This is a genomic window from Romboutsia sp. MSSM.1001216sp_RTP31141st1_G3_RTP31141_220114 (genome assembly GCF_039031195.1).
Classification (GTDB): domain Bacteria; phylum Bacillota; class Clostridia; order Peptostreptococcales; family Peptostreptococcaceae; genus Romboutsia_C; species Romboutsia_C hominis.
Genome location: NZ_JBCIUO010000002.1, coordinates 173014 through 230684, shown reverse-complemented (window position 1 = coordinate 230684; position 57671 = coordinate 173014). Strand labels below are relative to the sequence as shown.

47 protein-coding genes and 1 other annotated feature (2 of these 48 only partly in view) are annotated in these 57671 nt (G+C 27.6%); of the genes, 42 read left to right on the top strand and 5 right to left on the bottom strand.

Going from position 1 to position 57671, the window contains the following annotated elements; translation table 11 throughout:
• From ABCP60_RS06560 to ABCP60_RS06500, 13 genes are all read left to right on the top strand, one after another.
• A protein-coding gene (locus ABCP60_RS06560; RefSeq protein ID WP_092924011.1) for a bifunctional diguanylate cyclase/phosphodiesterase crosses the window boundary here: on the top strand, positions 1-429 show its end. 1200 nt of this gene lie to the left of the window's left edge; only the last 429 of its 1629 coding nucleotides appear in the window; its start codon lies off the left edge, out of view; its stop codon occupies positions 427-429.
• 63 nt (positions 430-492) lie between these two features.
• Positions 493-1395, top strand: coding sequence for a patatin-like phospholipase family protein (locus ABCP60_RS06555; RefSeq protein WP_343101490.1), 903 nt, complete (start codon positions 493-495; stop codon positions 1393-1395).
• A 41-nt stretch (positions 1396-1436) separates the two neighbouring features.
• Complete coding sequence (locus ABCP60_RS06550; protein ID WP_343101489.1) at positions 1437-3161, top strand: Eco57I restriction-modification methylase domain-containing protein; 1725 nt, start codon at positions 1437-1439, stop codon at positions 3159-3161.
• A 48-nt stretch (positions 3162-3209) separates the two neighbouring features.
• On the top strand, positions 3210-3554 hold the full coding sequence (locus ABCP60_RS06545) for a hypothetical protein (protein WP_343101488.1): 345 nt from the start codon (positions 3210-3212) through the stop codon (positions 3552-3554).
• 91 nt (positions 3555-3645) lie between these two features.
• Positions 3646-4857, top strand: a complete 1212-nt coding sequence (locus ABCP60_RS06540) for a patatin-like phospholipase family protein (protein ID WP_343101487.1) — start codon at positions 3646-3648, stop codon at positions 4855-4857.
• A gap of 261 nt (positions 4858-5118) precedes the next feature.
• Entirely contained in the window at positions 5119-5379 is a 261-nt protein-coding gene (locus tag ABCP60_RS06535) for an HPr family phosphocarrier protein (RefSeq protein WP_092924026.1), read from the top strand.
• Between the two features lie 92 nt (positions 5380-5471).
• Positions 5472-7184: a phosphoenolpyruvate--protein phosphotransferase gene (gene ptsP / locus ABCP60_RS06530; RefSeq protein ID WP_343101486.1), complete on the top strand. Its 1713-nt coding sequence runs from the start codon at positions 5472-5474 to the stop codon at positions 7182-7184.
• Positions 7185-7507: 323 nt separating this feature from the next.
• The gene (locus ABCP60_RS06525; protein ID WP_330617293.1) at positions 7508-8545 is read left to right on the top strand and encodes a PTS sugar transporter subunit IIC; all 1038 of its coding nucleotides are present in this window, start codon (positions 7508-7510) and stop codon (positions 8543-8545) included.
• 309 nt (positions 8546-8854) lie between these two features.
• Positions 8855-9103 (top strand) — a binding site (T-box leader).
• Positions 9104-9274: 171 nt separating this feature from the next.
• Complete coding sequence (gene asnA / locus ABCP60_RS06520) at positions 9275-10279, top strand: aspartate--ammonia ligase (protein ID WP_166505926.1); 1005 nt, start codon at positions 9275-9277, stop codon at positions 10277-10279.
• Positions 10280-10381: 102 nt separating this feature from the next.
• A complete protein-coding gene (locus ABCP60_RS06515) occupies positions 10382-10750 on the top strand; it encodes a DUF1232 domain-containing protein (RefSeq protein ID WP_166505925.1) in 369 nt (122 codons plus the stop codon).
• Between the two features lie 201 nt (positions 10751-10951).
• Positions 10952-12898: an ABC transporter substrate binding protein gene (locus ABCP60_RS06510; protein WP_207743613.1), complete on the top strand. Its 1947-nt coding sequence runs from the start codon at positions 10952-10954 to the stop codon at positions 12896-12898.
• Between the two features lie 338 nt (positions 12899-13236).
• On the top strand, positions 13237-14433 hold the full coding sequence (locus ABCP60_RS06505) for a dicarboxylate/amino acid:cation symporter (RefSeq protein ID WP_092924044.1): 1197 nt from the start codon (positions 13237-13239) through the stop codon (positions 14431-14433).
• A gap of 523 nt (positions 14434-14956) precedes the next feature.
• The gene (locus ABCP60_RS06500; protein ID WP_343101485.1) at positions 14957-16897 is read left to right on the top strand and encodes a KUP/HAK/KT family potassium transporter; all 1941 of its coding nucleotides are present in this window, start codon (positions 14957-14959) and stop codon (positions 16895-16897) included.
• 43 nt (positions 16898-16940) lie between these two features.
• Here ABCP60_RS06500 and ABCP60_RS06495 read toward each other — a convergent pair whose 3' ends face one another.
• On the bottom strand, positions 16941-18014 hold the full coding sequence (locus ABCP60_RS06495) for a histidinol-phosphate transaminase (protein WP_195928493.1): 1074 nt from the start codon (positions 18012-18014) through the stop codon (positions 16941-16943).
• 283 nt (positions 18015-18297) lie between these two features.
• Here ABCP60_RS06495 and hpt point away from each other — a divergent pair, with 283 nt between their 5' ends.
• The 5 genes from hpt to ABCP60_RS06470 all read left to right on the top strand — a co-directional run bounded on the left by hpt (position 18298) and on the right by ABCP60_RS06470 (position 21816).
• Positions 18298-18822: a hypoxanthine phosphoribosyltransferase gene (gene hpt, locus ABCP60_RS06490; RefSeq protein ID WP_166505921.1), complete on the top strand. Its 525-nt coding sequence runs from the start codon at positions 18298-18300 to the stop codon at positions 18820-18822.
• 111 nt (positions 18823-18933) lie between these two features.
• On the top strand, positions 18934-19818 hold the full coding sequence (locus ABCP60_RS06485; RefSeq protein ID WP_092924056.1) for a phosphatase PAP2 family protein: 885 nt from the start codon (positions 18934-18936) through the stop codon (positions 19816-19818).
• A gap of 127 nt (positions 19819-19945) precedes the next feature.
• Positions 19946-21172, top strand: a complete 1227-nt coding sequence (locus ABCP60_RS06480; protein ID WP_166505920.1) for an NAD(P)/FAD-dependent oxidoreductase — start codon at positions 19946-19948, stop codon at positions 21170-21172.
• A gap of 102 nt (positions 21173-21274) precedes the next feature.
• Positions 21275-21499 (top strand): alpha/beta-type small acid-soluble spore protein, encoded by a 225-nt coding sequence (locus tag ABCP60_RS06475; protein WP_092924062.1) that lies wholly within the window; start codon positions 21275-21277, stop codon positions 21497-21499.
• Between the two features lie 146 nt (positions 21500-21645).
• Entirely contained in the window at positions 21646-21816 is a 171-nt protein-coding gene (locus tag ABCP60_RS06470) for a hypothetical protein (RefSeq protein ID WP_092924065.1), read from the top strand.
• An 84-nt stretch (positions 21817-21900) separates the two neighbouring features.
• Here ABCP60_RS06470 and ABCP60_RS06465 read toward each other — a convergent pair whose 3' ends face one another.
• Complete coding sequence (locus ABCP60_RS06465) at positions 21901-22377, bottom strand: hypothetical protein (protein ID WP_092924068.1); 477 nt, start codon at positions 22375-22377, stop codon at positions 21901-21903.
• 143 nt (positions 22378-22520) lie between these two features.
• Here ABCP60_RS06465 and ABCP60_RS06460 point away from each other — a divergent pair, with 143 nt between their 5' ends.
• The 7 genes from ABCP60_RS06460 (at position 22521) to ABCP60_RS06430 (ending at position 29994) form a co-directional block, all read left to right on the top strand.
• Complete coding sequence (locus ABCP60_RS06460; protein ID WP_092924071.1) at positions 22521-22994, top strand: hypothetical protein; 474 nt, start codon at positions 22521-22523, stop codon at positions 22992-22994.
• 30 nt (positions 22995-23024) lie between these two features.
• Positions 23025-24824: a GAF domain-containing SpoIIE family protein phosphatase gene (locus ABCP60_RS06455; protein ID WP_092924074.1), complete on the top strand. Its 1800-nt coding sequence runs from the start codon at positions 23025-23027 to the stop codon at positions 24822-24824.
• A 36-nt stretch (positions 24825-24860) separates the two neighbouring features.
• Entirely contained in the window at positions 24861-25454 is a 594-nt protein-coding gene (locus ABCP60_RS06450) for a flavodoxin family protein (protein WP_092924077.1), read from the top strand.
• 191 nt (positions 25455-25645) lie between these two features.
• Positions 25646-26815, top strand: coding sequence for a chorismate synthase (aroC, locus tag ABCP60_RS06445; protein ID WP_195581393.1), 1170 nt, complete (start codon positions 25646-25648; stop codon positions 26813-26815).
• Entirely contained in the window at positions 26803-27933 is a 1131-nt protein-coding gene (aroB, locus tag ABCP60_RS06440) for a 3-dehydroquinate synthase (protein ID WP_195581392.1), read from the top strand. The genes aroC and aroB overlap by 13 nt, the downstream gene beginning before the upstream one ends.
• The gene (gene aroA / locus ABCP60_RS06435) at positions 27926-29185 is read left to right on the top strand and encodes a 3-phosphoshikimate 1-carboxyvinyltransferase (protein ID WP_195581391.1); all 1260 of its coding nucleotides are present in this window, start codon (positions 27926-27928) and stop codon (positions 29183-29185) included. The genes aroB and aroA overlap by 8 nt, the downstream gene beginning before the upstream one ends.
• Positions 29186-29424: 239 nt before the next feature.
• Positions 29425-29994 carry a phosphate propanoyltransferase gene (locus ABCP60_RS06430; RefSeq protein ID WP_092924088.1) on the top strand — a complete coding sequence of 190 codons (570 nt, stop codon included), beginning with the start codon at positions 29425-29427 and terminating at the stop codon, positions 29992-29994.
• 90 nt (positions 29995-30084) lie between these two features.
• Here the strand turns inward: ABCP60_RS06430 and ABCP60_RS06425 are convergent, their stop codons facing one another.
• Positions 30085-30429 (bottom strand): helix-turn-helix domain-containing protein, encoded by a 345-nt coding sequence (locus tag ABCP60_RS06425; protein WP_092927399.1) that lies wholly within the window; start codon positions 30427-30429, stop codon positions 30085-30087.
• Between the two features lie 535 nt (positions 30430-30964).
• Between ABCP60_RS06425 and deoC the strand changes: the two genes are divergently transcribed.
• From deoC to ABCP60_RS06365, 12 genes are all read left to right on the top strand, one after another.
• Positions 30965-31636 (top strand): deoxyribose-phosphate aldolase, encoded by a 672-nt coding sequence (deoC, locus tag ABCP60_RS06420; protein WP_166505916.1) that lies wholly within the window; start codon positions 30965-30967, stop codon positions 31634-31636.
• 314 nt (positions 31637-31950) lie between these two features.
• On the top strand, positions 31951-35493 hold the full coding sequence (gene nifJ, locus ABCP60_RS06415; protein ID WP_343101484.1) for a pyruvate:ferredoxin (flavodoxin) oxidoreductase: 3543 nt from the start codon (positions 31951-31953) through the stop codon (positions 35491-35493).
• Between the two features lie 365 nt (positions 35494-35858).
• A complete protein-coding gene (locus ABCP60_RS06410; protein ID WP_092924097.1) occupies positions 35859-36194 on the top strand; it encodes a hypothetical protein in 336 nt (111 codons plus the stop codon).
• Positions 36195-36296: 102 nt separating this feature from the next.
• Entirely contained in the window at positions 36297-38258 is a 1962-nt protein-coding gene (locus tag ABCP60_RS06405) for a fructose-1,6-bisphosphatase (RefSeq protein WP_092924100.1), read from the top strand.
• Positions 38259-38549: 291 nt separating this feature from the next.
• On the top strand, positions 38550-39389 hold the full coding sequence (locus tag ABCP60_RS06400; protein WP_166505915.1) for a PRD domain-containing protein: 840 nt from the start codon (positions 38550-38552) through the stop codon (positions 39387-39389).
• A 268-nt stretch (positions 39390-39657) separates the two neighbouring features.
• On the top strand, positions 39658-41712 hold the full coding sequence (gene ptsG, locus ABCP60_RS06395; protein WP_166505914.1) for a glucose-specific PTS transporter subunit IIBC: 2055 nt from the start codon (positions 39658-39660) through the stop codon (positions 41710-41712).
• Positions 41713-41960: 248 nt separating this feature from the next.
• Positions 41961-43175 carry a carboxylate--amine ligase gene (locus tag ABCP60_RS06390; protein ID WP_092924108.1) on the top strand — a complete coding sequence of 405 codons (1215 nt, stop codon included), beginning with the start codon at positions 41961-41963 and terminating at the stop codon, positions 43173-43175.
• 15 nt (positions 43176-43190) lie between these two features.
• Positions 43191-43895 (top strand): amino acid racemase, encoded by a 705-nt coding sequence (locus ABCP60_RS06385; RefSeq protein WP_176579615.1) that lies wholly within the window; start codon positions 43191-43193, stop codon positions 43893-43895.
• A 228-nt stretch (positions 43896-44123) separates the two neighbouring features.
• The gene (locus ABCP60_RS06380) at positions 44124-45626 is read left to right on the top strand and encodes a UDP-N-acetylmuramoyl-L-alanyl-D-glutamate--2,6-diaminopimelate ligase (RefSeq protein ID WP_343101483.1); all 1503 of its coding nucleotides are present in this window, start codon (positions 44124-44126) and stop codon (positions 45624-45626) included.
• 77 nt (positions 45627-45703) lie between these two features.
• Positions 45704-47359 carry a LytS/YhcK type 5TM receptor domain-containing protein gene (locus tag ABCP60_RS06375; RefSeq protein WP_343101482.1) on the top strand — a complete coding sequence of 552 codons (1656 nt, stop codon included), beginning with the start codon at positions 45704-45706 and terminating at the stop codon, positions 47357-47359.
• A gap of 14 nt (positions 47360-47373) precedes the next feature.
• Complete coding sequence (locus ABCP60_RS06370; protein WP_343101481.1) at positions 47374-48117, top strand: LytTR family DNA-binding domain-containing protein; 744 nt, start codon at positions 47374-47376, stop codon at positions 48115-48117.
• Positions 48118-48247: 130 nt separating this feature from the next.
• Positions 48248-49681, top strand: coding sequence for a carbon starvation protein A (locus tag ABCP60_RS06365; RefSeq protein WP_343101480.1), 1434 nt, complete (start codon positions 48248-48250; stop codon positions 49679-49681).
• Positions 49682-49868: 187 nt separating this feature from the next.
• On the opposite strand, the gene ychF is transcribed toward ABCP60_RS06365, so the two are convergent.
• The gene (ychF, locus tag ABCP60_RS06360) at positions 49869-50966 is read right to left on the bottom strand and encodes a redox-regulated ATPase YchF (protein ID WP_092924126.1); all 1098 of its coding nucleotides are present in this window, start codon (positions 50964-50966) and stop codon (positions 49869-49871) included.
• Positions 50967-51175: 209 nt separating this feature from the next.
• Here ychF and ABCP60_RS06355 point away from each other — a divergent pair, with 209 nt between their 5' ends.
• The 4 genes from ABCP60_RS06355 to ABCP60_RS06340 all read left to right on the top strand — a co-directional run bounded on the left by ABCP60_RS06355 (position 51176) and on the right by ABCP60_RS06340 (position 56665).
• Entirely contained in the window at positions 51176-52282 is a 1107-nt protein-coding gene (locus ABCP60_RS06355; RefSeq protein WP_343101479.1) for a hypothetical protein, read from the top strand.
• Between the two features lie 9 nt (positions 52283-52291).
• Complete coding sequence (locus tag ABCP60_RS06350; RefSeq protein WP_240275603.1) at positions 52292-53557, top strand: pitrilysin family protein; 1266 nt, start codon at positions 52292-52294, stop codon at positions 53555-53557.
• A gap of 13 nt (positions 53558-53570) precedes the next feature.
• The gene (locus ABCP60_RS06345; protein ID WP_343101478.1) at positions 53571-54863 is read left to right on the top strand and encodes a pitrilysin family protein; all 1293 of its coding nucleotides are present in this window, start codon (positions 53571-53573) and stop codon (positions 54861-54863) included.
• A gap of 236 nt (positions 54864-55099) precedes the next feature.
• Complete coding sequence (locus ABCP60_RS06340; RefSeq protein ID WP_343101477.1) at positions 55100-56665, top strand: BCCT family transporter; 1566 nt, start codon at positions 55100-55102, stop codon at positions 56663-56665.
• A 52-nt stretch (positions 56666-56717) separates the two neighbouring features.
• On the opposite strand, the gene ABCP60_RS06335 is transcribed toward ABCP60_RS06340, so the two are convergent.
• Positions 56718-57359 (bottom strand): TrkA C-terminal domain-containing protein, encoded by a 642-nt coding sequence (locus ABCP60_RS06335; protein ID WP_092924138.1) that lies wholly within the window; start codon positions 57357-57359, stop codon positions 56718-56720.
• Positions 57360-57564: 205 nt separating this feature from the next.
• On the opposite strand from ABCP60_RS06335, the gene lgt reads away from it, so the two are divergent.
• Positions 57565-57671: the beginning of a prolipoprotein diacylglyceryl transferase gene (gene lgt / locus ABCP60_RS06330; protein ID WP_271892706.1), read on the top strand. It continues 658 nt past the right edge of the window; the window shows 107 of its 765 coding nt (coding positions 1-107); the start codon lies at positions 57565-57567; the stop codon falls past the right edge of the window.

Below are 57671 nucleotides of genomic sequence, written 5' to 3'. Positions count from 1 at the left end.
ATAAATCCAAATTTAATAGAGATAGAAGTAACAGAAACTACAGCTTTAAAGGATTTAAAGTTTATAAACAAGAAATTAAGTGATATAAAGTCTTTAGGTATAAAGATAGCTATGGATGACTTTGGTACTGGAAATTCAAACTTAAGTGGCCTTAAAGATATATGTATAGATGTTTTAAAATTAGATAAATCACTTTTAAATGATATAGAAAAAGATTTAAAAACTCAAGTTATGGTAAAGTCTATATTAAATTTATCAAAGGATTTAGAATTAATGACTATATGCGAAGGTGTAGAAAATACAAGTCAAGTAGAGATATTAAAAAATATAAATGCAGAGGTCGTGCAAGGCTATGTATATTCAAAGCCATTAGAAGAAGAAAATTTTAATAGGTTGATTAAAGATAAATCATTATATAAAGATAAATAGGATGGTACCATCCTATTTATTTTTGCATAATTTACATTAAAGTAAATTTTAATGGGGGAAAATATGAACAAATCTACTTTTAATATGCTTACATTTGATGGTGGTGGTCTTAGGGGATCTTTAAGTATAAGACTATTTGACAAAATACAAAAAGAGTACCCAAATATATTAAAAGAAACTAATTTATTAGGGGGAACTTCAACAGGTAGCTTAATAGCTCTAGGTCTTTCTTATGGATTAAGTTGTGAAAGTATAAAAAAACTATATTCATTAGAATATGCTAAATATATATTTAAAAATCCTCAACAAGAAATATTTAGACCAAAATATAATAATGATAATTTAAAAAAAGTACTACTTAGTATATTTCCAGAGGATTTAAGATTGAAGGACTTAAAAAAACTCGTTGTAATTCCTACTTTTTATATAGGGGATGACAATAATTCTTGGAGAGCTATATATTACAACAATCTACCAAATTCAGAAACAGAAAATGCAAGAGTTGTAGATGTTGCTATGTCAAGCTGTGCAGCTTTAATTTTTTTCCCAACCTATAAAAATCATATAGATGGCGGGATAATGGAAAATAACCCAAGTTTAGCTTGTTTGATATATGCAATGTCAAAAGAGATTGGTAAAAGTATAAACGATATGAGGATACTATCAATAGGTACAGGATATAAATTTGATAAAATAATAGAAGATACTAGTGAATGGGGAGCACTAGATTGGATATTAAGCAATGAACCTGATTTTCCAATAATATCTGTAGTACTAGAAAGTAGTTTAAGTACTAGTAACGAGTTTTGCAAAAAGCTATTAGAAGATAATTATTTTAGAGTAAACCCTAAGACAGATATAGATATAGGCATGGATAATTATAATGCTCTAGATTATTTAAATAAAGTTTCTAATGATTACGATGTAAAAGATATTATTAACTGGCTAAACACAAAATGGAAGTAAATAAATTATATGTGCTACAATAAAAAGGGGGATATTAAAATTTGGAGGGGAAGATGGAAAAACACACTAAGGGGGATAATTTTGTAGTATCTAAAAACTATGAAAATAGCTTAGATACATTAAAAAAACAAGAAAAGGGAATTTACTATACACCAAGAGAAATAGTAGATTATATACTTGAAAATACATTAAAAAAACATGATATAATAGATAACCCGTGTCCAAAGGTATTAGATATATCTTGTGGATGCGGTAATTTTTTGTTAAAAGCTTATGATGTACTATATGAATTAATAGAAAATAATATAGAAAAATTAAATGAACTATATGGAGATAAATTTATATTGGAAAATATTCATAGTCATATATTAAGTAATTGTATATATGGATACGATATAGATAAAGATGCAATAGATATACTAATAGAGTCTCTAAATAAAAAGGGCGATAGCATATTGGTTAAAAACTTAAATATATACTGTACTGATAGCTTAAAGCATAACTTTAATGAAAAATTTGATTACATAATAGGCAATCCTCCATATATAGGTCATAAAAAGTTAGATAAAGAATATAAAAAATTCCTACTTAAAGAATATAAAAATACATATAGAGATAAATCTGATTTATATTTTTGTTTTTATGAAAAGTGCATAAATTTACTAGAAAAAGGTGGAGTATGTAGCTTAATAACTCCTAGGTACTTTATAGAAAGCCCGTCAGGAAAACATTTAAGAAAATATATATCAAAAAATACATACATAAAAGAAATTATAGATTTTTTAGGAGTTTCTGTATTTAAAAATATAGGAATTTGTAGTTGTATACTAACTTTAGTTAAAGATTTAAATAAAAATAGCAAAATAGATATATTAAAACCAGTAAATGAAAATATGCAAATAGAAGATTTAAGATATCTACTAAAAAATAATAAATTCGAAAAATTTTACATAGACCAAGAAAACCTAGATGAAAATTGGATTATATTAAATGAAAATGATAAAAAACTATATAATAAAATACAAAATAATTGTAATTATACTCTAGAAGATATAGTTACAAGCTTTCAAGGGATAATCACAGGATGTGACAAAGCTTTTGTACTAGATATAAAAGATGAAAAAATAAACAAGGTAGATAAAAAATTATTAAGAAACTGGATAAAAAATAAAAATATAAATAAATACACAATTTCAAGTAGCAACTATAAACTAATATATTCAGATGATATAAAAGACGAAAATGATTATAAGTTAGAAATAGGGGAAATAATAGGAAAATATAAAGATAAACTATGCAAAAGAAGAGAATGTGTAAACAACACAAGAAAGTGGTATAAACTTCAATGGGGAAGAGATAAAAATTTATTTGAACAAATAAAAATAATGTATCCTTATAAATCTTCTCAAAATAAATTTGCAATAGATTACAATAATAGTTTTTGTAGTGCAGATGTATACTCATTTTTTATAAAAGAAGAATATAAAAAGGAGTTTTCAGAAGAGTATATAGTTGGCATATTAAACTCAAATATATATGATAGATATTATAAAATAAATGCTAAAAAGATAAGTAAAAATATTTATGATTATTATCCAAATAAAGTAATGAAAATAAAAATATTTAAAGATGATAATTATCATAAAATAGAAAATTTATCAAAATTAATAATACATAATATAAATAACAATAAGGAGATAGATAGCTTACAACTAGAAATAGATAATCTTATAAAAGACTCATTAGACATAAAATCACTAATGTAGTTTGAAATTCATATAGTGTATAAAACTTAATTTTAAGGAGGGGACTATATGATAAAAGCTAATATAGATGAGACGAGGCAAATTGTTCATATAGAAGTTAGTGGGTATATAAGTAGCCGTGAAGCTAAAGATTTTTTAAATAATTATAAACAAATGACAAGAGAATTAAGGGGAAGTAAATATAGATTAGTTGTTGAGCCATATATATTTGAATGTGAAGAAGATGATGATATAAAAAAAATATGTATGTCGTTTTTTAAGAGTGGTTATAAGAGAATATATTTAATAGATTCAAATAATTATATAATGGATAAAGTAAGTTTATCTAAAATAGAAGAGCGAATGTTTAACAAGCATGTAAAGACAATAGGTTCAATAAGTGAAGTAAGATAAAATATTTGAAAGATATATACTTTTCTATTATTTTTATGATAAAATGTAATTACTAAAAGTATATATCTTTCTTTATAAAATAGGTGATATAATGAAGGGTTTAATTTTAGAAGGTGGAGGTACCAAAGGTGCCTACCAAATAGGAGCTTACAAAGCTTTAATAGACTTAGGTATTGAATTTAATGGTGTAGCAGGTACATCAATAGGAGCTTTAAATGGAGCCTATATACTTCAAAATGACATAGAAGTAATGGAGGAAATTTGGTTGAAATACGACTATACTCATTTTATGAATATAGACGAAGAAACATATGAAAAATATAAAAATGTAGATTTTACAACCAAAAGTTTTAATACTGTAATTGAGCTTATGAATAAAGCTAGAAAAAATGAAGGTATTGATATAAGTCCACTTAAAAAACTACTCCAAGATACCTTAAACGAAGATGCAATTAGAAACTCTAAACGTGACTTTGGATTAGTTACAGTTACTTGGGATAAAAAAATAAATCCTCATCCTATGTACTTAGAACAAATACCAAAAGGTAGATTAGTAGATTACTTAATAGCAAGTGCAAGTTTACCTATATTTAAATTAGATAAAATAGATGATAAGCTTTATTTAGATGGTATGTTTTTTGATAATATGCCAATAAGCCTTTTAGTAGATAAAGGATATGAAGATTTAGTTGTAATAAGATTATTAGATGACTTTTTGGGTAAGAAAAACTTAAACAAGCATCAAGATATAAATATAAAAACCATAATACCATCAGAGTATTTAGGAGGCTCTTTAAATAAAGACAAGGATAGTGTAAAGAGAAATATAGATTTAGGATATTTAGACACTATGAAAGCCTACAATAGATATGAAGGTATTAAATACTATTTTAATGCAGATTATAAGTATGATGAAGAATATTGTTTTTATAAATTAAAACATATAGATAAAGAAACTATAGAAAACCTTTGTACAGTACTAGGTATAAAAAGAGAGGCAAGTACTAGATGCCTATTAGAAAGTGTTATACCTAGAGTTGGGGAGCTACTTAATTTAGAAAAAGAATTCTCATATCAAGATTTATTTTATGCTATATATGAAAAGAAACTTGAAGAAAATAATATAAGCAGAGTAAAATTATATGATTTTAATAAATTAGTAGAAACTGTTAATAAAAATATAACAGATAATAATAGCCATAAATTAAATGCAGAAACATTAGCTATAATTTCTTTAAAAAAAAATAAATTGGCAAAAATAATTACCAATTATTTCTTGAAAGATTTTAAAACACAAGGTTAGTTAAATTTTCTCAGGGTGGGACATAAAAAGTACCATTGGACAAAATCGTACCATTGTTGTAAAATAATAAAGTACCATTAAAGAGAATTTTTAATAAATATACTATTAATTAAAAAACTAAAAAGTCTTTATTAAAAATTTTAGTAGGTAGGCTTTTAGGGCATATAAAATAATTATATGCATAACAAATAATTATTAAGGATTATAGCAAAAATTAGCTATAAACAATATTTAAAGAAGAAATTTATTGGAGGTTTCACAATGGAAAAATTAGTAACTATAACAAATGCAAGTGGATTACACGCTAGACCAGCAGGAATGTTTGTAAAGAAAGCTGCTGAGTTCAAATCTACAGTAGAAGTTAACGCTAAAGGAAAGACAGTTAACGCTAAGTCAATAATGGGTATAATGAGTTTAGGATTAGCTCAAGGAGACGAGTTAACAATCGTTGCTAATGGTGAAGATCAAGAAGCTGCAGTAAATGCATTAGCTGAATTAATAGAAAGTGGATTTGGGGAGTAGTTAAATAAACCTCGGGAACTTGCCGAGGTTTTCTTTGGTATAGAAAATAAATAATATATAAATTTCAAAATGCATCGTTAGGAGGATTACCTATGTATAAAGGAACAGGAGCATCTCCTGGAATCGCTCTAGGAAAAGCACTAATAGTAGAACATAGTGAATTAGTTATAGAAAAAAAGTCGATAGATAATGTAGAAGAGGAAGTACTAAAGTTACAAAAGGCCGTAGAAATTTCAAAAGAGGAATTAACTAAGGTCAAGGAAAAGGCTTTTGAGGAATTAGGTGAGCATGAAGCCCAAATATTTGAATCTCATTTATTAGTTTTAGAAGATCCAGAATTAGTAGATTCTGCAGCTAATAAAATAAGAGATGAAAAAGTAAATGCTGATTTTGCATTAAATGAAATAAAAGAAATGTTTGTAGCTATGTTTGAATCTATGGACAATGAGTACATGAGAGAAAGAGCAGCAGACATAAAAGACGTTACAAATAGAGTACTTAGACATATATTAGGTGTAAAAGTAGTTGATTTAGCAGGTCTTGAAGAAGAAGTTATATTAATAGCTCACGATTTAACACCTTCAGATACTGCCACTATGAACAAAAAAATGGTATTAGGTTTTTTAACAGATATTGGAGGAAGAACTTCTCATACTGCTATAATGGCTAGAACATTAGAAATAGCAGCAGTTGTAGGACTTAATGATGCAACACAAACTATAAAAGATGGAGATTTTGTAGTATTTAATGGAGATACTGGTGAAGTTATAGTTAATCCAGATGAAGAAACTATAGAAAAATATACTAAACTTAAAAAAGAATTTGAAGATTATAAAAGAGAGTTACAACAATTAAAAGGAAAAGCATCTATAACTTTAGATGAAAGACATGTAGAGCTTGCTGGAAATATAGGAAGCCCTAAGGATGTTGAAGGTCTTATAAATAACGATGCTGAAGGTGTTGGACTATACAGAACAGAGTTCTTATATATGGACAAGGAAGATGCTTTCCCAACTGAAGAAGAGCAATACGAAGCTTATAAAGTAGTTTTAGAAGGAATGGATAATAAGCCTATAGTTATAAGAACATTAGATATAGGTGGAGATAAAGAACTTCCATACTTTAAAATGGATGAAGAAATGAATCCATTCTTAGGATATAGAGCTATAAGAATATGTTTAGATAAAACTGAAATATTTAAGACTCAATTAAGAGCATTATATAGAGCAAGTGTACACGGAAGATTAAGAATAATGTTCCCTATGATATCTTCATTAGGAGAATTATTATCAGCTAAAGAAATTATAAAAGAAGTACTAGCTGAATTAGATAAAGAAGGTATAGCTTATTCTAAAGATGTAGAAGTAGGTATGATGATAGAAATACCATCAGCTGCTGTTATATCTGATATATTAGCTAAGCATGTAGACTTCTTCTCAATAGGAACTAATGACCTTATACAATACACTTGTGCAGTAGATAGAATGAACCAAAAGATAAGTCACTTATACAACCAATTCAACCCAGCTGTACTTAGACTTATAAAAATGGTTATAGATAATGCACACAAAGAAGGAAAATGGGTTGGAATGTGCGGAGAATCTGCAGGAGATAAAAGAATGATACCAATACTTTTAGGTATGGGACTTGATGAATTCTCAATGAGTCCAATATCAATACTTCCTGCTAGAAAATTCATAACTTCAGTTAAATATGAAGATATGAAAAAATTTGCTGATGAAGTATTATCATTATCAACAGCAGAAGAAATAAAAAATCATGTAGATAAGACTTTTAATTTCTAATTTTAATATTAAAGCTAAAATTTAAAGGATATCTCAATTTAAGAGATATCCTTTTACATGTGAAAATAAAATGGATATACAAATGGTAGCTGTTCCTATAGTTTTAATTTGCTTTGCTATAATCATAGGTATTTTATGATTAGTATTATACGCACTTATATTACTTATAAAATTATTAAAAAAATATATAAAGAAAAATTCTTAAGCAACTCATATATGGGTTGTTTTTATTTACTTTAAAATTAATTACTAGAAAGAGGAATAAGTAATAAAATAATGTAAAAACTAAACTAAGAAAAAAGACAGCTTAGGAGGCAAATAATATGATGGAAATATTAATGGGTACTGGATTACTTTTAGTAGTCCTTGCACTATTTACTCTATTTAGCTACAAAGCACCATATGGTATGAAAGCCATGGGAGCATTAGCTAGTGCTGCTTGCGCAAGTTTCTTAGTTGAAGCATTCCACTTCTCATTTTTTGGAGAAGTATTAGGATTTAAGTTTTTAGAAAGTGTAGGATCTGCAAATGGTTCTATGGGAGGAGTAGCAGCTGCAATACTTGTTCCTCTAGCTTTAGGAGTATCACCAGTATATTCTGTACTTGTAGGTTTATCTGTATCAGGATTTGGTATACTTCCAGGGTTTATAGCAGGTTACTTAACATCTTTTGTGGTTAGATTCTTTGAGAAAAAAGTACCAGCAGGACTTGATTTAATAGTAATCATAGTTATAGGAGCACCACTTTGTAGAGCTATAGCTATGGGAATGGACCCTATAGTAAATAATACTTTACTTCAAATAGGTCAAGTTTTAATAAAGGCAGCAGATACATCACCAATAATAATGGGTATTATACTTGGTGGACTTATAACAGTTGTTGCAACAGCACCACTTAGTTCTATGGCACTTACATCTATAATAGGTCTTACAGGACTTCCAATGGCCATAGGTGCATTAGCAGTATTTGGTTCTTCATTTATGAATTTTATTTTCTTCTCAAAGATGAAATTTGGTTCTAAAAAAGATACAATATCAGTAGCAATAGAGCCACTTACACAGTCAGATATAATATCTGCAAATCCAATACCAGTATATACGACAAACTTTATAGGAGGGGCAATGTCTGGTGTTATAGTAGCTTTAATGCAACTAGTAAATAATACTCCAGGTACAGCAACACCAATAGCTGGGTTTGCTATAATGTTTGCTTACAATCCACCAATACAAGTTTTAATAGCAGCAGCAGGATGTATAGTAGTGAGTGTTTTAGGTGGATATATAGGATATGCTTTATTCAAAAACTACAAGATAGTAAGAGCTGACAAAATAAGAGGAGATGTCATAAATGATAATGATTAAATTAAGTTAATAATAAATTTATTAAATAAAGTATGAAACTTTTTACAATATTATCATAGTATATAATAAGAAATAATTTAAACTTTTGTGTTTATTAGTATATAAATTAGTATAAAAATATTAATTAAAAAAATCATTAATTTACATTTTATATTAGTTTTCTAATTAAATATAAGGTTAAATAAATAATTACTATAAAAATAAAGCTATTATTAATATAATACTTAAAAATAAAAAGTAGTAAAAAAATATATATAAAAAAAAGATTTGACAGAAAATTTATAATAATATATCATTAACAATAACATAACAAAGACTATGAAAGGAAGAGTAGATATAGTACGTAGTCAAAGCGAGTTGGTGGCGGTGAGAGTCCAACACGAAGGCTATATTGAAGAACATCCTGGAGTTGCTAACCGAAACAAAAGTAGGCTTAGACGGAACCAACCCGTTATCGAATTGGAATGTACTAAGATTATTCTTGCTACATTATTAAGGTGAGCTTATTATTAAGCTAATCAGGGTGGTACCGCGGAAGATATGCCTTTCGTCCCTATATTTTATATATAGTGGATGAAGGGCTTTTTTATATGCCGAATTTCATAGATTTGTATGTAGCCAAGGCCAGGCTATGGATAAAAATAACTAAACTTAAGTATAGTTAATTAAGTTTTAAAGTAAGTATGACGTCATACTCCTTAAATAAAAAAATAAAAGGAGATAATAAAAATGAGTTTAATAATACCAACACAATATAAAACAAAACTAAGTATAATACAAACGCAAGAAGCTATAAAAGATTTAAAGGACTTTTTTGAACATAGATTAGGTGAAGAGCTAAGGTTAACTAGAGTATCATCGCCATTATTTGTATTACCTGAAACTGGTACAAATGATAACTTAAATGGAATAGAAAAGGCTGTAAGCTTTGAGGTACCTGATATAGGTAAAAAGGCAGAAATAGTTCAATCATTAGCTAAATGGAAAAGAATGGCTCTTAAAAAGTATGGATTACCTACAGGAAGAGGAATCTATACAGATATGAATGCTATTAGAAAAGATGAAGAATTAGATAACATACATTCTATATATGTAGACCAATGGGATTGGGAACTTATAATAGATAAAAAACAAAGAAGTAGAGAAACATTAGAAGAAGTGGTTAAAAAGATTTACAAAGTATTTAAAGAAACTGAAGAACATGTACAAAGTATATATCCAGAAATACAAAAAATACTTCCTGAGGAGATAACATTTATAACATCTCAAGAATTATTAGATTTATATCCAGAGTTAACTCCAAAAGAAAGAGAAGATAAAATAGTAAAAGATAAAGGGGCAGTATTTTTAATGCAAATAGGAAAAGTACTTTCAAATGGTGAAAAACATGATGGAAGAAGTCCTGATTATGATGATTGGGAATTAAACGGAGATATATTATTCTATAACCCTGTATTAGGTAGAGCATTAGAATTATCGTCTATGGGAATAAGAGTAGATGAAGAAAGTTTAGATAGACAATTAAGAGAAAGTGGATGCGATGATAGAAGAAGCTTAGATTATCATCAAGCATTACTAAAAGGAGAACTACCATATACTATAGGTGGAGGAATTGGTCAATCTAGAATATGCATGTATTTCTTAAACAAAGCTCATATAGGAGAAGTACAAGTTGGAGTTTGGCCAAAAGAAATGATAGAAGAATGTTACGAAGCTGGAATAAGTTTACTATAGTACAAATTGAGTCTAATATATTTATATAAAATATCATATAAGTTATAATAATGCTAATATATAGATAATAAATATTTTTTATAACTTAGGAGTGATAATATTATGAATATTATAGATAAAATATTAAATTTTTTAAAGGTAACATTAGTAAGATTTAGAAAAGCTAAATTTGGTTTTATGTTTTTTATAAATATATTTAAATTACCAGATTTATTAAAAGAAAGTAGAGTTAGTATAATGAGTAAAGCAAAGGTAATATTTGCATTAATAGTAGGACTACTTTACTTAATATTAGGTATAGATTTTATACCAGAGATTATACTTGGGTTATTTGGTTTTATTGATGATTTATTTATTTTAATATGGAGTTTGGGAATAATAAATGAAGAAATAGAAAAATATAAAGTTATCATCAAAACAGATAAGAATTCAAATATCATAGAAGATGTCAATTTTAATATAAAAGATTAAGAAACGGCTATTATGCCGTTTCTTTTAATTTATACAAAAACTTGTGAAAATAGTATTATATATATTTTTGAATACAAGTTTCGACAAAAAAATATAAATGCAGATGATATAATAAAGTATCATAAGTCGAAAAAATATAAATTAACAAAACATATAGTTAATATATATAAATTAAAATTTTGGCAAAAGTAGGTGATAATCATGAGGAAGTGTAAATACCTAAGTTTCATTTTTATTACTATTTTGTTTATTACTATTTTGATATTGGGAATATATACAAAAGATATATATTCAGAAGGAAAAAGAAATATTTTATTTATTAGTTCAGGAAATCCTAATTTTTTAAACTTTGATGAATATATGAGTGGAATTGTAAGTGGGTTAGGCCATGATATAAATTTACAAACTGAGTATATGAATTCAGAATATAATTATAGCCCAAAGCATGAATTAGAATTTTATGAGTTACTAAGCCATAGACTAAGAAATTATAAAAATTTTGATGGTATTATTGTAGAAAATGATGATGCATTAGAATTTGCTATAAAATATAGAGAAGATTTATTTAAGGATATTCCTATTGTATTCTTTGCAATAGAAAATGAAGAACTTATAAAAAAGGCTTTGTCTTATGATATGGTTTCAGGGGTAAAGGAAGTATCATCAATAGATAAAAATATAGAGCTAATATCTAAATTTCACAAAGGTGTAAAAAATATTTACTTTATGTCTGGATATAAAAGTGAATTAACAAAAGAAGATATATCTTATTATGAAAATAAATATAAAAAAAATAATATTAATTTACATGAGGTAGTTACTCGCAATATAGATGTTAATGATTTTAAGAAAAAGTTAAAAAAACTAGAAAGTAGTGATGCAATTATAACTTTTTATCCAGGGTATTTTGAAAATATTAATTTAGGACACGAAGATACAATTGGGCTTATAAAATCATTAACTAAAGATGTTCCTATATATAGTTCATTTGAACATAGTATAGGGAAAGGTACTATAGGTGGTAAGGTTGTAAGTCCATATAATCAGGCTAAAAAAGCTGGGGAAATAGTAAATTCAATTTTATCTGGGAAAAGTGATAAAAAAATTTATATAGGTGATGACAATGCAAATAAGTATATATTTGATTATGAGGTAATGAAAGAATTTGGTATAAAAAAGCATGATTTACCAGACGGATCTGTAATAGTAAATGATCCAATAGAAATTTATAAAAAACATGAAAATTATATACTAGTAGTAATTTCTATTATTTTAGTTCTAGTAGCTATGGTAATAGCCTTAATATCTTATACTAACTATAAAATGAAATATGAAAAAGAACTTTTAAGATTAATTGATGAAGGAGAGGAATTAAGCAGATTAAAGGCACACTTTACATCTAATATTAGTCATGAACTAAGAACGCCAATTACTGTTATCTCATCAGTAATGCAGCTTTCAAAATCAAAATCTAAAAACAATGAATTCATAATAAGTAATAATAATTATGAAATTATAGAAAGTAATTGTAATAGATTGCTAAGGTTGATAAATAATTTAATTGATATTCAAAAATTTAAATGTGTAGATACAAAACCATATTTACAAAATGTAAATATAGTAGAGTTAATCGAAGATATAACTTTATCTGTAATACCATATACAAAATCTAAAAATTTAGATATTATATTTGATACTACTGACGAGGAAATTATAACAGCTGTTGATATTGATAAAATGGAAAGGGCAATACTTAATTTATTGTCAAATGCAATTAAATTTTCATACAATGGTGGAACTTTAAATGTCAATGTATCAACGTTAGAAGATAATGTTGAGATTGAAATAAAAGATAAAGGAATAGGTATGAATGAGGAAGAGTTAGAGCATATATTTGATATATTTTACCAAATAGATAATACCATGACTAGAAAGAATGAAGGAAGTGGGGTAGGATTATCTATTGTTAAGCTATTTGTAGAAGCACATGGAGGAAAAATTGATATAAAATCAAAATTAAATGAAGGCACAACCTTTAAAATAAAAATACCTATAATTAAAATAAGTGAAAATAGATGTGATAAATATATAATAGAAGATGAATTAAAAGAAAAGGTAAAATTAGAGTTATCAGATATATATATGTAGATATAAAATAAAAATTATTTAAAATTATAAAGAATAAGTGAAAAGAATAAAAAAGATAGTTTCTATTTTATGAAATTATCTTTTTTTATTATAAAAAATTTAAAAGTAAATTTAAAAAAATAATATTGAAATTAACACTATATAGAAAGAAAATTAAGAAAATTTCAATTATAAAGAAAAGCGATTTAATAAAAAAAGTATAAAAAGTTAGAAATAAAATAAAATAAAGAAAAAATCAAAAAAAACAAAAAAATATCTAGGAAAACGTTGACTAGAATAGAAAAATGTTTTATTATAAGTTTGCAAGGGGAAAAAAATGACAGGGGGAGAAAGATCGTATGAAAAAAATAGGATTAGTTCCTAAACTTATTATGGGTATCATAGCCGGTATATTAATCGGACAATTCGCACCAGAAGTTATAGTTAAAACTCTGGTAACTGCAAGTAGTTTATTCTCTGCATTCTTAAAATTCGTTATACCATTTATAATAATAGGATTTGTTACAGCAGGTATAGCAGATTTAGCAACAGGTGCAGGAAAATTATTAGGGATAACAACAGGAATAGCATATGGGTCTACAATAGTAGCCGGAACATTAGCATTTGCTGTAGCATCGTTAATATTCCCATCTTTTATAGATGCAAGTGTTGCTTCACAAATAGGTGATCCTGAAGCAGGTATGTTATCACCATTCTTTAGTATACCTTTATCACCAATGGTAGATGTAACTGCTGCAATAGTATTTGCATTTACAATGGGTCTAGGTATATCTGCTCTTAGAAACAATGGTAAGGGGCAAACTTTACATAATATATTCCAAGAGTTCCAAGAAATCGTAACGAAAGTATTATCAACAATAATAATACCTTTATTACCAATATATATAGCAGGAACATTTGCTAATATAACTTTTGCTGGACAAGTTTGGTCTATATTAGGAGTATTCTGGAGAGTTTACTTAATAGTAATACCTCTACATTTAATATACTTAACAATACAATTTACAGCAGCAGGAATAGTTACAGGGAAGAATCCTTTCAAAATGTTAAAAAACCAAATACCTGGTTACTTAACAGCAGTAGGAACTCAATCTTCAGCAGCTACTATACCAGTAAATGTAGAATGTGCTAAAAACAATGGAGTAAGCAAAGAAATAAGAGAATTCTGTGTACCTTTATGTGCAACAATTCACTTATCAGGAAGTATAATATCAGTTACATCATTTGCTGTTGCAGTACTTATGATGAACAATATGGATCATAGCTTTACTACTTTATTCCCATTCATATTAATGTTAGGAATAGCAATGGTTGCAGCACCAGGAGCACCAGGTGGAGCTATAATGAGTGCATTACCTTTCTTACCAATGATAGGTATACCATCAGATGGTGGACTTGCAAGTTTAATGATAGCTTTATACTTAACTCAAGATAGTTTCGGAACAGCTGCAAACGTATCTGGAGATAACGCTATAGCAGCAGTTGTTGATCATATAAACACTAAAATGTCTAAAAAAGCAAATAAAGTTGCTTAAGCAATTAAAAAAAATAGCTACCTCTTATGAGGTAGCCTTTTTTATTTAATAAAACATTTCACTTAAAAATCATAAAATACAAATCTAAAAAATTAATATTGTATGAAAAGTCATAAATATTTTTATATTTAAACTAATTATATTATAAAAATAAACCTTATAATTAAAAATTCTTTAATTTACATATTGAAAATATTAAGAATCATCAATTTAAATATTTATTTGTTTAAAACAAGCTAAACTTAGCTTTTGCAATGTTAAAGATAAATTTAAATTTGAAAAATATTAAAAAAACTAAATAAATTATTCATCTATATTCTTATAATGAAAAATTATGAAATGCTTAACAAAAGAGACATTTGACAGAAGAAGACTACTTTGCTAGACTAAGTCCATTATCAAGGTATAGTCATAACATATTAAATTAATAACAAATATATGAGAGCCTTATTATAGGTTATTTTTAATAACTTGTAATAGATGAAACTAGCGGATTGTGATTATGAAAGAAGGTAAATCAATTATGAAAAGCAAAAAAGTAAGTATAGTATCGTTATTAGTAGCATTAGGTATCGTATATGGAGATATAGGTACATCACCTTTATATGTTATGAATTCAATATTATCAACTAATAAAGGACAGGTTTCTACGGATTTAGTATTAGGAGGAATATCACTTGTTATTTGGACATTAACACTTCAAACAACTATAAAATATGTAATATTAACTCTTAAAGCTGATAATAACGGAGAAGGTGGAATATTTTCATTATATACTTTAGTAAGAAAAAGAGCTAAATGGGCAATTGTACCAGCGGTTATAGGCGGAGCATCACTTTTAGCAGATGGGATGATAACACCTCCAGTAACTGTTACATCATCTGTTGAAGGGTTACAAATGATATTTCCACTAAGTCTTAATATGATATTAATTATAGTAGTATCAATATTAATATTATTATTTTCTTTTCAAAACTGTGGAACTATGAAGATAGGAAAGCTTTTTGGTCCTATTATGTTTTTATGGTTTTCTATGTTAGCTATACTTGGTATATCTCAAATAATTAATAATCCACAAATAATAAAAGTTATAAATCCTTATTATGGAATAAAATTATTAATTGAAAATCCAAAAAGTACTTATATTTTAGGAGCAGTATTTCTTTGTACAACAGGTGCAGAAGCATTATATTCTGATCTTGGACACTGTGGAAGAAAAAATATATACTACACATGGTTTTTTGTAAAGATATGTTTAATACTTAATTACTTAGGACAAGGAGCATGGCTTATATTAAGAGAAGGAAATGTAGTAATAAATAATCCATTTTTCTTAATAATGCCAAAGTGGTTTATTGTACCAGGTGTCATAATAGCGACAATAGCAGCAATTATCGCAAGTCAGGCACTTATTTCTGGGGCATTTTCATTAATATCAGAAGCAATTAAATTAAATCTTTTTCCTAGATTATTAATTAAATATCCAAATGAGCAAAAAGGTCAAATATATATACCAGTAATTAATTTTACATTAGGAATAGGCTGTATATTGTTAGTTTTATACTTTAAAAAATCTGAGAATATGGAAGCTGCATATGGACTTGCTATTACAGTTACTATGCTTATGACAACCTTATTATTATCTCAGTATGAAAAATATAATAATAGAAAAACTACAAGATCTGTATTAGTTTTAATTGTTTTTGGAATAATCGAATTAAGTTTTTTATATGCAAATTTATCTAAGTTTTTTAGAGGAGGATATATAACAGTATTAATAGGATTTATTATAATGTTTGTTATGTATTCATGGATATATGGATTAAAGATAAAGGAAAGATACAACCATTTTACTAAGCTATCTAAATATACAGATAAATTTAAATCTATAATAGAAGACAAAACATTGCCCCTATATTCAACACATCTAGTGTATCTAACTCAAACTAGTACAAGGGGATATATAGAAGACAATATATTATATTCTATATTTAATAAATCACCAAAACGTGCTAAATACTATTGGTTTGTTAACGTAAGAGTAACTGACGAGCCATATACTATGAGTTATAAGGTTCATACTATAATACCTAATCAAATATTTAAGATAGAATTTGAACTAGGATTTAAAGTAAATCAAACAGTAAATATATTTTTAAGAGAAGTAATAGAAGAATTAATATCTACAGAAGAATTAAAAATTACACTAAAGGAATATATGATAGATAACAATTTAGAGAAAAATGTTGGAGATTTTAAATTTGTATTGTTAGAAGAAAATTTATCTAATGAAAGTAACCTTTCAAAATGGGATAGTTTTATAATAGGTTTTAAGATACTTATAAAAAAAATAACAGTATCTCCAGCTAAGAGGTTTGGTATAGATACTAGTATTGTTGAAGTTGAGAAAGTTCCTATTATAATAGGAAAAAGGAAAAAGGTAAAATTAACTAGAATAAAATAAAATAAAAGTTATCTCTTACTTTGAGATAACTTTTGTTTTTTTATTAAAATATATTATTTAAAGAATTTATTAAAAGTCTATTATCTTCAGGTTTTAAAATACAAACTCTAAAGAAATACTCGTTAAGTCCATCAAAAGAAGCACAATCTCTTATAATTATTTTATGTGGAATAAGCTTATCTCTTAATTCACTTGCAGTTAATTTTTTTGATTTTATTTCACATAATATAAAATTACCTTGGCTATCATAAACATTTAAATCATCTATATTTCTTAAATTATCAAATAAATAATCTCTTTCTTTAGTCATAACATTAATAGTATTTTCTATGAAGTGTGTATCTTTAAACATAACCTCACCCATTAATGTAGCAAATATATTTATATTCCATAAATCAAGATGAGATGATATACTATCTTTTACACTAGTATTAGATATAAGCCCATATCCTAGTCTAATACCAGGGGTTGAGAAGAACTTAGAAGTACCTCTTATAACAAATATATTATTATAATCATCAACTAAAGATGTTGAAGAAAAAGCTTTAGTATCTGTAAATTCTATGTAAGTTTCATCAATCATAAAGAAAGTATTAGTACTTTCAAGTAAAGTTTTTATCTCAGCTTTTGAGAAAGTAAAACCAGTTGGATTATTAGGGTTACAGATAATAATCAAATTATATTTATTACTATTTATGTGATTTATTAATTTATCAATATCAATCTTAAAGTCATTTTCATATTTTGAGTAATATTTGTCTATATTACAGTTTATCTTTTTTAATTCTTTTTCATACTCAGAATAAGCAGGTGATAAAAGTAAAGCTTTAGTAGGATTTATAGTTTTTATAAATGAAGAAATAAGCTCTGTTGCACCACTTCCTAATACTATGTTTTCTTTATTACAATGACAATAAGAAGAAATAGAATTTTTTAAATTTGTGTAATCAGGGTCTGGATATATAGAAACCTGATCTATATTTTTAATCACAACGTCTTTAGCAGCATTAGATGCACCTAAAGGATTTATATTAGAACTAAAATCTAGAAATTCTTCTTTTGAAAATCCATATTTTTTCGATAAGTCATATAAATTAGCACCATGGTTTAAACTCAAGTAAAACACCTCCGTAGTTAATAGTTACAATTTAATTATAATATAAAAATCGATTATTAGTAGCTTTTATAAAAATATTAAATAATAATATCTAACCAAAAATCATATTTAGGAAAAGATGTATAGCAAGAAATTTTAAGAAAATAATAAAAATATACTTAAAAATTTAAATAATAAAAAAATATTGAACAATTACTAAAAAAAATATAAAAATGTTCTAATATTTGTGCTTATATGGTATAATGTTTTTATTATAATATACGTAAACAACAGGAGGACTGAAATGTTCAAAATTACAGAAGTATTATTAACAGAAGAACAAATAGCTAAAAAAGTAGAAGAGATAGCAAAACAAATAGAAAAAGACTTCAAAGGTGAAGAATTATTAGTAGTAGGGATACTAAAGGGTGCTAGTGTGTTTGTTTCTGACTTAATAAGAAAAATAGACTTAGATGTTAATATAGATTTTATGAGTGTATCAAGTTATGGAAAATCAACTGAAAGTTCAGGTGTTGTAAAAATACTAAAGGACTTAGATGTTAATATAGAAGGAAAAAATGTATTAGTAGTAGAAGATATAATAGATTCAGGATTAACATTAAGCAAATTAGTTGATGTACTACAAACTAGAAATCCAAAAACATTAAAATTATGTACACTATTAGATAAGCCTGAAAGAAGAAAAGCTAATATACCAGTAGACTATGTAGGGTTTACTATAGAAGACAATTTTATAGTAGGATATGGAATAGACTGGGCAGAAAAATACAGAAACTTACCTTATATAGGAATAGTTGGAGAAGAATAATATAGAAGACTTAGCAATGTTGCTAAGTCTATTTTTGTGTAAAGGGTATAAATAAATAAGAAAGTTAGGTATAATTACATAAAAGATAAGTACTTAGGAGGGGGAAATAAAATGGATATTCAATTAAGTATACTACAATTTTTTCAGTCTTTAAGATCTGGCGTATTAGATACTTTATTTTTAATACTTACTATAAGTACAGAAATACCTGTAATAGTTTTATTAACAACAATAATGTATTGGTGTATAAATAAAAAGTATGGTCAAAAGATATTATTTTCATTAGTAGGAAACGTGGCCATAAATTCAGGAATAAAAGATGTAATAAAGGCTAAAAGGCCAATAGGAATAGAAGGGATAACGTCTCAAAGAGTATCAACAGCAACAGGATATTCATTTCCAAGTGGACATACTCAAACTGCAACTTCATTTTGGACAAGTATAATAATTATATTCAAAAATACATGGATTAGTATAATAGGAGCTATTATAATTTTAGGAGTAGGCATATCTAGACTATACCTAGGAGTTCATTGGCCTATAGATGTAATATTTGGATGGGGATTTGGGATAATATTTACTGTAATATTTAGTAAATTTTTTGATTATGTAGATAATGAAAAAAAATATCTAAGTCTTATTTTAATGTTAATACCATTTGCATTAGTTGCATTTTTAGTAAATAGTTCGTCTTATATAAAATCATTTGGATTATTAACTGGATTTGTACTAGGGTATATAGTAGAAGATAGATATATACAGTTTGAAACAGTATCAAAAAATAAAAATAAAATAAACTTTAGTAACAAAAAAGATAATAAAATAGCTAAAAATATATGTAGATTTTTACTTGGAATAATAACTTTAGGATTAGTTTACTTAGGCTTAAAATATACTATGCCAAGTAACAACTTATTTGATTATATAAGATATACAATAGTAGTATTTTATGGAGTTTGTGGAGTGCCATTTCTGTTTAAGATATTTAAGCTATAGTAAGCTTTATTATTTATTGAATAAGATTAATTAAAACATGCATATGAGTATATATTAATTAGATGCAAAGTAAGTTACTTAAAGCTATTAAAAAGTTAAGCTTACTTAAAATAGAAGAGGTGTAAATTTGAAAAAAGTAGTAGTAATAGGAGCTGGAGCAGCTGGTATGATGGCAGCGGCAACTGCAGCAGATAGAGGATTAGACGTAACATTAGTAGAGAAAAATCATAGAGTAGGGCGAAAAATATTAATAACAGGAAAAGGTAGATGTAATATAACTAATAACTGTGATATAGAAGAATTAATAGAAAATGTACCTACAAATGGTAAATTTTTATATAGTGCATTTTATACATTTACAAACGAAGATGTTATAAATATGTTTGAAAGTTTAGGTGTAAAAACTAAGACAGAAAGAGGAAATAGAGTATTTCCAGAAAGTGATAAGGCACATGATATAGCTAATGCACTTCATAAACAAGTAATAGATAAAAAAGTAAAATTGTTATTAAATACTAAAGTAGAAGAAATAATAGCAAAAGATAAAAAAATAGAAAAAGTAATATTAGACAACAAAAAAGAAATACAATGCGATGCTGTAATAGTTGCTACTGGAGGAGTTAGTTATCCTCTAACGGGTTCTACTGGAGATGGATATAAATTTGCTAAAAAATATGGACATACTATAATAGATCCTAAACCTTCTTTAATAGGGCTTGAAATATGTGAAAGTTTTGTAAGTGAATTAGAAAAATTATCTCTTAGAAATATAAAAATAGAGTTATATAACGGAAAAAATAAGAAAATATACGATGACTTTGGAGAATTAGAATTTACAAAGTATGGTATAGATGGACCGGTTGTAAAGTCAGCTAGTTGTATGATGAAAGATTTATCAAAAAATACTTATAAGATAGTTCTAGATTTAAAACCAGCACTAGATGAAGAAAAATTAGATAAAAGAATACAAAGAGATTTCCAAAAGTATACTAACAAGGCCTTTAAAAACTCTTTAGATGACTTATTGCCAAAAAAATTAATACCAGTAATAATAAAGTTAAGTGGCATAGATGAAAATACTGTAGTTCATCAAATATCTAGAGAACAAAGAAAAGCATTAGTACATTTATTAAAAAATATTAATTTAACAGTAAAAAGATATAGACCAATAGAAGAGGCTATAATAACTTCAGGTGGAGTTAAAGTTGGGGAGATAAATGCAAGTACAATGGAATCAAAGCTAATAGATGGATTATTTTTTGCAGGAGAAGTAATTGATGTTGATGCTTATACTGGTGGATTTAATCTTCAAATAGCATTTTCAACAGGTTATTTAGCCGGATATTATTGTTAGCAAGAATTTAGATATTGTTACAAATATTACCTAGAATTAAAAAACTATAAATTCATATAATACTACCAAGAAACAAAATCAAAAGAAAGAAGGTAGTCAACAATGTCAAACAACAACAATAACAACAAAACAGTAGTTCCAGGAGCTAAACAAGCATTAAATCAAATGAAATTAGAAATAGCTAATGAGCTTGGAATGACAAATTACCAACAAATGGACAAAGGAAATCTTACTGCAAGAGAAAATGGTTATGTAGGTGGATACATGACTAAAAAGTTAGTTGAAATGGCAGAACAACAAATGTCAGGACAACAACAACAACAATAATATATTATTTTAATATATTAAGGAGCATCTTTTAGATGCTCCTTTAGTTTTATATAAAATTAAAAAATACATGACTTATATATTGGATAAAAAATTTTTGAATGGATAAAATAACAATAAAATACATTACATAAGGAGAAATATAAATGTCGACTGTTAATTTTGAAGAAATAAAAACTAAATTTATAAATGCAGATTTAGATGAAAAAATACGTATTTATACAACAACAGAAGGTCTTACAGTAGAACAGTTTAGAGAGCTTCTTAGATATTATCCAATACAGCATTTATCTAAGCTAGAAAAAGCATTAGGATAAATAATAAAAAGTCTTCACTTAATATTTAGGTGAAGACTTTTTATTATTTAAAAAATATCAAAATAATTTATATATGATATTAGATTAATTTACTTTCTCTGGTTTATGTACATAATTATAAATTCTTTCATTACCTAAATCTATAATACCAGTGCTTATGAATTTTATTAAATTATCAACATCACAAGCATTTAGGTATTCTATAGGAATTGACAATGTATATTCACTAGAGCTTAGCAAATTCTTTAATTTTAGTTTTTGAGAAATACTTGGTTTTTCAGGGATAGATTTATTTTTATGTTTTTTGCCTTTTGATAAATTAGCATTTTGCATACTTATTAATTTATCTATATAGTCTATATAAGATAATTTGAAGGTTTCATCTGATAAAAGATTTTCATCTAAAATGTCATTAATAGATTCATTAGATAGTATATTTTCAGCAAACTTATCAGCTGTAAGCTTACCAGTTATAATACCTTTTTGATATTTTCTGAGGACTTTTTTTGTGTGGCTATAGATTTTACTACGTGTTTCTAAATCAAGATTAGCCATTTGCATTAAAACCACTCCTTTTAAAGTGTATATTAGTCTATATATTTTATTATTGACAAGTATAAAAAATATTATAATTGTAAAAATTACAAATATATGGATGAAATATAGATTATATAAAAATAAGTAACTTGATAAGGAGAATTTATATGATAAATGGAATAATAAAGCTATTTTATTCTGAAATAGTAAAAACTAAGATGAAATCTATGCCTTCATCAGACTATACTTACAGAGAAGAGTGTAGAGAAATAAGAAATATGACATTAAAGTTAGATAGTGTATTTTTAAAGATTACAAAGCTACTATTAGCAATAATTATTTTATATATATCTTTTAATATAGAGATTTTATTTGGAATGGGGATGTTGTTAGTAGAATTGACTTATTTAATATATAAGATAAAGTTAGAAGCTCAAGTGAGAGAAAGTATTGAAAATATAAAAAATAATATAGAAATGCCTAAAATACCAACTATAGATGAGAGAGGAAAATCAGGATTAAATGTGTTAGTTACTTTGCTTATAATTGGATTATTAACAGGGTTTAATGCCATTATAATAGCAACTTTTATAATAGTTTTTATATTTACTATAAATAACATATATAGTAATATAAAGTAGACTATATAAAATTAGGGGGTAAGTAGTGATATGCAAAATTTTAATACTGATAGCCATAGAATGAAAAACTTAGTAGACATATCAGCTATGGTAACTAGTTCAACAGATTTTTATTCTATAAAAGATAAGATAGTAGACAAGATGTTAGAAGTTGTTCATCCAACTAAGGCTTGTGTTAATTTATTTTATCGAAATGACTATAAATACGCATACTTGGTGTGTTCTCAGACTTTAGAGTATATACCACAAGTATTCCCTATGGATCATGTACCACCAGTAAAATCTATGAGTAATCCAATAGGTATTAAAATAGATTTTAATGAATATCCTAAATATGTTCATGAAGCTGTAGAAGAAAAGAAAATAATATATATAGAAAATGTCTTTGAAGAGGAAAGAGCAAAAGACGAAAGGGATTTAGCTATAAAAGAAGGTTATACGGGAAGAATAGTATTTCCTTTCATAATAAACGATAAAGTAGTTGGATTTATGACTTGCTTTTTATCAAAAAATGATAGTATCTGTGAACAAGATATAGACTTTATATCATCTGTTGCATCATTGCTTAGTTTATCAATAGAAATAACTACTAAAAACAATAATATGCAATTTTTAGTACATAAATTAAGAGGTGCTATAAATTCAATAAATGCTGCAACTAAAAAGCTTTACTCAAGTAATAATATAACAGTATTCTTAGAGCAATTAAGTAAACAAGCTTGTAATATGACAAACAGCAAAGAAGCTTTGATATTAGTAGATGATAATGATTATAAAGATAGAGCATTTAACTATTACAATGTTGAAGATAAAAATAAAATAAACTTATATCCAATGTTAGAAAGTATCCAAGCGAGAAAATCAATTGGGGAATATCACAATAATGTAAATATAAAATCTGAATCAGAAGATACTATAAAAAGTTATATATATTATAAGTTAAGATATAGAAATAAAGTTATCGGATGTATAGTATGCGCTAATAGTCAAAACTATACAAAAGATGATTTGAATATATTAAGTATATTAGCAAAACAAGTATCAGTAGGTATGCAACTGTATAAATATAATTTAGAAGAAGTAAAGCATAAAGTACTTGATAATGAATTAAACCTTTTAAATAAACAGCAAAAGTTAATAATGGATGATGCTAAATTAGAATTAAGTAACAATAAAGAGTTAGATTACTATCATAGGCCAGCAAGAGTAGTTGGAGGAGACTTCTACTATGCTATGAAGGTAGATGATGATAATACAGTTTATATTTTGGCAGATGTTATGGGTCATGGTATGATTTCAAACTATATGGTTGCTATGATAAAAGGTGCCTTTAAAGTATTAGCAAATCATTATAAAACACCTGGAGAAATACTTACAAAGTTAAATAAAATGTTATATGATGAATTTGATAAAATGGACGTATTTGCTACATGTTTAGTAAGTGTTATAAATTCAAAAGAAAATAAAATAACAATATCCAACGCAGGACATTATAGTCCTATAATAATAAAGAATAATGGAGAAATAGAAGGAAATTTAAACTGTAAAAAAGGTATACCAATAGGAATAATGGATGAAGCTGAATATGCAAACAACTCTTTTGATATATCAAACTATTCACTATTATGCATGTACACAGATGGAATATTAGAAATAAAAAATGAGTCAAAAGAAGAATATGGGGTATCTAGATTAGAGAAATTCCTTCAAGATAATTACCAAATAGGTCATGAAGTTTTACAAGGAAAGCTAGAAGAAGAGTTAATAGACTTTGCAGGTAAAGATAACTTTGATGATGATATATTAGTAGTTATGTTAAAGGATAAATAGTATTTATTATAACTAAAAGATAAAGGGGGATAATTAATGTTTAAAGAAATATTAATAATAAATGGAAGCCCAAGAAAAAATAAAAATTGTTTTTCGATATCTAAGGAAATAAGTTCTAAACTAGAAGAAAATAATATAACTTACGAAATATTTAACATATATGATATGAATATTGAGTATTGTACTGCTTGTGGATTTTGCGAAAAAACAGGTTATTGCAAATTTAATGATGATATGACCCCTATGTATAAAATGTTTGATAAAGCCAAAGGAGTTATAGTAATAAGCCCTGTACATTTTGATTGCGTATCTGCTAAATTAAAAACAGTAGTAGATAGAACTCAGGCTATATATGCAAGTAAGTATATTCTTAATAAGCCATCAATAGATAGAGATAAGACTCGTATAGGAATGTACATAGCTGTTGGAGGTTCAACACCATATGAAACTCAATTTATGGGTGGCCAAATAGTCATGGATTTTTTCTTTAAAAGTGTAAACAATAAATTAAAATATAATATTTACTTAAATAGTACAGATAAATTAGGGTATAGTGAAAATCAACACTTTAAAAATGAACTAGATAAGGCAATAAAAAATTATATATGTGATGTAAAGAAGCTTGATTAATCAAGCTTCTTTTGATTGTAAATATATTTAGAAAATCAAATAATAAAAATATAAAATTAGAAATCTAATTATATATATACCAAAAAAAGTTAGAATAAAACATAATATAAAAAAATATTTAAATTAGAGTATTTTACTTAAATAATATTATACAATATATATAATAAATGAAGTTTAACAAGGAGAATGATATGCTAAGGTATTTAACAAGTGGAGAATCTCATGGGCAAAGCTTAATATCTATACTAGATGGAGTACCAGCTAATATAGAACTTGATTTTGAAGAAATAAACAAGGAGCTTAAAAAAAGACAAGGTGGCTACGGTCGTGGCGGCAGAATGCAAATAGAAAGAGATAAAATAAATATACTAGGTGGAGTTAGAGGTAAAAAAACCCTAGGTGGACCTATATCTATAGAAATAAAAAATAAAGATTATGAAAATTGGACAAAGTACATGAATCCAATGGAGGAAGTTGATTTAGAGACTAGAAAAGTAAGTAATGTAAGACCAGGACATGCAGACCTGGTAGGTTGCTTAAAATACGACTTTAAAGATGCTAGAAATGTACTTGAAAGGTCTAGTGCCAGAGAAACTGCAAGTAGAGTAGCCGTAGGTGCTATATGCAAGCAAATACTTAAAAATTTTAATGTAGAATTTACATCTCATGTAGTAAATATTGGTGGTGTAGAAGATAAAAATTTATATGAATTTGATTATATAAAGGAAAATGTAGATACTAGTCAAATAAGATGTGTAAATAAAAACCTAGAAGAAAAAATCATAGAAAGAATAGATAAAGCGAAATCAGAAGGTGATACATTAGGTGGAGTTGTAGAAATAAGAGTGAAAAATATTATTCCTGGGCTAGGTTCATATACTCAGTTTGATAAGAAAATAGATGGACAACTTGCTATGCATTTAATGGCTACTCAAGCCATAAAAGGAGTAGAAATAGGAATTGGATTTGATGTTAGCTCTTTAGCAGGGTCTTGTGTTATGGATGAAATAAGCTATGACAAAAATGAAGGTATAAAAAGAGCTACAAATAGACTAGGTGGAATAGAAGGTGGAATGACTACAGGAGAAGAGATTATAATAAGATGTGCAATGAAGCCAATACCTACATTATATAAGCCATTAAATTCTATAAATATAAATACACTGGAAAGTTATAGTGCAAGTATTGAACGTTCAGATAATTGTGCTGTTCCTGCTTGCAGTGTAGTTTGTGAAAATGTAGTAGCTTTTGTTATATGTAATCACTTCCTAGAAAAAATAGGTGGAGACAATTTAAATGACTTAAAATCAAATTATAATTCATACATAAAAAGGTTAGGTGAAAGAGGATGGAAAAGATAGAAACTGCTATTTGTAGTGTAGTAATAGATAAAGATTATAAATCCTTTAATGAAGCTGTAAAATTAGTAAACTCAAATGATATAAATAAAGGTTTAATAAAAGATGATATAGATTTAAATGATATATACGACAAAGTACTTATAATAAGTGATGATAATGTATATAAACATATGATGAAAGAATTTACAAGTTCTATAAAAGCTAAGTACATATATGAATATATAGTGTCACCAGGAGAACAATCTAAATCTTTAGATGTTTATGAGGAAATAATGAACTACTGTATAAGAATAAATTTATCTAGAAAATCTTTAATATTAGCCTTAGGAGGTGGAGTAGTAGGAGACCTTGCAGGGTTTATAGCATCTACTTATATGAGAGGAATTGACATTATACAAGTTCCTACAAGTTTACTTGCTCAAGTCGACTCTTCTATAGGTGGAAAAACAGGTATAAATTTAGGCAATTTTAAAAATATAATGGGAAGTTTTTATCAACCAAAACTTACTTATATAAATGTGAATTCTTTAAAAAGTTTAAGTGAAGAAGAATTTATAAGTGGTATGGCAGAGGTTATAAAGTATAGTGCAATATATGATTATGAATTTCTAGATTATCTAATAGAAAATAGTGAAGCTATATTAAATAAGGAAGAGAAATACTTATACTATATAGTAAAAAAATGCGCAGGTATAAAGGTAGAAGTAGTATCTAATGATGAAAAAGAAGGTGGACTTAGAAAAATACTAAATTTTGGACATACCTTTGGACATGGAGTAGAAAAACTATTAAAAATTAGCCATGGTAAGGCTGTAAGTATAGGTATGGCTATGGCATTTAAACTTTCATTAGATGAAAAATTAATATCCAAAGAGTATTATGATAAATTTATAAGAGTTATAAATTTATACAAACTACCTTTAAAATATGATTTAAATGAAAATATGGATAAAGATCATATTGCAAAAGAGATACTATACATAATGAAGAGTGATAAGAAAAATAGCTTTGGTAAAATAAACTTAATACTTCCAACAGAACTAGGAAAAGTAAGTTTAATGGATAATATAGATGAAGAAAAAATACTTAATATAATAAGGGAGAGTCAGAATGCTTAGAGGAAGTTTTGAACTTATAGGGGATAAATCTATATCCCATAGAGCCATAATGTTTTCATCAATATCAAAAGGACATAATAAAATAAGCAACTTTTTAATGGGCCAAGACTGCTTAAGCACAATATCTTGCTTTAAGAAAATGGGAGTAGACATAGACATAAAAGGAAATGAAGTTTTTGTAAAAGGAAATGGTCTATATGGTCTAAAGCCACCTAAAGATTTACTAGACGTAGGAAACTCTGGAACTACAATAAGACTATTAAGTGGAATACTAGCAGGAAATAACTTTGATGCAACACTTATTGGAGATGAATCAATAGGAAAAAGACCTATGAAAAGAGTTACAGATCCTTTAAGAATGATGGGATGCAAAATAGAAGGAAAAGACGATGCAAACTATACTCCTATAAAAATATATGGAGGGAACTTAAAAGGAATAGATTATAATATGCCAGTAGCATCAGCACAAGTTAAATCAGCTTTGATACTGGCAAGCTTATATGCAGATTCAAAAAGTATAATAAGAGAAAAAGTTAAAAGTAGAAACCATACAGAAATAATGCTTAAATCATTTGGAGCTGACATAAATGTAAATGATTTAGATATAACTATAAATCCAGTTAAAGAGTTATTTAATCAAGATATATATGTACCAGGAGATATATCTTCAGCAGCATTTATAATAGTAGGAGCTTTAATAACTAAAGGATCAGAGGTTTTAATTAAAAATGTTGGACTAAACAAAACTAGAACTGGAATAATAGATGTTGTTAAAAATATGAATGGAAATATAGAAATAATAAATCAAAGATTCGTTGGAGGAGAGCTAGTTGGAGATTTATTAGTAAAGTACAGCAAAGATTTAAATGCTACAACAATAGATAAAACTATAATACCAAGGCTTATAGATGAAATACCAGTTATAGCAGTACTTGCAACGCAAGCAGAAGGAACAACTATAATAAAAGATGCAAAAGAATTAAAAGTAAAAGAGAGTAACAGAATAAAATCTGTAGTAGATAACTTAAAATTAATGGGTGCAGATATAGAAGAACTAGAAGATGGAATGGTTATAAAAGGAAAAACTAAGCTAAATGGAGCTAGTATAACTACTTTTAAAGACCATAGAATAGCCATGGCATTTTCAATAGCTAATTTAATCTGTGATACAGATATAGTATTAGATGACAAAGAGTGTATAGATATATCTTTCCCTGGTTACTTTGACTTATTAAAAAAACTATCAATATAAAATTTTTATATAAACTAATATTTAAAGTTAATATTAATATGGTTAAAATAAATAAAAAATTATAATAAGATAAGTAAAAGTTGAAATACTAATTATGAATGAAAATAAAAGGGTTTTCTAATATTTCAGTAGAAATAATATTAAGAAAATTATCAAATTTTGAGAAAAGAATTTGATTTAATTAAAAAATTTATGTATAATTGGATGTTGTATACAAAATTTATGTAGGAGGGTTTTTTATGAAATTACCAATAGCTTTATCAAACAGACACGTTCATTTAAGTCAAGCTGATATAGAAACATTATTCGGAGCAGGACATGAGTTAACTCATTTCAAGCCATTATCTCAGCCAGGACAATATGCATGTGAAGAAAAGGTTGATTTAGTAGGACCAAAAGGAACTATAAAAGGAGTTAGAGTTTTAGGACCAGCTAGACCTAGCACTCAAGTTGAAATATCTTTAGCAGATGGATTTGCTTTAGGTGTAAAAGCTCCAATAAAAGAATCTGGAGATATAGCAGGAACTCCTGGTGTTAAATTAGTAGGACCAGCTGGAGAAGTTGAATTACAAGAAGGTGTTATAGTAGCATCTAGACATATACATATGAGCTTAGAAGATGCTAAAAACTTCGGTGTAGAAGATAAGCAAATAGTAAAAGTTAGAACTTTCGGACCAAGAGCTGTTGTATTTGAAAATGTATTAGTAAGAGCTAATGCAAACTTCGCTTTAGAAATGCACGTAGACGTTGAAGAAGGAAACGCTGCAGCAGTTAGAAACGGAGATATGGTAGAATTAATAGCTGAATAATTTTAGTTTATATTATAAATAAAAGGTAATCTCAAAATTGAGATTACCTTTTTAGTTATATAGTTTATTATTTATGTATTTATTAAAAATCTACTTAGTAGCAGATATTTTCATAGCTTTTGAATATTCCACTCCATATTCGTACATCTGCTCAAGAAGGGGAAGTAATTTTTCTCCAAGTTCTGTTAAACTATACTCAACCTTGGGGGGGATAACAGGATACACCTCTCTATGAACTAGGCCATCATCTTCTAAACTTCTAAGTTGATTTGTAAGCATTTTTTGAGTAACATCAGGAAGCTTTCTTTTTATTTCACTAAACCTAAGTGGGCCACTACTTAGATACCAAAGTATTAAAATTTTCCATTTACCAGAAACTAATTTATGAAATAAAGTCATAGGGCAAGTTTCAAATTTTGCACATCTATGACTCATGTGACATTGAGTATGAATCATATATACACCTCTTTCTATATAAATAGCATAGAAAAACTTCTAAAAAATATTAAAATATAGTCATATAGACTTATCATAAAGTATTTCTATGAAATATCTAACTTAAGACTTTTTATATCAAATAAGAAATTACATTCATTTTAAATGGGGGAGATATAATTCCTATATATGATCTCTAAAAAGTATTCCTTCAAAATTTTAAAAATGAAGACCTATTTATTATATCATAAATAAATTATTGTAAAAACCTTACAGTATATTTTTTGATACCATATATATTTTTAGGTACTGTATATATTTTTTGAAACTATATGTAAATAAAGTGCCTACTTGTTAAACAAAAAATATACAGATATGATTATATATGTGAGCTGGATACAAAATACAAATTGAAATTAAAGAGCTATGAATTTTAAATTGTTCTAAGGAAAAAATAAGTTTATATGATGCTCATAATATGCTAACATAATATGGAATAATATAAATATTTGTGTAGAAAAAAGGAGAATTTGAAATGAGTAAAATAGCAAAAATGATAGACCATACAGTATTAAAAGCTGTAACTACAAAAGAAGAAGTAATAAAGGTTTGTAATGAAGCAAAAGAATATGGATTCTTTTCAGTTTGTATAAATCCAACTAACATAGAGCTTGCTAAAAAAGAATTAGAAGGAAGCGATGTAAAAGTTTGTACAGTAATAGGTTTCCCTTTAGGAGCTAACACTAAAGAAGTTAAAGCGTTTGAAACAAGAGATGCTATAGCTAAAGGTGCAGACGAAGTAGATATGGTTATAAATATAGGTGCATTAAAAGATAAAAACTACGACTTAGTATATGAAGATATAAAAGCAGTAGTAGATGCAGCTAATAAAGAAGCTTTAGTTAAAGTAATAATAGAAACTTGTTACTTAACAGATGAAGAAAAAGTTAAAGCTTGTGAACTTGCAGTTAAAGCAGGAACTGACTATGTAAAAACTTCAACAGGATTTGGAACAGGTGGATCAACTCCAGCTGACATAAAACTTATGAGAGAAACTGTTGGAGAAAATATAGGAGTTAAAGCATCAGGTGGTGTTAGAACTGCTGAAGATGCAAAAGCTGTAATAGAAGCTGGGGCATCAAGAATAGGTGCAAGTGCATCAATAGCCATAGTTACTGGGGAAGACTCTATAAAAAGCGATTATTAGAAAAAATACAAATTTCTTGTTTAATCTACAAAATCGTGGGTATAAATGAAAGAGTAGAAGAAACTTATAATTAAACATATGGATATTATTTTAATAAACATATAGATTTTTCCTTTAATCAAATTAAGCAAAATAAAGGAATTTTACAAAACATAAAGAATATTTTGTTTATTATGTAATATTTAGAATTATGTAATAATATAGTATTGGGGGGAAACAATGTGCAATGTTGTATAACCTTGTACATTGTTTCTACAATACAAAATACTTATAAAGATAAGTACATAAGAGTAATATACGAGGAGGATACAATTATGGCTAAATTTATGAAAACAGTTGACGGAAATACAGCTGCTGCTCATGTTGCTTATGCATTCACTGATGTTGCTGCTATATATCCAATAACTCCGTCTTCAAACATGGCTGAAGTAGTTGACGAATGGTCGGCACAAGGCAGAAAGAATATGTTCGGACAAAAAGTAAGTGTTGTAGAAATGCAATCAGAAGCAGGAGCTGCTGGAGCATTCCACGGTTCATTACAAGCTGGTGCATTAACAACAACTTTCACTGCATCTCAAGGTTTATTATTAATGATACCTAATATGTATAAAGTTGCTGGGGAATTACTTCCAGGGGTATTCCACGTAAGTGCTCGTGCATTAGCAGCTCAAGCATTATCTATATTTGGGGATCATCAAGACGTTATGTCAGCTAGACAAACTGGATGTGTAATGTTAGCATCAGGTTCTGTTCAAGAAGTTGCTGATATAGCACCAGTTGCACACTTAGCTGCAATAGAAGGAAGATTACCTTTCATACATTTCTTCGATGGATTCAGAACATCTCACGAAATACAAAAAGTTGAGTTATTAGACACTGAAGATTATGAAAAATTAATAAACAAAGAAGCAGTAGAAGAGTTCAGAAACAGAGCTTTATCTCCAAATCATCCTGTTACTCGTGGTACTGCTCAAAACCCTGATATATACTTCCAAACAAGAGAAGCTTCAAATAAATATTACAACAACATAGTTGGAATAGTTGAAAAATACATGAAGCAAATGAGCGAATTAACTGGAAGAGAACATGGACTATTTGATTACTACGGAGCACAAGATGCTAAGTATGTATTAGTAGCTATGGGATCTGCTACAGAGGCTATAGAAGAAACAATAGATTACTTAAATGCTCAAGGTGGAAAATACGGTTTAGTTAAGGTTCACTTATTCAGACCATTCTCTACTAAGCATTTATTAGAAAAAATACCAGCAACTGCTGAAAGAATATGTGTAATGGATAGAACTAAAGAGCCAGGTGCTATAGGAGAGCCATTATACTTAGACGTACGTAGTGCATTCTACGGAGCTGAAAATGCTCCAATGATAATAGGTGGAAGATACGGATTAGGATCAAAAGATGTTACTCCATCAGATATAAAAACTATATTTGATAACTTAACTTCTGAAAATCCTAAGAACAACTTCACTGTAGGTATAGTAGATGACGTTACTAATACTTCATTAGAGCCATCTGAACCTATCAAAATAGCTACACCAGGAACTATAAGATGTAAGTTCTGGGGATTAGGATCTGACGGTACAGTTGGGGCTAACAAACAAGCTATAAAAATAATAGGAGACAACACTGAAAAGTATGCTCAAGCTTACTTTGCTTATGACTCTAAGAAGTCTGGTGGTATAACAATGTCTCACTTAAGATTTGGAGATGCTCCAATAAGATCTACTTACTTAATAGATGAAGCTGACTACATAGCTTGTCACAACCAATCATATGTTAACCAATATGATTTATTAAAAGGACTTAAAAAAGGTGGAACATTCGTATTAAATACAATATGGTCACCAGAAGAGTTAGAAACTCATTTACCAGCAAAAATGAAGAGATTCATAGCTGAAAATGAAATAAACTTCTACACTGTAAATGCTACTAAGATAGCTCAAGAAATAGGTCTTGGAAATAGAATAAACATGATAATGCAATCAGCATTCTTCAAGTTAGCTGAGATAATACCTCAAGAAGAAGCTAGCCAATACCTAAAAGATTCTATAAAGAAAGCTTACGGTAAAAAAGGTGAAAAAGTAGTTAACATGAACTTTGAAGCTGTTGAAGCTGGTATGAATGCATTAGTTAAAATAGAAGTTCCAGCTGCTTGGAATCAAGCTGTTGAAAGTGCAGAAACAACAAACTGCGACGAACCAGAATTCATAAAAAATATAGTAAGACCAATGAATGCTCAAGAAGGTGATAGTTTACCAATAAGTGCATTTGATGGAATAGAAGATGGTACATTCCCATGTGGTACTGCAGCTTACGAAAAACGTGGAGTAGCAGTAAATGTTCCTGAGTGGGATGTAAACAACTGTATACAATGTAACCAATGTGCTTATGTATGTCCTCATGCATGTATAAGACCAGTATTAGTAACTGAAGAAGAAATGGCTAATGCTCCAGAAAACTTCAATACTAAAAAAGCAATTGGTAAAGGATTTGAAGGATTACAATACAGAATGCAAGTAAGTCCACTTGACTGTACAGGATGTGGAAACTGTGCTGACATATGTCCAGCTAAAGGTAAAGCATTATTCATGAAACCTCTTGATACTCAAGAAGTTGAAATAGAAAACTGGGCATTCGCTGTAGATACTACAAAGGTTGCTCCTAAAGATGATGTAATGGCTCCTAACACTGTTAAAGGAAGTCAATTCAGACAACCATTAATGGAATTCTCAGGTGCTTGTGCTGGATGTGGAGAAACTCCATACATCAAGTTAGTTACTCAATTATTCGGAGATAGAATGATGATAGCAAATGCTACTGGATGTTCATCAATCTGGGGAGGATCAGCTCCATCAACTCCATACACTGTTAACCATGAAGGTAAAGGTCCATCTTGGGCAAACTCATTATTCGAAGACAATGCTGAATTCGGATACGGAATGATGTTAGCAGTTAAACAAATGAGAAACAAAATAGCTGAAAACATGGAAACATTATTAACAATGGATATATGTGATGCAGCTAGAGAAGCATTTACTGCTTGGTTAGATGCTAAAGAAGATGGAGAAGCTTCAAAAGTAGCAAGCCAAAAAGTATTAGATGTATTAGCTAATGCTCACAATATAGAAAATGCTGAAATAAAAGCTTTAGTTAATGAAATAGAAGAAAGAAAAGATTACCTAGTTAAGAGATCTCAATGGATCCTTGGAGGAGACGGATGGGCTTATGACATCGGTTACGGTGGACTTGACCACGTACTTGCTTCAGGAGAAAATGTAAACGTACTAGTATTTGATACAGAAATATATTCAAATACAGGAGGTCAAGCTTCTAAATCTACTCCAATATCTGCAATGGCTAAGTTCGCTGCAGCTGGTAAGAGATCTAAGAAGAAAGACTTAGGTATGATGGCAATGAGTTACGGAAACGTATATGTTGCACAAGTTGGTATGGGTGCAGATAAGAACCAATTAATGAAGGCTGTAATAGAAGCAGAAGCTTATGATGGACCATCATTAATAATAGCTTACTCTCCATGTATATCTCATGGTATAAAAGAAGGTATGGGTAGAGCTCAAGCTAACATAGAAAAAGCTGTTAAAGCTGGTTACTGGCACTTATACAGATTCAACCCAACATTAAAAGCTCAAGGTAAGAATCCATTCACATTAGATTCTAAAGAGCCAACTGAAAGCTTCAGAGAGTTCTTAATGGGTCAAGTAAGATACGCTGCAATAGCTAAGCAATTCCCAGACGTAGCTGATGAATTATTTACTATGGCTGAAGAAAATGCTAATGAAAGATACAACAACTATAAGAGATTAGCTGAACAATGCTAATAAATATAGTTTAATATAAAGGATGTACTTTTAGAGTACATCCTTTTTTATATAATAGTGTTTTATTACACATAACTTAAGTGAATTTTTTAGTTTAAATATATATTTATAGCTTATTAAATACAAAAAAGCATAAAAATATAAAACATTCATAAAATATTCATAAAGTTAGGCTATAGTAAATGTAAATGAACATACTCCATAAAATAGATTGAAATATATAAAAAGATAGGATAAGTTTTGTTGATAGCTTGTCCTATCTTTTTATTAAGCTTTACTAAATTAATACGTATATTAAAATATAGATTATAAATAAGATTTGCGATATAATGTGTAAGCTAATAATTCAAGAAAGTGAGAGTTTAATGAAAAAGAAAATAATTATAGGAATGCTATTAATAATAGCTATAATTATAGCAATAATTATAGCAAGTAAAAAAGATGAAAAAGATGGAGTTTATTTTACAGATAAAACTTACAATAAAGAGATTAACCCAATATCAAAGGAAACTGCTGTGAATATAATAAAAGCAGAATATGGAGATCTTGTAACTGTAAATAAAGATGATATAAAAAAAGTTGGAGACAAGTACAAGGTTGAACTTTTTATAACTATAAATGATGAAGAACACAGTCATAAAAAAAGTATAGGAGTTCATGAAATAGATATTTATACAGGAGATATGAAGATAGTTAATTAAGTATTTGACTTATTATGTGATAATAATAAACTTAAATAGTGTATACTAATTATAAATGTGATACAATAAATATATAATTATTTAAGTTTGGAGGATTAGAAGTTGAGACCATTAGAAAATGAGTTAAAATATTTAAAACTACTATCAAAACAATATCCAAGCATATCAAAAGCAAGTACTGAAATAATAAACCTAGAGGCAATACTTAACTTGCCTAAAGGAACGGAACACTTTATAACAGATATACATGGAGAATATGAGCCTTTTGTTCATGTTTTAAAAAATGGCTCTGGAGTCATAAAAAGAAAGATAGAAGAACTATTTTCAAATACTATGAGAGAAAATGAGAAAAAAGCATTAGCTACTTTAGTATACTATCCAGAGCAAAAACTAGATTTGATAATAAAGAAAGAAGAAAATCTAGAAGATTTTTATAGAATAAATATATATAGATTAGTTGAACTTTGTAAATATGCATCTAGTAAATACACTAGATCAAAAGTAAGGAAATTATTACCAGAAGATTTTAAGTATATAATAGAAGAATTACTTCATGAATCTATAGATATAAAGCATAAACAATGTTATTACCAAAGTATTGTAGATACAATAATAGAAACTGATAGAGCAAAAGAATTTATAATAGCTATATCTAAAGTTATACAAAAACTAGTAGTAGATAGACTTCATATATTAGGAGATATATACGATAGAGGACCAAGACCAGACGTAGTAATAGATACTTTAATGGATTATCATTCAGTGGATATACAATGGGGAAATCATGATATACTTTGGATGGGTGCTGCAAGTGGAGAAAAAACTTGTATAGCAAATGCTCTTAGGATATCAGCTAGATATGCAAATCTAGATATAATAGAAGATATATATGGAATAAATTTACTTCCTCTTGCTACTTTTGCTATGGAAACTTATAAGGATGACCCTTGCCATTGTTTTATTCCAAAAATTAGTGATCAAAATGTATCAACAAAAGAAAAATCATTAATAGCTAAAATGCACAAGGCAATAAGTATTATACAGTTTAAGTTAGAAGGAGAAGTTATAAATAGAAGGCCTGAGTTTGAGATGCAGCATAGACTTTTACTTAATAATATAAACTATGAAGAAAATACTATTAAATTAAAGGGTAAAGTATATAAATTAAAGGATTCTAATTTCCCAACTATAAACAAAAATAACCCATATGAGTTAAGCAAAGAAGAAAATGAAGTTATAGAAAAATTAGTATCATCTTTTAAAAATAGCGAAAAACTTCAAAAACATATTTCTTTTTTATTCTCAAAAGGAAGTATATACTTAACAGCAAACTCTAACTTACTAATACATGGATGTGTACCTTTAAATGAAGACAAGAGCTTTATGTCTATGAAAATACAAGGTAAAGAATATAAGGGTAAAGCTTTAATGGATAAGATGGAAGCTATATCTAGAGAAGGATATTTCTTTAAAGAAAATACAACTCAAAAACAATATGGAATGGATATGATGTGGTATCTTTGGACAGGAAAGTGTTCATCATTATTTGGTAAAGATGACATGACTACTTTTGAAAGATATTTTATAGCGGAGAAAGAAAGTCACAAGGAAAATAAAAATCCATATTTCAAATTAAGAGAAGATGAAAAGATGTGTGAAAAGATATTTGAAGAATTTAACTTAGACCTAACAGATAGCCATATTATAAATGGTCATGTTCCTGTAGAAAGTAAAAATGGTGAAAGTCCTATAAAGGCAAACGGAAAAATACTAGTCATAGATGGTGGCTTTTCAAGGGCATACCAAAATAAAACAGGACTTGCAGGTTATACTTTAATATATAATTCTCATAGTTTACAATTAGTTTCACACCAACCTTTTACATCAGCAGAAGATGCTATAAAAAAAGAAAGTGATATACTATCAACTACAGAAGTAGTAGAACATAAAGCAAAACGTAAAACAGTAAGAGATACTGATGCAGGTAAAATATTAGAACAAGAAGTAAAAGACTTAAAGTTACTTTTATTAGCTTATAGAAAAGGATTAATTAAAGAAAAATAAATGTTTTCCTAAAATTCTTGACAGAATTAAATACCTATTATAAAATTATAATATAAATAAAACTTGAATAAAAATATACAAATATTTACTTATCAATATTTTGGATTGTTACTGATAGAGCAGGCAATACCTAAGTTGAGACTTTATTTTAGTGTCTTAATTTAGGTATTTTGTATTTATACATATATTTTGTTAAAAAATAATTAAGGTAAAAATATATATAAAAAACAACTAAAATTTAAACTAAGTTTATTTAAAAATGATTGATCTAAAGAATAGAGGTGAGTATATATGCTAATTCAAAAAATATACAATAACAATGTAGTATTGGTTGTAGATGATGAAACTAATAAAGAACTAGTACTCACTGGATGTGGAATTGGATTTAAAAAAAAGGTTGGAGAAAAAGTAGACCAAGATAAAATTGAAAAGAAATTTGTTATGGAAGATGAAAACTTAGCTAAAAAGATAACTAGGATAGTTACTGAAGTGGATGAAGATATATTTAATGTAACTTCTAAGATAATAGAATATGCAAAGCAAAATTTAAATGCAGAACTAGATGATTATATATATGTAGCATTAGCAGATCATATATCATTTGCAATTAAAAGGTATAATCAAAATATAGAAATTAAAAATGATTTACTTTATGAAATAAAAAGGATTCATAAAAAAGAATTCCAAATAGGAATGTGGGCAATAGATTATATAAACAAAGAATTTAATGTAAATTTCACAAAGGATGAAGCAGCATTTATAGCTATGCATATTATAAATGCAAATTATAAAGAAAGCACTAAAGAATCATTTTTAATGACTAAGATAGTAAAAGAAATACTAAATATTATAAGATATTATTATTCAGTAGAATTTAAAGAAGATGATTTTAACTATGATAGATTAGTAACTCATTTAAAATTCTTTGCAAAACGACTTATAAAAAAAGAACAAGTAGAAAATAATGACAATGAACTTTTAGAAATTATAAAAATTCAATATGAAAAACCATATAATTGTTCTTGTAAGATTAAAAAATATATAGAAGATAATCATGAGTATGTAGTTACAGAAGATGAACTTTTATATCTTACACTACATATAAATAGAGTAATAGCAGCTATAAAGTAAAATATTATAAGGTTAAACCTTTAATAATATATATATTAAATAGAAAGTATAAACAATAAGATTGTTACTGGTTGAGCAGGCAAGACTTAAGTTTATAAAAGTAATAATAAGTTAAATTTATGTAATAATTACAATCAATATATACATAATAATATTGATTGGATTTGCAATAATTTATCTTTAAGTTATTTTTATAGATTTAAGTCTTTTTTATTTAATCAATGAAAGTTAAAACTTTCTAAAATTAAAAATATAAAGGAGAGGTATTATGAAAAAGATATTTGGTGTCTTACAAAAAGTAGGGAAAGCTTTAATGCTACCAGTTGCATTACTTCCAGCAGCAGGTATATTACTAGGTGTAAGTAATGCATTAGCTAACCCGGCATTAGTTGAAAAAATGCCGTTTTTATCAACGGGAGCTTTTCCACTTATAATAAATATAATGGAAAGATCTGGAGGAATAATATTTGATAACTTACCTTTACTATTTGCCGTTGGGGTGGCAGTTGGATTAACTGAAGGTGAAGGTGTTGCAGGACTAGCTGCAATAGTTGGTTTCTTAATAATGAATACATCTATGGGTATAATGACTGGTGTAACACCAGATATGATGGGTAACCCAATGTATACAACAACTGTTGGTATACCAACTCTTCAAACAGGAGTTTTTGGTGGTATCATAATTGGTATAATTGCAGCAGGACTTTATAAGAAGTTCTATAAAATAGAATTACCTCAATACTTAGGATTCTTTGCAGGTAAGAGATTTGTTCCAATAGTTACAGCAGCATCAGCTATATTAATAGGTATAGCCTTATCATTTATATGGCCACCTATACAAAATGCATTATTAAACTTCTCAAGAACAGTAATAGAAGCTAACATAACATTAGCAGCATTTGTATTTGGTATAATAGAAAGAGCATTAATACCTTTTGGATTACATCACGTGTTCTATAATCCTTTCTGGTATCAATTTGGTGAATACATAGATAAAGCAGGAAACTTAGTAATGGGTGACCAAAGTATATTCTTTGCTCAACTTAAAGATGGTGTAGCATTTACAGCAGGTACATTTATGACAGGTAAGTTCCCATTTATGATGTTTGGACTTCCAGCAGCTGCACTTGCAATGATTCATACAGCTAAGCCAGAAAAGAGAAAGTATGTTGCAGGTATAATGGCATCAGCAGCACTTACATCTTTCTTAACAGGTATAACTGAACCATTAGAGTTTGCATTTTTATTCGTTGCACCAGGATTATTTGCAGTACACTGCTTATTTGCTGGTTTATCATTTGCTGTAATGCAAATACTAAATGTTAAAATAGGTATGACATTCTCAGGTGGGTTATTTGACTTCTTACTATTTGGAGTATTACCAAATAGAACGCCATGGTATTTAGTAATACTAGTTGGTGCAGTATTTGCAGTAGTTTACTATTTCGGATTTAGATTCTTAATAACTAAGTTTAATTTAAAGACTCCAGGTAGAGAAGATGAGAGTGAAGACAGCACAAATACAACATTAAACAACAGTGAATTAGCAGCAGGTATACTAGAAGCATTAGGAAACAAAGAAAACTTAAAAAGTTTAGATGCTTGTATAACAAGACTTAGAGTAGCTGTTGAAGATATAAATAAAGTAGACCAAGCAAGACTTAAAGAACTTGGAGCTGCAGGTGTTATGGTAGTTGGTAACAATGTACAAGCTATATTTGGGCCAAAATCAGATACATTAAAATCAGAAATAAACGAAATAATATCTGGAAAAGTAAAAGTTAATGCACCTAAAAAAGGTGAAATCAAAAAGGCTGAAGTAAAAGAAGATAAGCCTAAGGCTAAAGATGAAGTAGAATTAACTTCTACAGGTGAAGAAATAATATCTTTAGTGAATGGTGAATTAATGGATATATCACAAGTTCCAGATGAAGTATTCTCAACTAGATTAATGGGAGATGGATTTGCTATAAAATCTAATGATGGAGAAATATATTCTCCAGTAAATGGTACAGTAGGAGTCGTATTCCCAACGAAACATGCAGTGATAATAGAATCAGAAAATGGAAGAGAAGTGCTTATACATTTAGGAATAGAAACCGTTAAATTAGAAGGTAAAGGCTTTGAAGTATTTGTTGAAGTTGGACAAAAAGTTAAAGCTGGAGATAAACTAGTAAAAATGGATTTAGATTATATCGAGAAAAATGCAACATCAACAATAAGTCCAGTAGTATTTACTAATTTAGGACCAGATGAAAAGATATCTATAAAAGAAGGTCCTATAAAAGCTAAGGAAAAAAATAGAGTAAGTATAGTTAAATAGTTAATAAAAAAGCTAGTTATAAAATTTTATAACTAGCTTTTTATACTAAAATGATATTCTTAAATATTTAAGCTAAATTTGACAATATTAAGAAAAAAATAAGTAAAACGACATTTGAAATAAAATTTAGTATGGTATTTTTTGCAAATAGATTGAAGTAACTAGAATTTTGACATAATAATGTAAATCAAGTATAATTAATAAGATGAATTTAACTACAAATGAAATTCTTAAACGAGGTGGAAAGTGTGGATAATATAATAATACAACCAGTATTGGTTGGTGGTGATATAAATTGCTACTCAGTAGCAAGAGCATACCATGAAGCTTATGGAGTTAAGTCTATAGCTTTTGGTAGATATGCATTAGGGGCGACAAAAGATAGTAACATAATAGATTTTAGAATAGACGAAAGAATAACAGAAGAAAAAGAGTTTATAGATGTATTACTTAAAACTGCAGATGAATTAGCTGCACCTAATAAAAAGCTAATAATAATGGGATGTACCGATGAATATGCAGAATTAATAATAGACCATAGAGATATACTTAAAGAAAAGTACATAGTTCCATATATAGGCAAGGAATTAAAAGATAAGTTAATAGAAAAAGAATTATTCTATAAAATGTGTGAAGAAAAAGGATTAGACTATCCTAAGACTTTCATATATTCAAAAGGTGATGAAATAAAAGACTTTGGATTTAAGTATCCAGTTATAATAAAACCTTCTGACAGTGTATTATATTGGCAATTCCCATTTGAAGGAATGAAAAAAGCTTATATAGCACAAAATGAAACAGAGTTCAAAGAAATAACGAACTCAATATATGCTGGTAAGTATGACAAAAACTTAATAATACAAGACTTTATACCAGGGGATGATTCACATATGAGAGTTTTAACTTGCTATTCTGATCAACATGGTAAAGTTAAAATGATGTGTTTAGGACATGTATTATTAGAAGAGCATACTCCAAAAGGAATAGGAAATCATGCTGCTATAATAACAGAATATGATAAAGACTTAATGGAAAAGTTTAAGGCATTTTTAGAGGATATAAATTATACAGGATTCTCTAACTTTGATATAAAGTTTGATAGTAGAGATAACACTTATAAAGTGTTTGAAATAAACTTAAGACAAGGTAGAAGTAACTACTATGTAACTAGTTCAGGAAACAACATAGCTAGATATGTTGTAGAAGACAGAGTATATAACAAAGAATTAGATTTAAAAATACAAAAAGATCCATTCTTCTGGCATGTTATACCAAAGAATGTAGTTTATAAATATGTTAAAGATCAAGCTTTAGTAAATAAAGCTAAATCATTAGTAGCACAAGGAAAAAGTGCAACTTCATTTGGATATGACAAAGACTTAAAAGGAAACTTTAAAAGAAGTTTATATATATTATTATATAACATAAACCAAATGAGAAAGTTCAAAAAATATTGTAAATAGATTGGTGAGATTATTATGAACAAGACAGTTGGAGTTATTGGTGGATTAGGACCTATGGCCACGGTTTACTTTTTTGACATGGTAGTGAGATTAACAGATGCAAAGTCTGATCAAGATCATGTTGATATGATAATAACTAACCGAGCTACTACTCCTGATAGAACCGCATACATAATAGGAGAAAGTGAAGATTCTCCAGTAGATGTTCTTATAAAAGACAGTAAAAGGTTAGAGGCATGTGGCTCAGATTTTATAGTGATAACTTGTAATACAGCACATTATTTCTATAAAGAAATTTCAGAAAGTGTAAATATACCTGTTGTAAATATAATAGAAGAGACTGTAAAACATGCTAAAGAAAATGGACACAAAAAATTAGGTATATTAGCTACAACTGGAAATATAAAAACTAAGTTATATCAGAATATGTGTGAAAAATATGAAATAGACTATTTAACACTAGATGAAGATAGACAAAGTGATGTAATGAGTATAATCTACAATGATATAAAAAGTGGAAAGCCTGCAAATATGAATAAATTCGATGCTATTATTGACTATCTAAAGTCAAATGATTGTGATGGAGTTATACTAGGATGTACAGAGCTTTCAATACTTAAAAATGACAACAATTTAGATGGTAAATTTTATATAGATTCGCTAGAAGTTTTAGCTAGAAAGTCTATAGAAAATAGTGGTAAAAAAGTTAAGGAAGCTTAAAATAAGCTTTATATATAATTTAAAGACTAAAAACAAAGAAAGCAGAGTGGTATATACTACTCTGCTTTTATAAAGATAATAAAAATTAGTATCTTAAATCATTAAAGTCTTATAAAAGGTATAAAATTGTATAAAAAGTTATATGTATAACAATAATTTTTTTTTATCAAAAAACTCAATATTGTGCTATACTTACATAGATAAGAAGACTTATTAGGAGGGCTAAAGATGAAATTATTAGAAGTTATGAATGGGGTAGAATTTACCTCTCAAAAGCCTTGGAATGAAATAGAAAATACAGAAATAAAAGACATAGCATACAACTCTTCCAAATGTGAAGACGGATATATATTTGTAGCGATAAAGGGTGAGACTGTAGATGGTCACAAATATGCTAAAGATGCATATAAAAGAGGAACAAGAGTATTTATACTACAAGATGATGTAGAATTAGGAGAAGATGCTATAAAGCTATTTGTAAAAGATAGTAGGATAGCACTATCAAATATGTCATCAAATTACTTTGGTAATCCATCAAGAGAATTAAAAGTAATAGGTGTGACAGGAACTAAAGGAAAGACAACTATAACTAATTATATAAGTGAAGTATTAAACCAAGCTGGAATAAACACAGGGGTTATAGGAACTAATGGAACTTTCTACAATGGTAAGAGTGAAAAAACAGTTAATACAACTCCTGAAAGTTATGAATTACACCGAATATTTAGAACTATGCTAGATGAAGGTGTTAAATGTGTATCTATGGAAGTTTCTTCTGGTGGAATAATGATGAATAGAGTTGAAGATGTAAACTTTGATATAGGAATATTCTCGAATTTATCTCCAGACCACATAGGGCCAAAAGAACATCCAACATTTGAACATTACTTAGAGTGTAAGGCTAAATTATTTACATTATGTGACCATGGAATAATAAATATAGATGATAAGCATGCTAAGGACATAATAAAACATGCAACTTGTCATATAGAAACTTTTGGGATAGAGAAAGATGCAGATTTAAAAGCTAAAAATATAAAGTATTCTAGAGAACTAGATTCATTAGGGACAAGCTTTGATGTAGAAACTAAAGATGATATATTTAATGCATATATATGTTCGCCAGGTACTTTTAGTATATACAATGCACTAGCAGTTATATCAGTTTGTAGATATTTAAAGATAGACCAAAGATTAATGTTAGATGCCCTTAAAAATGCTAAAGTAAAAGGTAGAGTTGAAGTACTTCCTGTACTTGATTATGCAACGGTAATAATAGATTATGCTCATAATGGAGTTAGTTTAGAAAATATACTTCAAACTCTTAAAAAATATGATCACAATAGATTGATATGTTTATTTGGATCAGTTGGAGGAAGAACTAAGTTAAGAAGAAAAGAACTTGGAGATGTTGCATCCAGAGAATGTGACTTATGTATATTAACAGGAGATAACCCAGATTTTGAAGATCCAATGGATGTAATAAATGATATAGCTAAGTCATTTGAAGGTTCAAAATGTGAGTATATAAAAGTGCCAGATAGAGAAGAGGCCATAATAAAAGCTATAGAGATAGCTAAAGAAGGAGATATGATAGTCTTTGCAGGAAAAGGACATGAAGAATATCAACTTATAAAAGGTGAAAGAGTACCTTTTAGTGAAACAGAAATAGCTAAAAAAGCAGCAGCTAAGTTAATGGAAAGCAGAAAAATTATGGTAGAATCCTTATAATTAAAGAGACTAAAAAGGGAAGTTTAATACTTCTCTTTTTAGTGTCTATACTAATATTAAAAAAATGGAGAAATTTCATGAATGAAGGGAAAATATTTTTATCATTACTAGAAAAATCAAGCTTAATAATAGTTTTATTTATAATGATAACTAAGATAAAGGGGTTTAAGTACATATTTCAAAAAGAAAAATATAAAGCTAAAGATTTAATGATAATATCTATTATATTTAGTTTATTAGCAATACTTGGTACTTACAATGGAATAAGTGTACAAGGTTCTCTTGCAAATACTCGAATAATAGCCATAGTATCTGGAGGTGTATTATTTGGACCTTTAGTTGGTATAGTATCGGGTGTAATATCAGGAGTTCATAGATATATAATAGATATACATGGCATAACCTCTTTTCCATGTTTTATATCTAGTATATTTGCAGGAATTATATCGGGATATTTTTACAAAAGAATAGATGATAAATATAGATGGATATATGGTATTTTATGTGGTGTAATATCAGAAAGTTTTACTATGTTGTTAATATATTTGATTTCGAAGCCACATAATGTAGCAGTAAATATTATACATAAAATATATATACCAATGATAGTAGGTCAAATTGGTATAGGTTTTTTAGTATCTATTGTACAAGCTATAAAAAAAGAAAAGGATGAAGTAGCAGCATTTCAATCAAAGTTAGCGCTAGATATAGCAAATAAGACACTACCTTACTTTAGGTCTATAAATAAAGATTCCTTAAGAATTATATGTCAAATAATAAAAGATGAAATTAACTCAGATTCAGTAGCAATAACAGATAGAGAAAAAGTATTAGCCTATGTAGGAATAGGAGAAGAAATATTTAATAGATCTACAGGTCTTAGTGATATAACCAAAGAATCTATGGAAAAAAATAAAATATTAAATATAAAAGTAGAAAATGAAGGATATTCTGTAAGTGAGAAAGTAAATTTAAAAACAGTCATGATAATACCTTTAACTGAATCTAATAAAGTCATAGGAAGTCTAAAAATATATTATACAGAGCAATATGATATGAGTCATTCAAAAAAAGCGCTAGCCATAGGACTATCTCAAATGATATCTACATTAATGGAAGTATCAAAAATTGAAAAAATGAAAGAGGCTAAAAATAAAGCAGAAATAAAAGCTCTACAAACCCAAATAAATCCTCACTTTTTATTTAATGCATTAAATACTATAACATCCTTTATAAGAATTGATCCAGATAAAGCAAGAAAGCTTATTATAAATCTTTCTACTTATATGAGGTATAATCTAGAAGTTACAGACAATCTAATTGATATAAATAAAGAATTAGAGCAAGTAAAAGCTTATGTAGAAATAGAAAAGGCAAGATTTGGAGATAAATTAAATGTTATTTATGATATAGATGAGGATATAAAAGTGAAGATACCAAGCCTTATAATACAACCTCTAGTAGAAAATGCAATTATACATGGAATAAGAAAAAATGGAGGACATGGTGTAGTAGTAATAGGAGTTAAAAAAGATAAAGATAGAACTAAAATATGGGTAGAAAATGACGGGTTAACTATAGATCAAGAGATAATTAATAGAGTTTATAATAATAATATGTCAGAAAATAAGATAGGTCTTTATAATGTTCATTTAAGACTTAAGTTAATATATGGACATGGTTTAGATATAAAGAGGTTAAATCCAGGAACTAAGATAGAATTTAAAGTATAGAAAGGGGATGCTAGATGAAAGCTATAATAGTTGAAGATGAGTTTCCAGCAAGAGAAGAACTAAAATATTTTATAAATAATTTTAGTAATATAGAAGTGATAAATGAGTTTGATAATGGAGTAGATGTACTAAAATTTATACAAGAAAATAGCGTAGATGTAATATTTTTAGATATAAATATACCTATGCTAGATGGTATGCTACTTGCAAAAACAGTAAGACAATTTAAAAAAAGCCCCAAAATAGTTTTTATAACAGCTTACAAAGAACATGCAGTAGATGCATTTGAATTAGAAGCTTTTGATTATATATTAAAGCCATACTCAGATGATAGAATTGTATCTATGTTAAAAAAGCTTGAAAAGAGTGATGCACTAGATGAGAGCACTAATAATTACGAGGAAGTAACAATTGAAAATAAGAAAAATTTATCTAGTGTTAGCTTATGGAAAAATGATAAGTTAATAGTAGTTAATATAGAAGATATATATTATTGTGAGGCAAGAGAAAGAGAGACTATAGTATTTACAAAAGATAATGAATACATAGTAAAGGGATGTATAAAAGAGTTTGAAAAAAATCTAGGAAAAGAAATATTCTTTAAGACACATAGATCTTTTATTGTAAATGTATATAAGATAAAAGAAATAATACCATGGTTTAATAGTACATATAAGTTAAAATTAAAAGATATAAACACAGAGATACCTGTTAGTAGAAGTAATATAAAAGAATTTAGAAAAATTATGCATATATAATTGTATTTTATGTTATTATTTATGCATTTCATGTAAAAATATATCTTTAAAAGTCAAAAAAACGTTATTATATCCTTGGAATAATTAATACAAAAACTTAAAGAATAAAGTTTTAAAAAGGAGAAAAGGTATGATAACATTTTTAGTATGCTTAGCAATACTTATAGTTGGATATTTCACTTACGGAACTTATGTAGACAAAATGGTTAAGTTAAGTGATAATAATCAAACTCCAGCAGTAAGATTACAAGATGGAATAGATTACATTCCAATGCCTTGGTACAAGGTATTTTTAATACAATTTTTAAATATAGCAGGAACAGGTCCTATATTTGGTGCTATAATGGGGGCATTATTTGGTCCAGTAGCATTTTTATGGATAACGTTTGGTACTATATTTGCAGGAGGAGTTCACGACTTCTTCTCAGGGGTTATATCAATGAAGCATGATGGTATGTCAGTTTCTGAAATAGTTGGTATATACTTAGGTGGAAAGATGAAAACAGTAATGAGGGTATTCTCAGTAATACTTCTTATATTAGTTGGTACAGTTTTCGTTACATCACCAGCAGGTCTTTTAAAATCTATGACAGGTGTAGATCAAATAGTATGGATAGTACTAATAATAATATACTATATAGCTGCAACTGTTTTACCAGTTGATAAGGTTATAGGTAAGATATATCCATTATTTGGAGCAGCTTTATTATTTATGGCTATAGGATTAGCAGGAGCTATGATAGTAGGTAATATAAATGGAACTATGGTAATGCCAGAGTTAACTTTACAAAATATGCATCCAGAGGGATTATCTTTATTCCCATTCTTATTCGTAACAATAGCTTGTGGGGCAATATCAGGATTCCATGCAACTCAGTCACCTATGATGGCTAGATGTATAAACAACGAAAGAGAAAGTAAAAAAGTATTCTATGGAGCAATGGTTGTTGAAGGTATAGTTGCATTAGTATGGTGTGCAGTTTCAATAGCATTCTTTGGAGATAGTTTATCACTACAAGCGGCATTAGCTGAATTTGGTGGTCAATCAGGAGTTGTTGGATTAATATCTAAGTCATTATTAGGTCAAGTAGGTTCAATACTTGCAGTACTTGGGGTTGTTGCTTGTCCTATAACAAGTGGAGATACAGCATTTAGAAGTGCAAGACTTACAATAGCTGACTCATTTAATATAAAGCAAGATACGTTCATGAGTAGATTTAAGATAGCTATACCATTATTCATAGTATGTATATTCTTAACTACAATAGACTTTAACATAATATGGAGATATTTTGCTTGGTCTAACCAAACATTAGCTACAATATTCTTATGGACAGCTACAGTATATTTAATAAAGAACAATGTTAATTATTGGATAACTTTAGTACCAGCAACATATATGACATCAGTATGTATGTCATATATATTACAAGCTCCAGAAGGATTTAGATTAAATGCTACATTATCAAATGGAGTAGGAGTAGTAGTTGCATTAGTATTATTTGGATTATTCTTAGTAAATAGACAAAAATTTGCTAATATGGATATAAAGAAAAATGCTTAATTAAATATAAAAAAGAGTTACCTTAATTGGTAACTCTTTTTTATATTTTAGAATAATTGATTTACATATTTAATATTACTATCATTTTAATTTATAGATTATACTCAATTACTAAGCAAATATATTTTATTAGGAAACAAAAAAGTATCTATAAATATAAAAATTTATAGATACTTAAAATTATTTATTATACGTTAAATCTAAATAATATAACATCTCCATCTTTAACTACATAATCTTTACCTTCAAGTCTAACTAATCCTTTTTCTTTAGCAGCAGTCATAGTACCAACTTGAGCTAAATCTTCAAATGCTATAGTTTCTGCACGTATAAATCCTCTTTCTATATCAGAGTGTATCTTTCCACCAGCTTGAGGTGCCTTAGTACCAACTTTTATAGTCCAAGCTCTAACTTCTTGAGGACCAGCTGTTAAGTAAGAAACAAGTCCAAGTAAAGCATAAGAAGATTTTATTAATTTATCTAGACCAGATTGTTCTAAACCTAAAGTTTCTAAGAATTCTTTCTTTTCTTCATCAGTATCAAGTTCAGATATTTCTGCTTCTATTTGAGCACAAACAACAACAACTTCAGCATTTTCAGTAGCAGCAAATTCTCTAACTTTATTTACGTATGGATTGTTTGCAGCTTCATCAGCTAAATCATCTTCACTTACGTTTGTAGCGTATATTACTGGCTTTGAAGTAAGTAAGTTTAATGAGTTAACAAAAGTTTGCTCATCTTCAGTGAAATCCATAGTTCTAACACACTTACCATCTTCTAAAGTTGCTTTTATAGCATTTAAAAACTCTAATTCAGAAACTAAAGACTTATCTGCCTTAGCAGCTTTTTGAGTTTTTTGTATTCTTCTATCTAATATCTCTATATCAGAGAATATTAATTCTAAGTTTATAGTTTCTATATCTCTAAGTGGATCAACACTTCCATCAACGTGAACAACGTTAGGATCTTCAAAACATCTAACAACGTGAACTATAGCATCAACTTCTCTTATATGAGATAAAAATTTATTTCCAAGTCCTTCACCTTTAGAAGCTCCTCTAACAAGACCTGCTATATCGCAGAATTCTATTGCAGTAGGAACTATCTTTTTAGAATCATATAACTCTTTTAATTTATCTAATCTTTCATCTGGAACAGCCACAACACCAACATTTGGCTCTATTGTACAGAAAGGGTAGTTTGCAGATTCTGCACCTGCTTGAGTTATTGCGTTAAATAGTGTACTTTTACCAACATTTGGTAAACCAACTATACCTAATTTCATATTCATCGTCCTCTCTTTTATGATAATTTAAACAACCTGCATGTTGTAAATATCAGCTTATTAAATTTATTATACTATTTTAACAAAGTCACATTATGGGTTATTAAGTTATACTTTGTTATTTTAGACATACATATTAATTATACATCATATATATAACAGATGTAAACTAGGCATGTACATCAAAAACCATTTTTGGAGTTGATAGTATGTTAATTTTGATTACTTTATTTATAGCCATAGGATTAAGTTTAATACTAAAAGGCTATATGGAAAATATATTTATAATTATAAGTGCCATAATATTTTATAGACAGATAATAATATATAAAGAATATAAAAATCTACCTTATGCTTTTTTAATTTCCTTTATAGTATTAAACTCATTTATTTTTTTTATTAAAGAAAGTGTAAACATAAAAGAAGTACAACCTATAGGTGAAAAAGAAGAAACTTTAGTGTTATTAGTATCTGAGGGTGAAGATAGAAATTATAATATAAGAGAAAGAACTACTCAAATATATTATGAAAATGGGTATAAATCATTTATAACGGGTATAAGTGATTTATATAAATATAAATCTTATTACACAGACTTAGGAGATAGCGATTTTAAAAGGAAGACAAAAGAAATCGAAGAAAAGTTAAAACTTCATTTAGGAGAAGGATATGAGGTAGTAAATACGTATATGTACTCAAAACCATATTTTGAAAAAAGTATAGAAAATATAGTAGAAAGTAGGTATAAAAAAATAATAGTATGTCCTTTGTTTATGACAGAAGGAAAAGACTACAAAATATTTAAAGAAAGATATGAAAAATTAACACTAGTTCATCATGATTTATTTAATGTAGAAATATTAGAACCACTTTATAAATCGAATAATTTAGCTATGGTTTATAAAAATGAAGTAATAAGAAAAATAAATGAAATAGATGATGATGCTGGAGTACTATTAATAGGATTTGAGGATAAAAACAATTTAGAACAAGATATATTATTTAGAGAAAAAATAAAAACATACATAGAATATGAAGATAAAGATGATAGAATTCAAATAAAAATGCCTCTTTTAGAAAATAATAAAGACGATATAATAAAAGATGGGGAAGAATTGTTAGAATATGGAATAAACACATTGTATGTTGTTTTTCCTACATGCGCAATAGATAGTATATACACAAGGTATTTAGTAGATAGTATACTTAAAAATCTTGATATGGGAAATACTAAATTTTACTATATAGACCCTGAAAAAAAGATAGATTCTATAGTTGATGAACTTTTTACAAGAATATCATTAATGAATACGTAGGAGGATAAGATGGAAAAAGACGTAAAAAAAATAAGCTTAGGTCAAAATATTAATTTAACATTAATACCTGCAAGTAAGTTTAAGTCTAATTTAGTTAGTATATATATACAAAGACTATTAGACAGAGAAGAAGTAACAAAAAATGCATTATTACCTGCTATAATAACTAGTGGATGCGAGAAATATCAAAGTTCAAGAGAAATATCACATAAGTTAGATGATTTATATGGTTCATCTGTTATGGGAGATGTATCTAAAAGAGGAGAACGTCAAGTAATAAGTTTTAAAATAATAAGTACTAATCAAAAATATTTAGATGAAAAGATATTTAAAGATGTAATTGAGTTTTTTAATGAAGTATTAAATAAACCTTTAGTAATAGATAATGGATTTAAAAAAGATTACGTAGATATAGAAAAAAGAAACTTAAAAGATAGAATACAAGCAAAAATCAATGATAAAGGTAGATATGCACTTGAAAGATGTTTTGAGGAAATGTGCAAAGATGAAAGATATAGTATAAGTGAATATGGATACGAAGAAGATTTAGAAAAAATAAACGAAAAAGACTTATACGAACATTACAAGAAAATAATAAAAACATCTCCAATAGACATAGTTGTAGAAGGAGATTTTGATGAGGAAGAAGTAAAAGAAACAATAACTAAAAACTTTACTTTTGAAAGAGATGAAATAATAGATATACCAAGAGCTACTTATGAAAAGAAAGTAGAAAAAGTAAAAACTATTGAAGAAAAAATGGATATAACTCAAGGTAAATTAGTAATGGGATATAGAGCAAATATAGACTATAGTGATGAAAATAAATACTATCCACTAATAGTTGGTTCTAATGTATTAGGTGGTGGACCACATTCTAAGATGTTTGTAAATATAAGAGAGAAAGAAAGCTTATGTTACTATATATATTCATCAGTTGAAAAATACAAATCTATATTATTTGTATCTTCTGGAATAGAATCTCAAAACTATGAAAAAACAGTGGAATTAGTAGGTAAGCAATTAGATAGTGTTAAAAAAGGAGAAATATCTAAAGAAGAAATTGAAAACAGTAAAAGTGCTTTAATAAACTCTATGAAATCATTAGGAGATAGCATAGGAGGAATGTCTGATTTTTATTTTGCACAGGGAATGAGTAAAACAAATTCTACAGTAGAAGAAATAATAAACAAAGTGGCAGGCGTAGAAATTGAAGATATAGTTAAAGCATTTGAAAATATAGAACTTGATACTATATATTTCTTAAGAAATTAGTGAGGTGATAGATATGGATAAAATAGTTAATGATATACTAAATGAAGAAATGTACTATGAAAAGTTAGAAAATGGACTTGATGTTTACTTTATGCCTAAAAAAGGATTTACTAAAAAATATGCAGTATTAGCTACAAACTATGGTTCTAATGAACTAGAATTTGTACCTATTGGAGAAAATGAAAAAATAAGGGTAAATGAAGGAATAGCACATTTTTTAGAACACAAAATGTTTGAACAACCAGATGGCGGAAATGCTTTTGATAAATTTTCTAAATGGGGAGCAAGTGCAAATGCATTTACTAACTTTACTATGACAGCATATTTATTCTCATGTACTGAAAATTTCTATGAGAGTTTAGAACATTTAATAGACTATGTACAAACTCCTTATTTTACAGATGAAAATGTGGAAAAAGAAAAGGGAATAATAGAACAAGAAATTAAAATGTATAATGATGATCCAGATTGGAATGTATACTTTAACTGTCTTAAAGCATTATATGTTAATTATCCAGTAAGAGTAGACATTGCAGGTACAGTTGATAGTATATATAAAATAACAAAAGAAGAATTATACAAATGCTATAATACTTTTTATAACCCAGAAAATATGGCACTATTTGTTGTTGGTGACTTAGAGGTAGATAAGGTTATGGATGTTGTTAAAAAATCTAATAACTACGATGTAGACAAGTTATCTCATAAAATAGAAAAATTTTATCCAAATGAACCTAAAGAAGTAAATCAAAAGGAAGTAGTTGCGAAGTTCCCTATATCTATGCCAATGTTTAATATAGCATTTAAGGATGATAATGTAGGTATAAAAGGAAATGAACTACTTAAAAAAGAAATAGCTACTGAAATATTAATAGATATAATATTTAAAAAAGGTAGCAGACTATATGAAGATTTATATATGAGTGGATTAATTAATGAAAACTTTGGAGCAGGGTTCTCATCTCAAATCGACTATGCATTTACAATAATAGGTGGAGATTCGAATAATCCAAGAGAAGTAAAGAATAAAATATTAGAATATGTAGAAAAATATAAAAAAGAAGGCTTAGATGAAAAAGAGTTTGAAAGAATAAAGAAAAAGAAAATAGGAAACTTTTTAAAATACTTTGACTCTGTAAACTTTATAGCTAATAACTTTATATCTTATAAATTTAAGGATATAAATTTACTAGACTATCTAGATGTACTAAAATCAATAGAATTTAGTGAAGTAGAAAAAAGATTACACAGTCACTTAAAAGAAGAATATTGTGTAATATCTATAGTTGAACCAAGTGGAAAATAAAAAATAGCTAACTCATGAGAGTTAGCTATTTTTTATAGTGAAAAGTCAATAGAAAAATAAAAAAATTATAAATGAATACAAGTACTGGAATTTCAATGTATTTAAATTGTATAAATTAAGAGAAAACAGAGGTCTTTTGTTGACACAAGATACAACTTGACAATATAATGAGGTTGTAGGTTATAAAAACTTTTGATTAAGTCACCTAAATAAATGAAGAATTAGGGGGAATTAATTTGAACAACATATACAACAAAAATAAAACGAATTATGTATTTTTATTATCGTTGATACTGTCAATATCAGTAGTCTTTTCTGGTATAGCATTTCCAGATAAATTCAAAGAAATATCTAACAACATGTTTAATGTCATAATACAAAATTTCAGTTGGGTTTACATAATAACCATGTTAATATTAGTAGGTTTTGCAATATTTTTAGTTTGCAGCAAATACGGAGATATAAAACTTGGTAAAGATAATGATAAACCAGAGTTTAGTAAACTATCTTGGTTCTCTATGCTATTTGGAGCAGGAATGGGAATAGGATTAATATTTTTCGGTACAATAGAACCAATGAAACATTTTATAGCACCAATAGGGGCTACACCTGCTTCTAACGAGGCAGTAACATTTGCAATGCAACAGTCTTATATACACTGGGGACTTCATCCATGGGCAGCATATTCTATAATGGGACTAGCACTTGCATACTTCCAATTTAGAAAAGATTCACCAGGGCTTATAAGTAGCATATTCTTACCTATACTTGGAGAAGATGGAGTAAGAGGTCCAATAGGAAAAACAATAGATATACTAGCAGTATTTACAACAGTAACAGGTATAGCAACATCTTTAGGTATGGGAACTATGCAAATAGCAGGTGGACTTGAATATGTATTTAACATAGAAAACACTTTAAAGTTACAAATAATAATAATAGCTATAGCAACTGTTTTATATATATTAAGTTCAACTAGTGGGCTTGATAAAGGAATAAAGATATTATCTAATGTAAACTTAAGTTTAGCAGTATTTATATTAGTTGGAGCAATAATAATAGGACCTAAATTAGAGATGATAGATAATCTTCGAAATGGAACACAAGCATACTTAACAGAGTTTATATCTCAAAGTATATACATGGATCCAAGCAAAGAATGGATAGGTCAGTGGAGAGTATTTTACTGGGCGCTATGGATAGCTTGGATACCATTTGTTGGGGTATTCATAGCAAGAATATCAAAAGGTAGAACAATAAGAGAATTTATCGTAGGTGTAACTTTAGCACCAGCCCTAGTTTGTATAGTATGGTTTACAGTGTTTGGAACCTTAGGTATACACTTAGGCCCAGCGTTTGTACAAGGTGCAACAAAGGTCACGGAATTAGCCTTATTTGAAGTATTTTCTCAATATCAATTTGGAGGAATGCTATCAATAGTAGCTATGGTACTTTTATGTACATTCTTTATATCATCAGCAGATTCAGCAACATATGTATTAGGAATGTTTACATCAAATGGAGATTTAAATCCTAAAGGAAGTAAAAAGATAGCATGGGGATTAATACAAGCTCTTCTTGCAATAGCACTTTTACTTTCAGGAGGACTAGATACACTACAAATGGTGTCTATAGTATCAGCATTTCCATTCACTATAATAGTTTTATTAAGCATTGTATCTATTATTAAGGCTCTTAGAGAAGAAGTTAAACAAGAAAATATATATGTAGTAAGCAAAAAATCAAGCTTATATAAAGATAGAAAGTCAGCAAAATACAATATAGAAAAAATAAACAATTAATTTATATAATAAAAGCAGATTATCACAGGACATAATCTGCTTTTATTTGTGCTTAAACATCATTTTTAGTGTCATCCTCATATAAAAATGAAGGAACTGAATGGTGGATACTGCTATCCCCAACAACTAATAATATATCATTTTCCATAAATTCTATGTAGGGTCCAGGTGAAATCATAAGTTCTCCATTCCTTTTAACACCAACTATTGTAGCGCCAGTATGCTGCCAAAACTTAGTTTCTCCAGAAGTCATACCTATAACTCTACATTCTTTAGTTATCTCAAATTCAAAAGGAACTAAAGGGTTTATATTGGCTAGCCTACTAGAGTAGTCTATTATTTTATTTATATTATCAAGTATTTCATTTTCTAACTTAGTTTTTGATGCTAAAAGTTTATTTAAATTAGATTTGTATGATGATACATTTGTAATATTTTGGTTCTTATTTAGAAAAGAAAGTGCTTTATCCGATGATAAAACTAAAATACCTTTTCCTTTAACGCTAGAAACTACGCCTAAATCTTCTAGTATTTTCATAGCTCTTCTAATTGTCTCAGGAGAAACATTATAGGTAGCAGCAAGAGAAGATCTTCCCTTTAGTAAACTACCTTCTTTAATTTCTCCAAGGTGAATTTTATTAGCTATATCTAGAGCGATTTTATGATATATAGGCATTGAATATTTTTTTTCCATATCTTCACCTCAAGTATATACTTATCTATAATATTTTACTTCCAAGTAACTAATATGTCTATATAAATAAAATTAGCTAAATATTAAATATAATACTATTAACATTGAATAATTAGCATATATAAGATATATTAATATTATTAAAATATTACAGAGAAATTCATAATTTATACAAGTTTTATATTTACAATTAAATAAAAAACAAATTCAAGAGGTGAAAAATATGGACAGAGTAGCATTTAACATATTTGGGATAGATGTTATGTGGTATGGGATACTAATGGCTACAGGAATGATTTTAGGAACTATAAT

Coding starts and splice junctions, on each gene's coding strand:
- ABCP60_RS06525 (WP_330617293.1), top strand. CDS start 7,508: ATGATGGAAATATTAATGGGTACTGGATTACTTTTAGTAGTCCTTGCA.
- ABCP60_RS06345 (WP_343101478.1), top strand. CDS start 53,571: ATGGATAAAATAGTTAATGATATACTAAATGAAGAAATGTACTATGAA.
- ABCP60_RS06465 (WP_092924068.1), bottom strand. CDS start 22,377: ATGCAAATGGCTAATCTTGATTTAGAAACACGTAGTAAAATCTATAGC.
- ABCP60_RS06470 (WP_092924065.1), top strand. CDS start 21,646: ATGTCGACTGTTAATTTTGAAGAAATAAAAACTAAATTTATAAATGCA.
- ABCP60_RS06400 (WP_166505915.1), top strand. CDS start 38,550: ATGCTAATTCAAAAAATATACAATAACAATGTAGTATTGGTTGTAGAT.
- ABCP60_RS06410 (WP_092924097.1), top strand. CDS start 35,859: ATGAAAAAGAAAATAATTATAGGAATGCTATTAATAATAGCTATAATT.
- deoC (WP_166505916.1), top strand. CDS start 30,965: ATGAGTAAAATAGCAAAAATGATAGACCATACAGTATTAAAAGCTGTA.
- ABCP60_RS06510 (WP_207743613.1), top strand. CDS start 10,952: ATGAGGAAGTGTAAATACCTAAGTTTCATTTTTATTACTATTTTGTTT.
- ABCP60_RS06350 (WP_240275603.1), top strand. CDS start 52,292: ATGGAAAAAGACGTAAAAAAAATAAGCTTAGGTCAAAATATTAATTTA.
- ABCP60_RS06535 (WP_092924026.1), top strand. CDS start 5,119: ATGGAAAAATTAGTAACTATAACAAATGCAAGTGGATTACACGCTAGA.
- ABCP60_RS06540 (WP_343101487.1), top strand. CDS start 3,646: ATGAAGGGTTTAATTTTAGAAGGTGGAGGTACCAAAGGTGCCTACCAA.
- ABCP60_RS06370 (WP_343101481.1), top strand. CDS start 47,374: ATGAAAGCTATAATAGTTGAAGATGAGTTTCCAGCAAGAGAAGAACTA.
- ABCP60_RS06545 (WP_343101488.1), top strand. CDS start 3,210: ATGATAAAAGCTAATATAGATGAGACGAGGCAAATTGTTCATATAGAA.
- ABCP60_RS06555 (WP_343101490.1), top strand. CDS start 493: ATGAACAAATCTACTTTTAATATGCTTACATTTGATGGTGGTGGTCTT.
- ABCP60_RS06505 (WP_092924044.1), top strand. CDS start 13,237: ATGAAAAAAATAGGATTAGTTCCTAAACTTATTATGGGTATCATAGCC.
- ABCP60_RS06385 (WP_176579615.1), top strand. CDS start 43,191: ATGAACAAGACAGTTGGAGTTATTGGTGGATTAGGACCTATGGCCACG.
- ABCP60_RS06355 (WP_343101479.1), top strand. CDS start 51,176: ATGTTAATTTTGATTACTTTATTTATAGCCATAGGATTAAGTTTAATA.
- asnA (WP_166505926.1), top strand. CDS start 9,275: ATGAGTTTAATAATACCAACACAATATAAAACAAAACTAAGTATAATA.
- ABCP60_RS06335 (WP_092924138.1), bottom strand. CDS start 57,359: ATGGAAAAAAAATATTCAATGCCTATATATCATAAAATCGCTCTAGAT.
- nifJ (WP_343101484.1), top strand. CDS start 31,951: ATGGCTAAATTTATGAAAACAGTTGACGGAAATACAGCTGCTGCTCAT.
- ABCP60_RS06460 (WP_092924071.1), top strand. CDS start 22,521: ATGATAAATGGAATAATAAAGCTATTTTATTCTGAAATAGTAAAAACT.
- hpt (WP_166505921.1), top strand. CDS start 18,298: ATGTTCAAAATTACAGAAGTATTATTAACAGAAGAACAAATAGCTAAA.
- ABCP60_RS06455 (WP_092924074.1), top strand. CDS start 23,025: ATGCAAAATTTTAATACTGATAGCCATAGAATGAAAAACTTAGTAGAC.
- ABCP60_RS06500 (WP_343101485.1), top strand. CDS start 14,957: ATGAAAAGCAAAAAAGTAAGTATAGTATCGTTATTAGTAGCATTAGGT.
- aroA (WP_195581391.1), top strand. CDS start 27,926: ATGCTTAGAGGAAGTTTTGAACTTATAGGGGATAAATCTATATCCCAT.
- aroC (WP_195581393.1), top strand. CDS start 25,646: ATGCTAAGGTATTTAACAAGTGGAGAATCTCATGGGCAAAGCTTAATA.
- ABCP60_RS06380 (WP_343101483.1), top strand. CDS start 44,124: ATGAAATTATTAGAAGTTATGAATGGGGTAGAATTTACCTCTCAAAAG.
- ABCP60_RS06450 (WP_092924077.1), top strand. CDS start 24,861: ATGTTTAAAGAAATATTAATAATAAATGGAAGCCCAAGAAAAAATAAA.
- ABCP60_RS06375 (WP_343101482.1), top strand. CDS start 45,704: ATGAATGAAGGGAAAATATTTTTATCATTACTAGAAAAATCAAGCTTA.
- ptsG (WP_166505914.1), top strand. CDS start 39,658: ATGAAAAAGATATTTGGTGTCTTACAAAAAGTAGGGAAAGCTTTAATG.
- ABCP60_RS06485 (WP_092924056.1), top strand. CDS start 18,934: ATGGATATTCAATTAAGTATACTACAATTTTTTCAGTCTTTAAGATCT.
- ABCP60_RS06425 (WP_092927399.1), bottom strand. CDS start 30,429: ATGAGTCATAGATGTGCAAAATTTGAAACTTGCCCTATGACTTTATTT.
- ABCP60_RS06475 (WP_092924062.1), top strand. CDS start 21,275: ATGTCAAACAACAACAATAACAACAAAACAGTAGTTCCAGGAGCTAAA.
- ABCP60_RS06430 (WP_092924088.1), top strand. CDS start 29,425: ATGAAATTACCAATAGCTTTATCAAACAGACACGTTCATTTAAGTCAA.
- aroB (WP_195581392.1), top strand. CDS start 26,803: ATGGAAAAGATAGAAACTGCTATTTGTAGTGTAGTAATAGATAAAGAT.
- ABCP60_RS06365 (WP_343101480.1), top strand. CDS start 48,248: ATGATAACATTTTTAGTATGCTTAGCAATACTTATAGTTGGATATTTC.
- ychF (WP_092924126.1), bottom strand. CDS start 50,966: ATGAAATTAGGTATAGTTGGTTTACCAAATGTTGGTAAAAGTACACTA.
- ABCP60_RS06515 (WP_166505925.1), top strand. CDS start 10,382: ATGAATATTATAGATAAAATATTAAATTTTTTAAAGGTAACATTAGTA.
- ptsP (WP_343101486.1), top strand. CDS start 5,472: ATGTATAAAGGAACAGGAGCATCTCCTGGAATCGCTCTAGGAAAAGCA.